This window comes from Ruegeria sp. CDSC068 (genome assembly GCF_059610545.1).
On the sequence record NZ_JBXWNV010000004.1, the window covers coordinates 283,561 to 337,209 of the forward strand.

Sequence of the window (53,649 nt, forward strand, 5' to 3'; positions counted from 1 at the left end):
TGCCCCAACGGCGGCGCCGCCGATCATCATCATCTCGAACGGGAGCGATTTCAAAATGATCGTCATCTTGCCACCGGCGGCAAGATAGCCACCAAACACCATGGCGAAAATGACGACGATTCCGATGATTCCGATCATGGGTGGTCTCCTGCAAAGTCAGATGCGGGGGTAAAAAACATGTGCGCTACTCCTGCGGAGCCGCAGCATTGCGACCGGCCATGATCACGCTGATCGTATAGGCGGCTTCGGGGTTGAGACCGGCCAGAACACCTGCGGCGGAATCAGGCGGCATCCGCGACAGAAAGCCAGCCGCAAAGCCGGGGTCCATGGTTTCGAACAGGGCGGCTGCGTCCTTGGGTTTCATGCTCTGATACACATCCGTCAGGCGCGTCAGATCGGTCTCGGCGGCTTTTTCGGCGAAGGCCAGTGTCTGTCGCAGCGATTCTTCTGCCTTCTGCAAGGCAGCCAGGCGCGTTTCAATCGCCTGATCCGCGATATCCAGCGCCTTTTCTTTGTCTTGTAACGCGGCCTCTCGTTTCTTGAGCGCGTCTTCGCGGCGTAGCAATTCAGTCAACAATTCTTGCGCACCGGGCTGTTCGGCTTGGCTGCTCCTCGCCAGCGATGGGGCGGGATCGGATCCTTTAGCCAGCGCGGGCCCGGCCTCGAATCCTATTCTGATCGCGGCGGAACCGATCATAAGCATCGCGATCACCGCAAGAACGCCGCCTTTGGGACGGTTTTCTGCCCGCTTCCGCCTCATGTCGTGGCCTCGCTGCGGCTGTGACGCAGGAACATCAACCCACCCGGACGTTTGACCTGAGTCTCGGCTGGCGCGTCTTCTTCAATGACGGGCACTGAGTTGGCTTGGGACTGTTCTTCAGAAACAACCCGCTCAGGCTCTGGTGTAGGGATCTCGGTCGCCTCTTCATCGTCCGGCACGACGTCATGCATCGAGGCCATCATCAACTCAAGCCGCTGCGCCACTGTTTCGGCGCGCTCGGTCAGTTCCTTAAGAACGACGCCAGACTGATCCGAGGCTTCCCGCGCGGCCTCCAGTGACTTTTTCAAATCTTCCGCTTGCGAAGACAGCACGGCCACCGCACCACCGACGCCTTTTTCAAGGTCGGTAAAGCGTTTCAACCGCTTGGACAGGACGAAACAATAAAGACCCGCACCCATGGCACCTGCGACCAGCAAAATATCTGCAATCAGCTCCAACTTCGCCTCCTAGTTCAGTACGAATTCCATGACGAGAACATCGCGAACGCGGCCTTCGCCGACGACGATTTCGATACGCCGCAACAGGTGTCCTCGGATGCGCATGAGCGCGAGCGAATCCTCAAGGTCAGAAACCTCAATCGCGCGTAGATATCCGTTCAGCACGTCCATGATTCGCGGTTTCATCTTTTCCACATCCGCCATGTACGGCGCGTTCACCTCGAGCTGGGCATGAAACTTCAGATGTCGCGAATCGCTGGTGTTTACCGAAACGACGACCGGAGTTAGGTCAACGAATCCTACCTTTGGCAGCGCCTTGGCAGGCCTGCTTTTCTCTGTTTCTTCGGTGTTCTGCACGACGGGTTTTCCGCCTATCGGCAACAGGCCGGTGGTGGTCAGGAAATACCCGCCCGCAGCACCGGCTATCGCCAGAATCGCGCCTACTATCATTCCCTTTTTCCCAGATTTTTCCGGAACTTCTGCCTGTTCTGCAGTCGCGTCGGTCATGACGTCCTCATTTCTACAATCTGCAATCGTCATAACCCGACAGGGACTAACCGATTGTTAAGGGCAATCATCCAAACAAGGGATGCGTCGCACAGAATGTCGGCGAGTCGGAGGTGATCGTGCAGCAGATCGGAACTGTCTGGGCAAGTTTGGACAGGCGTAAACAAATCATTGTCGCGGGTGCAGTCGTGCTGATGTTTCTGGGGATCCTGGCGATGTCGCGTCTGGTGACAACACCGTCGATGACCCTGCTTTACGCCGGTTTAGAAAGCGGCGCTGCAGGGGATATTGTCCGTTCATTGGATCAGCGCGGTGTGCAGTATGAGATTCGCGGCGGCTCCATTTATGTGCCGGGATCACAACGGGATGAGCTGCGCTTGACGCTGGCCAGCGAAGGTCTGCCGGCAACCGGAAACCGGGGCTACGAGCTGCTGGATTCGCTCAGCGGGTTTGGCACAACGTCGCAGATGTTCGACGCCGCCTATTGGCGCGCCAAAGAAGGAGAGTTGGCCAGAACCATTGTCGGCAGCCCCCATATCAGCCAGGCACGTGTGCATATTGCCAACGGTTCAGCCAATCCGTTCCAACGCAGTGTTGCACCAACCGCATCGATCTACCTGGTCGCGTCGGGCACGGACATCACGTCGGATCAGGCAAAGGCGATCCGGTTTCTTGTGTCGTCCGCAGTCAGCGGACTGGCGCCCGAGAACGTCACCGTCATCGATTCGAATGGCGCAGTGATCGGAGCACAGGACAACCCGGTGTCCGCAGATACCGCTGACGATAAATCGCGCCAGCTGCGCGAACGGGTTCTGCGTCTGATCGAAGCCCGGGTCGGAGCTGGAAATGCGGTGGTCGAGGTGAGTGTCGATACGGTTACCAAGACAGAATCAATCCGCGAACGGCGTTTCGATCCCAATGGCCGTGTGGCCATCAGCACCGATGTCGAAGAGCGTTCGGACAGTGCCCGCAACCAATCCGGGGATGTGACGGTTGCGTCAAACCTGCCCGATGGCGATGGCGCGGGCGGGGACGAATCCAATTCTAACGCAACCCAGACCCGAGAACGGGTCAACTACGAGGTTTCCGAGACCGAGCTTGAGGTTCACAACGGCCCCGGCGCCATCAAGCGACTGACGGTTGCTGTTTTGGTAAACGGAACGCGATCCGTGGACGCAAACGGCAGTGAAACATTCACGCCGATGCCGCAGGCCGAGATGGATGCACTGCAGGAGCTTGTGGCCTCGGCAGTGGGCTACGATGCCGAGCGGGGCGACGTTATAACACTGAAATCGCTGGATCTGCCGGCGGTCGAGCCGCAGGGCAGTCTGGCAACCGCCTCGCTGTGGCAGAAGGTGCATTTCGACGCGATGTCGCTGATTCAGTTGGCCGTATTGGCGCTGGTTTCCCTGGTACTTGGGGTGTTTGTCATCCGCCCCATACTGACCCAACCGGCGACTGCTCCGGCGCTGTTGCCCGCAGGTACAGCCCAGGAACCTGACGCATACCTGACCGGCGAAATTGCGACGGATGAGGGCGGCCAATTCACCACCTTACCGGGGCAGGCGCCCACTGAGAACGTTCCGGCGCTTGCGACCGATGCCGGGGCGGACCCGGTGGATCGGCTCAGGGCGATGATCGGCGACAAGCAGGAAGAAACGGTCGAAATACTGCGCAGCTGGCTGGAAGAAGGTGAGGAGCGTGTGTGATGTCGATTGCCCATCTTCTTGAGGATTTCACTTTACAGGCCGGCGGCGGACAGCTGCACGTACTGGATGAGGACGCGTTAGAGGAACAAAGGCTGGCTTCGTTCGAGCAAGGCTATAGCGCCGGCTGGGAAGACGCGGTCCAGGCGCAAGAGCAGAGCCGGGGGCAGGTTTCGGCCGAATTGGCCAAATCGCTCGAAGATATGTCTTTTACCTACCATGAAGCGGTTAACCGGATGGCCCTGTCACTGGAACCGATGTTTCAGAGCCTGACACAGCTGGTTTTGCCTGAAATGCTGGACCGAGGGTTTGCCGTTCGACTTGTCGAGCAGCTCACCGATATGGCGCGCGGGCAGATCGGACAGCCCATGCAAATCTTCGTACCCTCAGGTCGTGTGAACGAGGTGGAGGACCTGATCCCCGCCGAGCTTTCATCGCCTGTGCAGGTGATCGAAGACCCGACGCTTGAGGTAGGGCAGTCGCGGCTCAAGGTCGGGGTTTCCCAGCGCGAGGTGGATTGCAGCGGCTTGCTTGCTGCGGTCGATCAAGCCTTTCAGGCATATGTTTTTCAGGTAAAAGAGGCAGTGACCAATGAGTGATCCGCAAACCCCGAAATCCGAGAAGCCCAACCCGTTCGAGGCCGTTCCGATTGAAGTCACCGTATCGGTTGGCCGGGCGCGCCCTTTGATCCGTGATCTGCTGAACATGGGGGAAAACGCCGTGCTGATGCTGGACAAACGCATCGAGGATCCGGTTGACCTGTATGTCGGCGACCAGCTTGTCGCGCGCGGTCTGCTAGAGGAGATAGAGGGCGAGCAGGCCGGTCAGCTGGCTGTGCGTCTGACCGAAATCGCGGACCTGCAAAACGGGATCGGCTGATGCGCCGATTTCTAATTCTGGCGGTCGCGTTTGCGGTTTTGACCCCGTCTTTGACCACGGCGCAGGAGTTGTCTGTCTCGCTGGGCGAGGGCGGTTCGATATCTGCGCGAACGATTCAGTTGATCCTGTTGATCACCGTGCTCAGCCTGGCTCCGGGATTGGCGATCATGATCACCTGTTTTCCGTTTCTGATCACCGTTTTGGCGATCCTGCGCCAGGGTATCGGGTTGCAGCAATCTCCTCCCAATATGCTGATTGTCAGCCTGGCGTTGTTTCTGACTTATTTCATCATGGAGCCGGTCTTTTCCGAAGCCTGGACAACAGGAATTCGGCCGTTGGTCGATGAAACGATGGAGGTCGAGCTTGCATTGGAGCGTGCATTACAGCCGTTTCGCGGTTTCATGGCTGCGCGATTGGACCCCGATACGTTTCACGCCATGGCCGCCCTGCGCCCCGGTGGTGATGCCACAACGCTGTCGCCCGACGCGCCGCTGTCCATCCTGATGCCATCCTTCATGCTGTCCGAAATTGCGCGCGCTTTTCAGATCGGGTTTCTGGTCTTTCTGCCATTTCTGATCATCGACCTTGTGGTTGCGGCTGTGCTGATGTCGATGGGGATGATGATGGTGCCGCCAGCCACAGTGTCCTTGCCGTTTAAACTGGCGTTTTTTGTCATCGCCGACGGGTGGTCCCTGATCGCCAGCGCGCTTGTGCGCAGTTATGCGACCTAGGTTTTTATTGCCGGGCGATTTGCAGACAGGCGCGCAGGCCGCAGTCGCCGGCCTCAAAGCGCATTTCTCCGCCATGCTGTTCGGCCACGGTGGCGGCAATTGTCAGGCCCAAACCATAGCCGTCAGAAGATCCGGTGTTGGACCCACGACGAAATGGGGCCATCAGGTTTTCGATGTCCTCCACCGACAGATCGGTGCCCTTATCTTCGACCGTGATCGTCGCGGTGGTCGCATCGGTCGCCAACTGCACTTCGGCGTGTCGACCATATTTCAACGCGTTGTCGATCAAATTGGTCAGCGCACGCCTAAGCGATATGGGCCGCGCCATGACCAGAACGCGGCGTGTTTCGGTCAGCTGTCCGTGTCCGCGCCGGGACATGAAAACCGATGTAACCCCATCGACCGCGACGGGGTCGGTCTTTTTTAGTGTCACGGGCAGGTCCATATCCTGATAATCGGCGACCAGAGCCTCCACCAAAGAGGTCAGAGAAATCTGGCGCGGTTCCTCAACATCCAGTTCGGATCGCGTATAGGTCAGGACACTTTCGATCATGCCCGTCATCTGATCCACATCCGCCTCGAGCTTTTCGCGTAGTTCATCGTCGGGGATCAGAGCGGCACGCAGGCGCACGCGTGTCGCAGGGGTACCCAGATCGTGGCTGACGCCGGACAAAACCGTTGCCCGCTTTTCAAGCTGCGCGCGCTCGGCCTCAAGATGGGCGTTCACCGCCGAGACGATATCGCGCAGTTCATCCGGGCCATCCGCCTCGTAGCTTTCCGGCCCCCCAAGGCGCTGCCGTTCGCGCAACGCGCGGGCAAACCGGGTGAAGGTATCTGAGACGTTACTGACTGCGGATAAGATGACCGCCATTGCGACGATCCCCATAAGTATTGCGGGCAGACGTAAATCCGTTGGGGCCGCCTGACAGCCCCATATCTGTGTCCCGTCGACCTGATGCCAGGCCTCGCGTCCAAATTTCGCAATCAGGATCGGCTCACTGCAATATGTTGCCAGCAACCGGGTCAGGTTTCCCATCTTTTCAGGCCCGGTTTGATCACTGCCTGACACAATGTCCGACACCGGATAAACCAACCGGTCGGACAGGATCGCCACGGTTAATTCACGCCCGCTGAGCGGCGAGGAACTGTCGGTCAGGATCGAAAGGTTGGTGACGAAGCGGCGGTTTGAAAACCCGGGCAACCGCTGAAATTCACCATTATCGGCAAGGGCCGTATCCTGGGGCGGCAAGGGCGTAATCGACAACCCTTCGGAGGGGGCCATGCCTGTTCGCAATTCTTCGTAGACGGTGAACCCTGCTACAAAAGATTGCAGCAGGTAGTCATTCCAGGCGCGCGCCGAAGCGAACCATAACCCTGCAGACAGCAAACCGGCAGCAAAGGCTGAAAGGGTCCAAAGCCACCCCAGATTGCGCAGGCGCAGTGTCATTCTTCGACCGAAATGTCGGCGGCAAAGATATACCCGACCCCACGTTCCGTGCGCAGCATTTGCGGATCTTTCGGGTTGGTCTCGATCTTGGATCGCAGGCGACCGACCAGCATGTCGATGGCGCGGCCCTGCGCTTCGGACTTGTCACTGTCCCCCGTGACATCCAGTGCCGTGACGATTTCATCGCGCGTAAGCGGAATATGTGGATTGGCCAGCAAGACCTTGAGCAGGGCGGTTTCCCGCTGTGACAACGCGACCAAATAGCCTTCTGGCGAATGCAAATCATCACGCTTTCCGTCAAAGACCCAGCCGTCAAAACGGAAGGTGCGGGTTCTGCGGCGATACGCCAGCGAAGACGACCGCCGAGCGCGCTGCATCACTGCCCTGACACGGGCCAGCATCAATTGGGGGTTGAACGGTTTGGCAATGTAGTCGTCTGCCCCAACTTCGTACCCTGCCATGCGCTGATGGTCGGCGGACAGGGCAGAGACCAGAATGATCGGGACGTCCTGTTCGCGCCGCAACCGGGCGCAGATATCAATCCCGTTCTCGTCCCCCAGCATGACGTCCAACAAAATCAGATCGATCCGGCCATTGGACAGGTGCGCCCGGATTTCCCGCTCGGAACTGGCGGGAAGGGCGATTAAGCTGTTTTGCTGCAATAGCTGCGTCATCATCGACCGCATCTCAGGGTCGTCATCCACCACCAGAAGCCGCGGAATGCTCACTCTGTCTTTCCTCCCGATCTTTTCCCTCTGTCGTTGTCCATTGTAACGAATGGAAACAGATTCAATGCCAACGTAACACGCTGTAACAGAAGTGGTGAAAATTTGGGCCGTTTCCGTGCTTTACTATGAATTCCGCTTTGCCAGACGGCGATCTGACCACAGTAATAGCGCCATCGCTGCTTTGGCAGTCACTGAGTTCTCAGGGAGGAGACAAAAAATGAAGCGTTTTGCATTTGCCACCGTTTCGACTTTGGCCGTTGTGGCCGGATCGTCCGTTGTGGCCGAGCCGCAGGCGGAAGTACTGCACTGGTGGACCTCGGGTGGCGAGGCCAAGTCGGTTGCCGTTCTGCAGGAAGAATTCGCCTCGAACGGCGGCACGTGGACCGACATGCCCGTCGCGGGTGGCGGTGGTGATGCTGCAATGACCGCGCTGCGGGCCCGCGTTCTCTCCGGTAATGCGCCGACCGCCGTTCAGTTGAAAGGCCCTGCCATTCAGGAATGGTACGAAGAAGGCGTTCTGGCCGACATCTCGAACGTTGCCGAGGCCGAAGGCTGGGCGGATGTCCTGCCTGCGTCGATCGCAGGCCATATGATGTGCGAAGGCACTTGGTGCGCTGCACCCGTGAACGTGCACCGCATCGACTGGATCTGGGCGAATGCTGATGTTCTGGCGGCAAACGACATCGAAATGCCCACCACATGGGATGAGTTCAACGCAGCAGCCGAAAAACTGCAGGCCGCTGGTGTGATTCCGCTGGCCCACGGTGGTCAGGCCTGGCAGGACGCGACCGTGTTTGAGGCGGTTGTCATGGGTATTGGTGGACCAGAATTCTACCAGAAAGCCCTGGTCGATCTCGACCCCGAAGCGTTGACGTCCGACACAATGGTACAGGTCTTTGACCAGATGCGTACCATGCGTGGATATGTTGACGAGAACTTCTCGGGTCGCGACTGGAACCTGGCCACCGCCATGGTGATGAATGGCGAGGCCGCTTTCCAGATCATGGGTGACTGGGCCAAAGGTGAATTCCTGGCCGCTGGCAAGAAGCCCGGCGAAGATTTCCTGTGCGCCTCGACCCCCGGTGACGGTTATCTGTACAACGTCGACAGCTTTGCCATGTTCGAAGTCGAAGGTGACGACAACCGCGCCGGTCAGGAACTGCTGGCCAAACTGATCGTCGCACCGAACTTCCAAGAAGTGTTCAACCTGAACAAGGGTTCGATCCCTGCACGAACCGACGTAGCGCTGGATGCCTTTGATATCTGTGCGAAAATCTCGGCAGAAGACATGGGTACGACCTCGGCAGGTGGTTCGCTGCTGCCGTCTTACGCCCATGGCATGGCGCTGCGCGGGTCGCAGTCTGGTGCGATCACGGATGTTGTGACCGCACATTTCAACTCGGATATGTCCTCGGCTGACGCGGTTCAGCAACTGGCGGACGCAGTGGCCAACAGCTACTGATCCAAAACGCTCTGCCCCCTATACCGCGGGGCAGAGCACTTTTCCCCGGAGGAAAAAATGTCCGAATGGCTGGAAAACCACCTGCCCAAGGTGGTGCTGGCACCGTCGTTCATCGCCGTATTGATTTTTGTCTACGGATTTATCGGATGGACCGCATGGGTGTCGCTGACCCGATCGAAACTACTGCCGAAATACGAGATCCATGGCTTCATTCAGTATGAACGCCTGTTCGATTCCCCTCGCTGGGATACGGCAATCAACAACCTGTATATCTTTGGCGCGCTGTTCATCGTGATCGCGATGGTGCTGGGGCTGTTGCTGGCCATCCTGCTGGATCAGAAGATCCGCGTCGAAGGGGTTATTCGCACCATCTACCTGTACCCGATGGCACTGTCGATGATCGTGACCGGCACCGCATGGAAGTGGATCCTGAACCCAGGTCTGGGCATTGAATCCATGGTGCAGGGCTGGGGCTTTCCGAATTTCGAATTCGATTGGCTGGTGAACCCCGATTACGCTATCTACACCATTGTGATTGCCGCGATCTGGCAAAGCTCGGGCTTTGTTATGGCGCTGTTTCTGGCCGGGCTTCGTTCGGTGGATGGTGAAATCATCAAAGCCGCTCAAGTCGATGGTATCCCCACATGGCGCATCTATACGGCGATCATCATACCGTCGATGGCACCGATTTTCCTTTCTGCCTTCATCGTGCTGGCCCACCTAGCGATCAAGAGCTTTGACCTTGTCATCGCGCTGACAGGTGGCGGTCCGGGATACGCGACTGATCTGCCAGCCACATACATGTATGCCATGGCGTTTTCGCGCGGCGATATCGGTCAGGCGGCCTCTTCCGCGATGATCATGATGCTGGTCGTCTTTGCCATCGTGGTTCCATATCTTTATTCAGAGCTGAGGGCGAAAAATGACTGATCTGTCGATGCCCCAAACCCAAACCCGCTCGCAGAGCGCCACTGGCAAGATTGCCCTTCGTTGGCTGCTTTACGTCCTGCTGGGCCTGTTCGCGCTGTACTACCTGATGCCGCTGTTCGTGATGTTAACCACATCGTTGAAAAGCCTTGAGGAAATTCGCACTGGGTCCTTGATCTCACTGCCGCGCGAAGTCAGCTTCGATGCCTGGAAAACCGCGTGGTCCGGCGCTTGTACCGGTATCCAGTGTGAAGGTCTGCGGCCTTACTTCTGGAACTCTGTCCTGATCGCGGTGCCTGCGGTGTTTTTGTCCACCCTGATTGGTGCGCTGAACGGCTATGTCGTGGCGCAGTGGCGGTTCAAAGGCGCGAACATCATCTTCTCGCTGATGCTGTTTGGCTGCTTTATTCCGTTTCAGGTTGTTCTGCTGCCAATGGCGCGGCTGCTGGGCATGATGGGGATCGCCGGAACCATTCCGGGCCTGATCTTTGTCCACGTGATCTATGGCCTTGGCTTCACTACGCTGTTCTTCCGCAACTACTATGTCACCATTCCGGCCGAGCTGACCAAAGCCGCTCGGGTCGATGGGGCAGGCTTTCTGCGGATTTTCTGGTCGATCTTCCTGCCGCTGTCGCTGCCCATCATCGTGGTGACAGTGATCTGGCAGTTCACGCAGATCTGGAATGACTTCCTGTTCGGCGTGTCGTTCAGCCAGGCGGGCACGCAGCCCGTGACTGTGGCGCTCAACAACATCGTAAACTCCACCACCGGCGTCAAAGAGTACAACGTCGACATGGCCGCCGCGATCATCGCGGGGCTGCCGACGCTGCTTGTCTATGTCGTTGCCGGTAAGTATTTCATCCGCGGCCTGACCGCTGGCTCTGTGAAGGGATAACCCATGGCTCCCATCCTTGATATCAACAAACTCTACAAGAATTACGGTGCAACCGAGATTCTGAAGGACATCAACATCTCGATCGAACCGGGTGATTTCCTGGTGCTGGTCGGCCCCTCGGGCTGCGGTAAATCCACCTTGCTGAACTGCATTGCGGGGTTGGAGGAAATCACCGACGGGACACTGGCGATTGGCGGCAAAGACATGACTCATGTCAGCCCCAAGGACCGCGACATCGCTATGGTGTTCCAATCCTACGCTCTGTATCCGACTATGAGCGTCGCCAAGAACATCACCTTCGGCATGAAGGTGCGCGGGGTCGATCAGGCAACGCAGGAGGCCAAGCTGAACGATGTGGCCTCGCTGTTGCAAATCGAGCCGCTGCTGAACCGTCGTCCCAGCCAGCTATCCGGTGGTCAGCGTCAGCGTGTGGCGATGGGCCGGGCGCTGGTGCGTGACCCCAAGCTGTTCCTGTTTGATGAACCGCTGTCGAACCTCGATGCCAAGCTTCGGGTTGAGATGCGGACCGAGATCAAGAAGCTGCACCAGACATTGGACGCTTCCATCGTCTACGTGACCCACGATCAGATTGAGGCGATGACGCTGGCCACCAAGATCGTGGTCCTGAAGGGCGGTATCGTGCAGCAGATCGGCAGCCCGGCCGAGATTTATAATAACCCGGCCAATCTGTTTGTCGCTGATTTCATGGGCTCGCCGGCGATGAATCTGATCCCTGCGCAGGTCACCAAAAACGGGCCGGGTACACAAATCGTCATCTCGCGCGATGCCGGCGAAACGCTGGTTCTGAACGATGCGCGCGATCTGGCGTTGCCCGAGGATGTGATCCTGGGTTTGCGCCCAGAGGATATCGCCGAGGCCGGGTTCCGTGCCGGTGATGGTGTGCAGGAAGCGGCGTGCATGGTCGATATGGTCGAACCTGCAGGGGCCGACACCTATGTCGTATCAGAACTGGGCGGCAAGCAGGTGACCGCAAGGTTACATGCCGAAACCAGCGCGCAAGCGGGCAAGATGCTGAACTTGGCGTTTGATATGAGTAAAGTATCGTACTTCGCCAAAGAAACCGGCGAGCGCCTGAATTAAAAGAAAAAAACGCCGCGCGATTGAGTTCGCGCGGCGTTTCTTTGCGTTTGAACTGGGTCAGCTGACCTTGTTCTAGCTCAAGTCCTTGATCAGGCGGTTCAGGTCGCCGCCACGGGCGTCCAGCATCGCGCCAACCTCGGTTCGTTCGGTCAGCAGCATATTCACCCCTTCGATGAACATGTTGAAGAACTTGTCGCGGCCTGATTTGTCCGAAACTAGGAATGTCACCTCGAACGGGGACGAGCCCTGCAGCTTAACCGAAGTGCGTACCTCGTAACCGGCCTTGATTTTCCGGGCCTTCCGGACGGTGACTTGCCCACCAATGAATTCGCGGAAACGTCGACCATATTTGTTCGAGATATAGCCCTGAAACGCTTTGGTGAACTGCTTCAACTGCGACGGGCTGGCCGAACGGGCGTCCGCACCCAGCACATAACGTGCCATGATCGGCACATCGGCATATTGCACAAAGACCTTTTCGAAATCGCGGATCATCGCCTTTTCGGATTTGCCCGAGGCGATAATGCGGTTGATGTCATCCACGACGCTGACGACCAGAGCCTTGGCGCTGGCTTCAGTCTGGGCAAAGGCGGAAAAGGGCAGCGCGGTCAGTGCCAGGCCGGCAAGGCCAGTGGCGACAAAACCGCGTCGGTTCATATGGTTACTCGGCATAGGGGTCCTCATAGGGGTCCTCGTATGGGTCTAGGTAGGGATCTCTGACAGGGTCGGTCCCGTTGTCTGCATAAGGGTCGTCGTAAAGACCCAGATAGGTTTCTTCGTCGTCTCTCGCCAGTTCGAAGCGGCGATTTTGTAGGTAAATGGTCCGCGCCTGCGCATAACTGTCGGCGCTTTCATACAGGATCGAGTCGACCGTGTCCGAAAAACGCCCCCGATCACCCATCCGGCGCACGACCTCGGCGTAGACACCAATATTGTCGACCGGACGGACCGGAGAGAAGTTGATCGGGTTCGAGAACAGGTTGACGATAACGCCAATCGAGTCCCGCTGCGTTGACGGGCCATAGAGCGGCAGCTCGACATAAGCCCCTTCGCCGAAACCCCAGACGTGCAGCGTTTCACCGAAATCGGTATCCACAGGCGGAAGGTTCAGCTCGTCGGCGGGGGCTGACAACCCCAGGCCACCAACGGTTGTGTTGATCACAAACTGCAGCAATGCGTTGCCTGACTGCTTAAGGTTGCCTTGCAGCAGGTAATCCACGGCTTGGCCCGGCATCGTCAGGTTTTCGGCAAAATGGTTAAAGCTGGTCACCATCGGGTCGGGCACGATCTTTACGTACCCTTTCGAGGCCGGGCGAAACAGAAATCGGTCGACACCAAGGTTGAACTTGTGGATGCCCCGGTTGTTGCGTTCGTACGGATCAAATGCTTCACCCTGCTGAACACCCTCCGGAGGGCGTGTGGTGCAGGCGCTGAGAACTGCCAATACGGACACAACGATCAGGGGTTTTAGGCTGATTCTGCTCAACACGGTCTTTGCCACTCCAAAACGTTCGGACAGTCCGTGCCCGAACACTTAATCAATACTCGCTTCGGCCGTTGTGCCCGGCCTACCCAAAGTCACATAGGCGTTTCGCTACCAATATGAAACAGATAGCGTTTAACCTGCCGAATAGGTCAACGTAAAGTGACACAGGTTCAACAGTTCAGAATAAGAAAAGTTACGCCCACAACCGGTGCAGGTCACATCGCCGTTTTCGCACTTTTCGATCCTTGCCTTCCCGGTTAGCTTCGCTCCGACTCAAATTTGGGAGGAGACCTCATGAGCATCGCGGCGAAACTGGAAAGCCTGGGTGTCAACCTACCGGACGCGCCTGCGCCGGCGGCCAACTACGTGCCCTTCGTGCGCGTGGGCAATATCGTCTATGTCTCGGGGCAGATCTCGAAGGCGGATGATCTGATCACTGGCAAGCTGGGCGACAACATGGAAGTCGAAGCAGGCGCTGCTGCGGCCAAGGTATGTGCGATCAACCTTCTGGCGCAGGTCAAAGCGGCCTGTGGTGGTGATATCGAAAAGCTGGTGCGCGTCATCAAGCTGACCGGGTTTGTGAACTCGACGGCAGATTTTACCGCGCAGCCGCAAGTCATCAACGGTGCGTCAGACTTTCTGGTCGAAGCGCTGGGTGATGCAGGTCGCCATTCGCGTTCGGCCGTCAGTGCGGCGGCACTGCCCTTGGGCGTCGCGGTTGAGATCGAAGGTATCTTCGAAGTTCAATGACGCCCGCGCTGCCTGACGTATTCCTTCAAGTCCCGCTGGCGCATCGCGCGCTGCACGATAAACAGGACAACCGCCCGGAAAACAGCCGGGCGGCCATTCGCGCCGCTGTGGACGCCGGGTATGGGATTGAGATTGATCTGCAACGGACCTCGGACAACCGAGCCATGGTGTTTCATGACTATGACATGACCCGCCTGACCGGGCAGTCCGGTCCGATACAGCAGATCACGTCGGTTCAGGCGTCGGGCACCACGCTATTGCACGCGGACGATGGTATCCCGACGCTGGATGAGGTGCTGCAAATCGTGTCAGGTAAAGTACCGCTGCTGATCGAATTCAAAGATCAGGACGGCGCGATGGGCACATCGGTGGGCCCGCTGGAACAAGACGCCGTGCGTGCATTGTCAGGTTACGATGGGCCGGTGGCGTTGATGTCGTTCAACCCAAACTCGGTCGCTGAACTGGCGCGGCTGGCACCGCATCTGCCGCGTGGCATTGTGACAGGATCGTACCAGCCCAAGGTCGAGCTGTTACCTCAGAGTGTTTGTGACCACCTGCGCGACATTCCGGATTTCGACCGTGTCGGGGCCAGTTTCATCAGCCATGAGGTCGAAGACCTTGACCGCCCCCGCGTGGCCGAACTGAAGGCACGCGATGTACCGATCCTGTGCTGGACCGTGCGGTCGCCTGAACAAGAGGCAGAGGCCCGCGAAGTTGCGGACAATGTGACGTTCGAAGGGTATCTGGCTGCACAACCGGGTTGAACCAGCCCTGCAACGTCACAGATAAAGATCAGAGGCGGAGGGCAAATGGATCAGGCACAGATCGAGGTTCGGGTGCTGGGCTCGCTGTCGCAGATATCTGCGGCGGAATGGGACAGCTGCGCCTGTCCCGAGGTTGCCGATGACGGCCGTCCGCTTGATCCGTTCACCACCCACCGGTTTCTGCTTGCGCTTGAACACAGCGGCTCGGTCGGGCGCGGAACTGGCTGGCAACCGCAATACCTGACGGCCCATCTGGACGGGATGCTGATTGCGGCGGCGCCGATGTATGCCAAATCCCACAGTCAAGGCGAATACATCTTCGACCACAATTGGGCGCATGCCTATGAAGGTGCCGGGGGTCGTTATTATCCCAAGCTGCAGATCGCCGTGCCGTTCACACCCGCAACAGGTCGGCGTTTTCTGGTGCGTCCCGGCTATGACTCGGTTGGCATGTCTGCGCTGGTGCAGGGGGCGGTGCAATTGGCTGCGGATAATCAGGTGTCTTCGGTCCACGCAACCTTCTGCACCGAAGCCGAGGCGCTGGCGGGCGAACAGATGGGCCTCATGCTGCGTCAGTCGCAGCAGTTTCACTGGCTGAATGACGAATATCAAGATTTCGACGGATTTCTTGCGGCGTTGTCATCGCGCAAGCGCAAGAATATCCGCAAAGAACGCGCGCAGGCCATCGATTTTGGCGGCGAAATCCGCACTCTGACAGGGGATTACCTGCGCCCCGAACACTGGGATGCCTTCTGGCAGTTCTATCAGGACACCGGGTCCCGTAAATGGGGCGTTCCCTATCTGACCCGCCAATTCTTTGATATTGCGCATGAAACCATGGCGGACGACATGGCCTTGGTGCTGGCTGAACGGGACGGATACCCTATCGCAGGGGCTTTGAATTTCATCGGCCGCGAAACGCTTTTTGGCCGGTATTGGGGTTGCACTGAGCATCACGCCTGCCTGCATTTCGAACTGTGCTATTATAGGGCGATCGATTTTGCCATTGCGGAAGGTCTGGCACGGGTAGAAGCAGGCGCGCAGGGTGAACATAAGCTGGCGCGCGGTTACTTGCCCACGCGCACGCATAGCTTGCATTGGGTCAATGACCCGGGCTTTGCCGATGCGATCAAGAAATATCTGGACGCCGAGGCCCACGCAGTGGGAGAAGAGATCGAGATTCTGACAGATTACGGTCCGTTCAGAAAATCGAATTCGGAGGAACAGCAATGACGGAACTATTGTCGACCGAAACTCGCGGCCCTCTTCTTGATCCGCTGTTCGACAACGGCTGGACCATGGTCACCGACCGGGACGCAATTACCAAGACCTTCATATTCGAGGATTTTGTTCATGCCTTTGGCTGGATGACCCAGGTGGCGATCTTTGCCGAGAAATGGAACCACCATCCCGAATGGTCAAACGTGTACCGCACGGTCGAGGTCGTCCTATCCACCCATGATGTGGGCGGTTTGTCAGCGCTGGATGCCAAGTTGGCGCGTAAAATGGACAGCCTAGTTTAACGGTCTCCTCTGGATCCCATGCCGCCGGCCAGAGAAGCTATTTCACCCAGACGACGGAAATCGGCGGGTGTGACCGTGCCGTTGCTGACGTCGATGTCTCGTGGAATACCGGTTGTCCGATTCCCAACCGAACGAACGCTGCGCGCCGCCGGATTGATGTCCAAACATCGCGTATCATAGCACGTCAGGCCCGAAGTACTGATCTGGATCTGGGGCTGTCCGTTCGGTCCGGTCACCACGGGGGCCTGCGGCGCATCACAGGCGGCAAGAAACCCCAGAATGCCGAGGGCTATCCACTTTTTCATACCACACTCCTATCGTTCAGCCCGGTCGTGCGATCAATCCAACTGGCCGTTTCCGTTCTGATCGGCGGCCAGGAAATCATCGCCCATCTGCTGGTCATACTCTGATCGTGAAATAAAGCTGTCGTTGTTGCGGTCAACGTTTTGAAACCGCTTTATGTCCAGAAACGGCTTGGCTTCTTCCAGACCCAGCGTTCCGTTCTTGTCTTCGTCCATGGCCTGAAAAGCATAATCCGAAAAGGCGTTGAACTCGTCCTTGGACAGGAAGCCATCGTTGTTGGAATCAATGGCGTTCAGTTCCTTTTCGTGCAGTTCAGCCACTGTTTCCGCCAAGGTTGGACTGGCCACCAGAATGATCGTTGTCGTTAGAATAGCTGTTTTCATCATCATTCTCTCCTCAGCACGCGTAACGCTGGCCCGAGACACCGCCCGTGACGGCCCCTGCCGCGGTCAGGATGTCCTTGCCGGTGCCACCACCGAATTGATTGCCAATCGCCCCGCCGATCAGTGCGCCGCCTAGTGTGCCGCCGAGGCAGGCGATCTCATGCTTTCGTGCTTGCTGCTGTTGAGGTGTCGGGGCCGGGCCACACGCTGCCAGCGCGCCTGCAACACCCAGAATGACTGTGATGACTTTGAGCTTCATCAAAAAACTCCCTGAATGAATGGGGCAAGTATCGACCCATCAGGAAGTTGCATCAAGTGAAATAGGGTTAACGTGGCCCCGGCTGTACCGGGGCCCGAGTGACCTAGATGGCCTCAAGCAGACCTTCACCCGCGGAAATCTCGCAGGCACCGGGGTTTTCCTCGAGGTTCAGCGCAACGACTCTGCCATCTTCGACCAACATCGCATAGCGCTTTGAGCGCGCAAGCAGGCCGACGGGCGGGGCGTCGAAATCCATGCCAATGGCCTTGGTGAATTCGGATGCGGCGTCGGCCAGCATGGTCAGGCCTGCGCCTGTCGCGCCAGTGGCTTCGCCCCATGCGCTCATTACAAAGGGGTCGTTGACCGAGACGCAGATGATTTCGTCCACGCCCTTGGCGTCGAACTGTTCCTTGGTGCGCATAAAGCTGGGCACATGGGCCGAGTGGCAGGTCGGCGTGAATGCGCCGGGCACAGCAAAGATCACAACTTTGCGGCCTTTGGTCTTGTCTGAAATCCGAACCTCTTCGGGCCCTTCTGCCCCCATTTGTGTCAACGTTGCGTCGGGAAGCGTATCACCGGTTGAAATCATCTTGTTCCTCCTGTCGATTGGATTTGCAGAGTCGGCCTCAGCCGCAATATAGGTGAGCCAGAGAATGAAACCACGGGAATTTGACAGGGCAGGACGAACATGAGCCATATTGTTGTGATCGGAGCCGGGCAGGCGGGATCATCTCTTGTTGCAAGGCTGCGCAGGGGCGGGTTTGAAGGCGATATCACGCTGATCGGTGCCGAGCAGCATCTGCCCTATCAGCGCCCGCCACTGTCCAAAGCTTATCTGCTGGGAGAGATGGAGCTTGAACGCCTGTTCCTACGCCCCGAAAGTTTCTACGCCGAAAACAACATCACCCTGCGTCTGGGTCAGCGCGTGACTGCGATCGACCCCAAGGCCAAGACCGTGACCCTGGGCGATGAGGTGATTTCTTATGACGAACTGGCCCTGACCACTGGTTCCGACCCGCGTTACCTGCCTGCTGCCATTGGCGGTGATCTCGAAGGCGTCCATGTCGTGCGCGACCTGACCCATATCGACGAGATGGAGCCCCGCGTTAAAGAGGGCGCCCGCGCCCTGATCGTTGGCGGTGGCTATATCGGGCTTGAGGCGGCTGCCGTCTGTGCCAAGCGCGGGGTCAAGGTTACTCTGGTCGAGATGGCGGAACGGATTTTGCAACGCGTCGCAGCACCGGAAACCAGCGACTACTTCCGTGATCTGCATTCCGAATACGGTGCCGACATTCGTGAAGGCGTCGGGCTGGATCGTCTGGTCGGCGAAGACGGCAAGGTCACCGGGGCCACTCTGAGTGATGGCACCAAGCTTGAGGTTGATTTCGTCGTGGTAGGCGTGGGCATCGCACCCTCGACCGAATTGGCCGAGATGGCCGGGTTGGAATTGGACAACGGCATCAAAACGGATGCCCATGGCCGCACCTCTGATCCGGCTATCTGGGCGGCGGGCGATTGCGCGTCGTTCCCACATGATGGCGGCCGTATCCGGCTGGAAAGTGTACCGAATGCCATCGATCAGGCCGAGATCGTTGCTCAGAACATGCTGGGTGCCGCCAAAGACTATGTGGCGACGCCGTGGTTCTGGTCGGACCAGTATGACGTCAAACTACAGATCGCAGGTCTGAACACCGGCTATGACAGCGTGGTGACCCGAAAGGGTGACGGGCAGACGGTGTCCTTCTGGTACTACAAAGGCGACCAGCTGATCGCGGTCGACGCCATGAACGACCCGCGCGCTTACATGGTCGGCAAACGCCTGATAGACGCGGGCAAAACGGCCGACCCGGCCGTCGTGGCCGACCCAGACGCGGACCTGAAACCGCTGCTCAAAGCGTGAGGATCATCGCCGGAGAGTTCCGAGGTCGCGCCTTGGCCTCGGTCGGCAAAGGAGATGCCGGGGCGCATCTGCGTCCCACCACTGACCGTGTGCGTGAAAGCCTGTTCAATGTGCTGAGCCATCAGATCGACTTTGATGGGCTGCGTGTTCTGGACCTTTTCGCCGGCACCGGAGCACTGGGGCTTGAGGCGCTGTCGCGCGGCGCGGCGCATGTGACGTTCGTGGATGACGGGCGTGTGGCTCAGGGACTGATCCGTAAGAACATTGATCTGACCCACAGCAAGGATCGTACCGATCTAATCCGTCGCGACGCGACACGGTTGGGTGACAATACGGGCACGCCTTGTGATCTGATTTTTCTTGATCCGCCTTACGGCAAAAGCCTGGGACAAAAGGCGCTTGCGACGGTCACTCAAGGGGGGTGGCTGGCAAAAGACGCCTTGATCGTCTGGGAAGAAAACGCCCCCATGGAAGCGCCCGAAGGGTTTGACCTGCACAATGCGCGAAAGTATGGCGACACGCATATTTCGCTGATGTGGCGGACAGAGGTCTGATATGCACGACCTGGTCATTTTCGATTGCGATGGTGTTTTGGTCGACAGTGAGCCCCTGTCCAATCAGGTGATGGTTGCGAACTTTGCCCGACATGGACTGTCCTTGACGGCGGAGGAGTGCCACAGGGTTTTCACCGGCAGGACCATGCCGGAAGTGCAGGATATCGCGCGCGATTTGGGGGCCGACCTGCCCGAGAACTGGATTATGGAATTCGATGCCGAAACCGACGCCCGACTGCGTCAGGGTGTTCCTTTGGTTCCGGGTGTAGCGGAATTGATGACGCTCTTGGATGCGCGCGGAATTCCTTTCTGCGTGGCGTCCAATGGCGGGCCCGGCAAAATGCGAGTCACGCTGGGGCAGAATGGTCTTTGGGATCGCTTCAAGGATGTGATGTTTTCAGCCTACACTTTGGGAGTCGGTAAGCCTGACCCCACCATGTTCCTTACAGCAGCCCGTCAATTTGAGGCCACCGCGCCAGTTGTAATTGAAGACAGTGCCAGCGGCGTTACCGCAGCAATCCGTGCCAATATGCGCTGCCTGGGCTATGTGCCTGATGGAAAAGGTGCATTTCTGGCGGACCTCGGAGCAGAGGTTTTCACCGACATGGCCGAGGTTCCAGCCCTTTTGGGAATTTGACTTGACCGTGGTAAGCTCGGCTTATGGACCGCGCTTTGACTCCACCGCTCTGGACCCCTTCTAAGGACGCCGAAGCCCGCACCGGCCCCGAGCCTAAGCCAATGCGCGCGCCTGTGTTCATCCACGACGCGATTACGCCGTGGGGCAGGGAAACATTGCTGCTGAAACTCCTGCGCGAACAGGCGTCAGATCAGGACGAATAGGTCGGGTGGAACTTATCGCCCGGTGACAGGGTAAAGATATCAACACCATCAGCCGTCACACCCACCGAGTGTTCGAACTGCGCTGACAATGACTTGTCGCGGGTCACAGCGGTCCAGTCATCGGCCAGTGTTTTCGTCTCAGGACGGCCAAGGTTCACCATCGGTTCGATGGTAAAGAACATGCCCTCTTCCAGAACTGCGCCAGTGCCCGGACGGCCATAGTGCAGCACGTTTGGCGGCGCGTGGAATACCCTGCCCAGACCGTGGCCACAGAAATCCCGGACAACGCTCATCCGGTGCGCCTCGACATAGGCCTGAATGGCGTGGCCGATATCACCGAAGGTGTTGCCCGGCTTGACCGCCTCGATGCCTTTGAACAGGGCATCATGTGTCACTTGGACAAGACGCTCAGCCTTGCGGGGCAGTTTGCCCGCAACATACATGCGCGAAGTATCGCCGAACCAGCCGTCTACGATGACCGTAACGTCGATGTTCAGAATGTCGCCATCCTTCAGCTTCTTGTCGCCGGGAATGCCATGGCAGACCACGTGATTCACGCTGATACAGCTGGCATGCTGATAGCCCTTGTAGCCAATTGTTGCCGATGTTGCGCCTGCATCCTCGACCATCTGCGTGATCATGCCGTCAATCGCGCCAGTGGTCTGACCCGGAAAGACATGTTCTGCAATATCGTCGAGTATCCGCGCGGCCAAGGCTCCTGCCGCATGCATGCCGGCAAAGTCACCCTGTTCGTAAATGCGGATGCCGTCCTTGGTCAGGCGGCCACGATGTTCTTTCATCGACGCTAAGCTCCAAATGTTGCGCGCAGCCTGCCTTTTACGCTGCTTGTGCAGAAAGTTCCAGAGGGTGCGCGTTTGCGAGTGTTAGATGGCGCGGAACGCCCCCGGATCAAGGCTGCAAAGCCTGTCAAATTCGCTCAAAATCATAATTTCAGATAGAATGTTGTTCTTTCCCAGTGAGATCGTTTTGGAGGGTCAAAATGTCCAGCAATTCTGCCAGTTTTATCGGTGAAATTCCACACCATTACGATCAGGGTCTGGGACCGAACATTTTCGTAGACTATGCCGACAGGTTAACCGGGCTGTGTGGCGGCCTTGAAACGGGTCGCGTTCTGGAGCTTGCCGCAGGAACGGGAATTGTCAGCCGTAAGCTGCGCAACGCGTTAAACCCGTCTGTTTCACTGACGGTTACGGACCTTAATCCGCCCATGTTGGAGATTGCAAAAGCAAAGTTCTCCGGCAGTGAGAATGTCGAGTTTGTCCAAGCGAACGCAATGGAACTGCCCTTCGAAGACAACAGTTTTGACCTGATCGTTTGCCAGTTTGGCGTGATGTTCTTTCCAGACAAAACTGCGTCATATCGCGAAGCTGCCCGTGTTCTGAAGCCAGGTGGCCGGTACGTTTTCAACGTCTGGAGCGAAATGTCCGAAAACCCGTTTTCCGAAACAGCTCACAAAGCGGCGATGACGTTCTTTCCCGAAAACCCACCGGGATTCTACAAGGTCCCGTTCCACTATGGCGACCCCGACATCGTACACGCGGACCTTGCGGCCGCAGGTTGGGGAACCGTTACGCACGAAACCATAAGGCTGAACAAACCAATCGCCGACCTTGAGAAATTTGCGACAGCTCTGGTGTATGGAAATCCGTTGATTGACGAAATCAGAGCGCGCGGAGGCGTCGATCCGGATGCGGTTGTGGCCGAAATGCTGTCGGCGCTGCGGTCCAGATTTGTGGCCAGTGATATGGTGATGCCCCTGTCAGCAACCCAGTTCGAATGCCGAAACAAGGGGTGAACCGGACCTGACGGTGGGCGGGTGACATTATCCGGGCAGGTTAAAGTCCCCGAACCGTGTGGTATCCACCCAAACACCGTCGGGCGAAATTTGCGTACCATAAACCAATCGCTCGACACCCTTCGCCTGTGCTGTCTCAAATGCTGTCGCATAGGCCGCGTCTATATCCGCCGCCAAACCAAACCGGTCGCAATCGGTGCGTTGCACCAGATACAACATGATCGCGCGATGTCCTTGTGTCACCATGGCCGTCAGCTCTCCTAGATGTTTGGTACCGCGTGCGGTGACGCTGTCAGGGAACTCTGCCAAACATGGTTCACGGGACAAGGTCACGCTTTTGACCTCGACATAGGCGTCGGGCAGGCCAGGTTGCGTCAGCAGAAAATCAATACGGCTGTTTTCGCCGTACTTCACCTCGGGACGGACGGTTTCATAGGCTGCAAGCTCAGGTATTTCACCGGCTTCAAGGGACGCGCGCAGGGCTTTGTTGGGCACCGAGGTGTCAACACCGGTAAAATGCCCGTTCTCATGATCGACCAGACGCCAGCCGTATTTTAGTTTTTTCTTCGGGTCATCGTTGGGTTCCAACCAGATCTTCTCGCCGGGTTCCGCCAAACCCATCATTGACCCCGGATTGGCGCAATGGGCGGTTACTTCACGCCCGTCCTCCAACTGGCAATCGGCCAGAAAGCGTTTGTAGCGGCGGATCAGGCGGGCGGGGATCAATGGGGTGGCAAACTTCATGCCACCCGGCTTAACGTGCGCCCGTCCGTATGGGAAGTGTCAGACGAGGCCGGCCATTACGCCACCATCAACATCCCAGACTGCCCCAGTGACCCAACCCGCATCATCGGACAGAAGGTGGGTGACGGTATGCGCCACATCCTCGGGCCGACCGACGCGGCCGATCGGGTGGAAAGCGTCGAAAGCATCGGTCAAGGTCGCCTCGATCTGGTCCGGTGCGATGAAGGCACCATAGATGGGGGTCACCACCACCGCCGGAGAAACCGCATTCACGCGGATCTTATGTTCCGCCAGCTCCATTGCCAGATGCTGCGTCAGGGAATGAAGTCCGGCTTTAGCCATCGAATAGGCCGAGGACGGTGTGGCGCGAACTGCCTGTTTTGCCCACATAGAGCCTATGTTGACGATATTTCCGCCTCCGTTGGCTATCATGTTTTCGACCACGGCCTGCGTGATGAAAAAGGTCGCGCGGTTCAGGTCCAGATAGCTGTCGTAATCCTCGGCCGTGTGTTCCATGAATGGTTTTGGCGCGAATGTCCCGGCTGCATTCACCAATCCCTGAATGTGACGCGTGTCCGATTTGATCTGGTTGATCAGCCTTTCGACGTCTGCCGCATCACGCAGGTTCGCGCGGTGTATGTCCGCGGCGCCGCCAAGTTCCGCTTTCGCCGCGTCCAGCTTGCCAGCGGATGACCCGACAAGGGTCACGTGCCCGCCGCTTGCTATGATTTGGCGCGCTGTGGCGAGACCCATTCCGCTGGATCCGCCGACGATAAGTGTTGTTGTCTGTGTCATGATCAGATTCCCTATCTACTGATAGGTAGATATATTGAGCTTGGAAACTGAAATACAACCCCCTATCTAGTGGTAGGTAATTTTTAGATTGATGTGCAGATGCCCAAAACAGAAAAACCCTTGTCAGAAACTGCCAGCCGTATTTTGGATGTGGCCGAACGTATGGCGCGACAAGGCGGATATTATGCTTTCAGTTTTCGCGACATCGCAGCAGAAATCGGCATCAAATCGGCCAGCATTCACTACCATTTTCCCACCAAGGAAGCTTTGGGTGAGGCGCTGGTTACCCGGTACACTGATCGGTTCCTGGGGGCGTTGGGACGGTTGGACGAAGCCACGCCTTTGGAATCTCTTGAACAATATGTGGCGGCATATCGACAAGCATTGATCGAACAGGACCTTATGTGCCTGTGCGGTATGTTCGGTGCTGAAATCGCAAGGTTGCCGGACCCGGTCGCCAGAAGAACGCGTGAGTTTTTCGAACGCAATCTCGTATGGCTGGAAACGGTTTTCCGGGCCGCAGGGGCCGCGAATCCCGAAGCCCGAGCAGGGGAAACGATTGCCCGCCTGGAAGGGGCGATGATTCTGGCGCGGTCGATGAACGATATGGACCTGTTCCAACGCGTCACTGCCGATTTGCCTGCCCAAGCGCTGCGAGAATGACAAACGGGCCTTGCGAGGTTCAGCAGGAACGATATCTTGCGGCCTGTGCCATATCAGGAAAGGACAGGTCATGCCGAACCCAACCGCAGCAATGCTTGTGATCGGGGATGAAATCCTGTCGGGACGCACCCGGGATGCGAACATGCATTACCTTGCGCAGGAACTGACCAAGCAGGGCATTGATCTTAAAGAGGTTCGTATGGTCAGCGATGACGCCACTGCCATCGAACAGGCCGTGCGCGCCCTGTCGGACCGCTTTGATCATGTGTTCACCAGTGGCGGAATAGGCCCGACCCATGACGATATCACGGCCGACTGCATTGCCCGCGCCTTTGGTGCATCGATTGACGTGCGCGCCGACGCCCGCGCACTGCTGGAGCGACACTATGAGAATTCAGGGCTAGAACTGAACGCCGCGCGCCTGCGGATGGCACGTATTCCGGAAGGTGCGAAACTGATAGACAACCCGGTCTCAACTGCGCCGGGATTCACCCTTGGCAATGTGCACGTCATGGCGGGAATCCCCACAATTTTTCAGGCTATGGTCGCCAGTGTTTTGCCTAAGCTGACCGGCGGCGATCCCCTGTTGTCGCAAACGCTGCGGGTCAACCGGGGTGAAGGTGATATCGCCTCGACCCTGTCAGCATTGGCCGAAGATTTCCCTGATCTCGCCATCGGCAGCTATCCGTTCCAGGTAAATGGGATATTCGGCTCTAACGTAGTGGTTCGGGGCACGAACGGGTCGCAGGTCGATGCGGCCACGACCCGGTTGGCGAAAGAGCTGGAGCTTTGAGCCCGAACTGGGGCGACGTTGTCGACGGAACATGGCCGGCGGCTCGGTTCGAGACAATTGGCCCTTTTCGCCTGCGGCAAGGATTGGGTGGTGGCTCGCGCGTTTCCGCGGCCAGCGCTCTGGCATCGGCGACCGACGCGGATATTGAAGCCGCTGAAGGGGCGATGCGCGCGATGGGTCAGCGGCCCATATTCTGCCTGCGTCCGGGCGACGAACGGCTGGATCAGCAGCTTGCGGATCGTGGCTATGACATTCTTGATCCCGTCAACATCTACCAATGCCCGGTTGAGCACCTGACAGATACTCCGATCCCCCGGGTCACCGCCTTTACCATCTGGAGTCCGCTGGCGATCATGAACGAGATCTGGGCGCAAGGCGGGATCGGTCCGGAACGGCGGGCCATCATGGACCGGGCCGAGGGGTCGAAAACGGGAATATTCCTGCGTCATTCCGATCACCCGGCGGGGACCGGTTTCGTCGCTATTCACGACGACGTAGCCATGGTCCATGCGCTGGAAATCCTGCCAGACCACCGGCGTCAGGGCTTGGGAAAATGGGCTATGCGCGCGGCTGCAATCTGGGCGCAGAAGAACGGCGCAAAAACGCTGAGCGTGATCTGCACCAAGGCCAATGACGGGGCAAATGGTCTTTACCATGCGCTCGGGATGGAGATCACCGGAGAATACCATTACCGTCAGCTTGTCCAAGGAGAGTGACCACCGTGACCGACCAAACCCTGCCCACCGCGCTGGACCTGCCGATGGTGGACCCTCTGCCGCCTGAGACGCAGAAGTACTTTGATATCTGTGTCGAAAAACTGGGCTTTGTGCCCAATGTTCTGAAGGCTTATGCGTTCGACATCGACAAGCTGAACGCGTTTACGGCGAATTATAACGACCTGATGTTGGGTGACAGCGGGTTATCAAAACTGGAACGCGAAATGATTGCGGTGGTCGTGTCCGCGATCAACAAATGCTTTTACTGTCTGGTGGCCCATGGTGCAGCTGTTCGGCAATTGTCGGGCAATCCGCAATTGGGCGAGATGCTGGTTATGAACTACCGCGTGGCCCCTCTGGTCGATCGTCAGCGCGCCATGCTGGATTTTGCTGCCAAGATGACGACCGCCAGTACTGAGATCGAAGAACCTGATCGCCAACATCTGCGCGATGTTGGTTTCAGCGACCGGGACATTTGGGACATTGCCAATGTGACCGGCTTTTTCAACATGTCGAACCGGGTGGCCAGCGCAACAGCGATGGCCCCGAACAACGAATACCATACGCAGGCCCGATGATACGAACCGCAGCCCTTTTTCTGATGATGATGGCCAGTCAGGGTCTTGCACAGAACCTGACGTTGCCCTCTGGCGCACGGCTGGTCAGCGACCGGACGAGTGAATTGGACAGCTATGAGCTGCCAATCGGTCCTTTTGCTGACGGTGCAGTGCCCGCAAGAGAGGTTGAAGGAAAAGTCGAGCGGTTAACCTGGCGGCTGCAATCGGGCTCCAGCACCACGCTGCAATTACTGGCCCCGCTGCGGGATCAGATCGCCGCGCAGGGGTACGAGATCCTGCTTGAGTGTCAGGCCAAAACGTGTGGCGGGTTCGATTTTCGATTTGGCACCGAAGTCGTGCCCACACCGGACATGTATGTGGCCATTCAGGACTATCGCTTTTTGTCCGCCATTCGGGGGGGCAATGTGGTCAGCCTGCTGGTCAGCCGCAATCCGCCTGACGGGTATGTGCAGATGATCCGCGTCACACCGGTGGGTGCAGAGGCTCCGCCGCCGCTTGTGATCGACGAGCCAGTCACGTCGTCCAGCGACCTGTTGGCCGAATTGGAGCAAAACGGCCATGCAATATTGGAAGATCTTCATTTCCGTACCGGAGAGATGACGTTGGGCGAAGGGCCTTTTGCGTCGCTGAAATTGGTTGCCGAGTTTCTGGACAAAAACCCAAACATCCGGCTGGCACTTGTGGGTCACACCGATGACACGGGCGCGCTGGATGCCAATATCTCGGTCAGTACCGGCCGTGCGCAGGCCGTGCGTGCCCGGTTGATCGAGGCGCATGGGATCGCGGCAGACCGAGTCGAAGCGCGCGGGATCGGCTATCTGGCCCCGCTCACCTCGAATGCCACGCCGGAAGGCCGCGACTTGAATCGCCGGGTCGAGGCGGTCTTGCTGATCAACTAAAGCCTGCGGTGCAGACCAAATCATGATCTGCAAAAAAAAGGGCCCACGCAATTGGCGCGGGCCGTACAGTTTACCGAGGTTAATTCACCAGTCCATTGGGCCTTTTTCGTGAAAGGCATCGACGAGAAAATCTATGAATGCCCGCACCTTGGGCTGTGTAAAGCGTCCGGGCGGGTAAACGGCGTAGACGCCCTGCACCTCGTCCGGAAGCGATGGCATCGCATCCACAACGGCACCGGATTTCAGCGCTTCTGCGTACAGATAGCTGGGTAGATATGCGATCCCCAGACCAGAGATGGCGGCGTTCAACAGGGATTGCCCATCGTTCACGCTCAGCCACCCTGCGGTGCGAACCTGTCTTTTTTCACCCGACGGCGCGGTCAGCCTCCACACGTTGCCAGAAGACTGGCTGGAGTAATGCAGCAGCTTGTGTTCGTTCAGATCGTCAATTTTCTGCGGTCGGCCGAATTTCTCGACATAGCTGGGCGCTGCGACCATCCGCTTGACAGTTTCTGTCAGTTTACGGGCGCGCAGGGTGCTGTCTTCCAGCTCACCAATCCGGACGGCCACATCGAACCCTTCTGAAATCAACTCGACGTAGCGGTTGTTCAGCACCATATTCACGGTGATATCAGGAAAGGCCGCCAGAAAATCCGACAGAACTGGAGACAGATGATTGACGCCGAAATCCGTTGCAACGCTGATCCGAAGCAGACCCGAGGGAGCGGATTGCATCGAAGTCACAAGCGCATCAGCTTCGCCCGCATCATTTAGAACGCGCCGTGCGCGATCGTAATATGCCAGGCCAATTTCCGTCGGCGACACGCGCCGGGTCGTGCGGTTCAGCAGCCGTGCGCCCAGACGGGCCTCGAGGCTGGAAACATGCTTTGACACGGCCGATTTGGAGATGCCCATTTTCTTGGCCGCATCGGTGAAGCCACCTTGGTCCACCACATTGGCAAAGGCTTCCATTTCGGTCAGTCGGTCCATTCTCATTCCCCAGGTCTTAGTCCTTTTTTCCAACCTGACGTCCAATCTAGGCGGAAACAGGGCGGACATGGGATAATATCAGGGTTTCAATTCGGATCGTTTGCATATGGGAAACGCGGAAACGATGGTTTCCTAGATGGCCACAAAGCCTGTAAGCCAAGGGTTTTGGGTGATTTCGGCCAGATATGCTAGGGTGACAATGGCAAATTTGTGACCACGGAGGAGATCATGAAAGCCATTTATACCATCGCAGCCATATGTCTGTCCGCAACCCTTGTATGGGCGGGTGGCGAGACGCCGTCGAACCCAGACGCACGGGTCTATTTTGTAAACCTGTCGGATGGCGACACGGTTTCATCGCCGGTGACCGTGGTCTTTGGGCTAAGCGGGATGGGCGTGGCCCCCGCCGGAACCGAGGTGGAAAATACCGGGCACCACCATTTGCTGATCGACCGCCCGCCATTGGGTGAGGGCGAGGACGGTGTGGACGAGCTGGCCTATGGTCTGCCTGCGGACGACAACCATCTGCATTTCGGCGGGGGACAGACCGAGGTGACAACGGAATTGGCCCCTGGTGCACACACGCTGCAACTGGTGCTGGGCGATGCCGGGCATGTGCCACACTCCCCTCCTATTGTGTCCCAGGTGATCACGATAACGGTCGAGTAGCCGACGTGCCTTCGCGGCGCAGGCAACTATGCCACGTCGGGCAATAGGAAAATACGGCGCGCCAGCGCCGAATTCAGCCGTTCTTGTGGATACCATTGGCTGAGGGCGGTCTTGGCCATCAAATCGGGGTTTTCCGCAATGAATGCCTCGAAAGTACTGGATTGTGAACTGGCAAGACGCTCTGCGATCAGGCTCATGAATGCGTAAGTGATCGTCAGGTTGAACTTATCCGGGGCGCCGGCTTTGGCCGCAAGTGTTCGGATCCCTTTGGCGTAGATCGCTGCAGCATCGATGAAATCGTACTTTCGCAGCAGGTCATATGCGACCTGTACATGTTCGGCATGTCCGAACGTTGTGTTATCGATGGCGTGTGCCTCAAACGCGCTGGTGATGTCGGTGCTCATTCTCCGTCCTCCTTGAAACGGTGGCTGTCCTCGGCTGTCCAGTCGAGGTCGTAGACATTTTTGAGCTGTTTGATCTTCTCCAGCGTTTCCTCGGAAAACGCTGGCTTGTTCTCAAAGCTATGCAGGGTAATCCCCTCGATCAGATCGCCAAGGGTCATGTCCAGCGACTCTGCCAGCCCCTTGAGGACTTTCAGCAGGCGTTTTTCGATACGAATTCCCGTTTGGGTGCGTTCTGTTTTCTGACTCATGACGTACATATGTATATTAATACCAATAGAGTCAAGCGGCACAAAAAAAGCCGCCTCTTTCGAGACGACTTCCTGCAGTTCAATTGAGGTGTTGCTTTAGAACGTAGCCGCCAGCCGCGTCCCCTGATTGATCGCCCGTTTAGCATCCAACTCTGCCGCCACATCCGCACCGCCGATCACGTGCGGAGTGATACCCTGGTCGATCAACGCATCCGCCAGGCTGCGCTCGGATACCTGACCGGAACACATAACGATTGTGTCCGCCGCGATAACGGTCGGATCAGCACGTTCTTCGCCAAAGCTGATATGCAGGCCGTCTTCGTCGATGTGCTCGTAATTCACGCCGCCCACAAAATTGACGTCCTTCATCTTTAGCGTAGCGCGGTGAATCCAGCCGGTTGTTTTACCCAGACCTTTCCCATGCGCCTGTTTCTTGCGCTGTAACAGAGTGACCTCACGCGCAGGTGCCGCAGGTTGCGGACCCTCAGGTGCCAGGCCCGAGCGGTGTTCGGCCGGGTCTGTGACGCCCCATTCCTTCATCCATGCGGGCAGGTCGGTGGTAACGCTGTGGCCGTCTTCCAGCAGGAATTCGGACACATCAAACCCGATGCCGCCGGCACCGATCACGGCGACTGACTTACCGACATCCGCCTTTTCGCGCAGCACGTCGATATAATTGATGACGTTGTCCCGATCCTGACCCGGGATTTGCGGATCGCGCGGAATGACACCAGTAGCGATAACCACCTCGTCAAAGCCGGTCAGGTCGTCAGCGCTGACTTCGCGGTTCAGCTCTACCTTCACACCCAGATCGGTCATCATGGTGCGGTACCAATCGACCAGTCCCCAGAACTCTTCTTTGCCCGGAACCTGCTTGGCCATGTTCAATTGGCCGCCAATCTCCGAGGCGCGATCGAACAGGGTCACGTCGTGTCCGCGCTGGGCTGCGGTCATCGCGGTGGACAATCCCGCGGGGCCGGCGCCGACAATGGCAATCGTCTTTGGCGCTTCAGTTGTGGTGAATTCCAATTCGGTCTCATGGCAAGCGCGCGGGTTCACAAGGCACGAGGTCAACTTGCCGCTAAAGGTGTGGTCCAGACACGCCTGGTTGCAGGCAATGCACGGCGCAATCTGTGCCGCTTCACCTGCAATTGCCTTGTTGACGAAATCTGCATCGGCGAGCATCGGACGGGCCAGAGACACCATGTCGGCGCAACCCGTCGACAGGACCTCTTCGGCTACCTCTGGCGTGTTGATCCGGTTCGAGGTGATGACGGGGATAGAAACCTTACCCATCAGCTTTTTCGTTACCCAGGCGAAGGCCGCGCGCGGAACGCTGGTGGCGATGGTCGGAATGCGTGCTTCGTGCCAGCCGATGCCGGTGTTGATGATCGTGGCACCGGCCTCTTCGATACGCTGGGCCAGTTCAACGACCTCTTCATGGGTCGAGCCATTGGGGATCAGGTCGATCATCGACAGGCGATAGATGATGATAAAATCAGTGCCTACGGCTTCACGCGTGCGGCGAACGACTTCGATCGGCAGGCGCATACGGTTCTCATAGGACCCGCCCCAATGGTCGGTACGCATGTTGGTGTGTTTCACAATGAACTGGTTGAGGAAATATCCCTCGGACCCCATGATCTCGACCCCGTCATAACCCGCTTTCCGGGCCAGAACGGCAGCGTTCACGATGTCGCTGATCTGTTTCTCGATACCTTCCTCGTCCAGCTCATTCGGCGGGAAGGGCGAGATCGGGGATTTCACCGGGCTGGGGGCCACACATTTCGGACCATAAGCATAGCGACCCGCATGTAGGATCTGCATCGCGATTTTGCCCCCCGCGTCGTGCACCCGCTGTGTCACGATGGAATGGTTCGCGACTTCTTTATCATTGGTCATCATCGACGCGCCGGGCAGCACCGATCCTTCAAGGTTCGGGCCAATCCCGCCTGTCACCATCAATGCGACACCGCCACGGGCGCGGTCGGCATAGAACTCGGCCACACGGTTCCAGTCGCCGGTTTCCTCAAGCCCTGTGTGCATCGACCCCATCAGGACGCGGTTCTTCAAAGTCGTAAAGCCCAGATCCAGCGGGGCCAGCATATTTGGGTACGCAGTCATGGCGAACTCTCCCTCCCGATTTGTCGACGCTAGATTGACCTTCACGTCAACGTTGTCACGCGAAACCTAACGTCACACCCTTTGCTGGCGCCTTGGGGCTTGATACAGACGTCTCAAAGCACATTCACGAGGCTGCACATGACCCCCGAAGAGATCGCCAAACTGCCCTATCGCCCTTGCGTGGGGCTTATGCTGATGAATGCCGAGGGCAGGATTTTCGTCGGTCAGCGCAATGATCGCCACAAGGATGCATGGCAAATGCCTCAGGGCGGCGTGGACAAGGGCGAAGATCCACGGGATGCAGCCCTGCGTGAGCTGTGGGAAGAAACCGGCGTAACCTCGGACTTGGTCGAGATCGTCGCCGAAACAGACGGCTGGCTGCCTTATGATCTGCCACACGACATCGTGCCGAAAATCTGGAAAGGCCGTTATCGCGGGCAGGAACAGAAATGGTTCTTTCTGCGGTTCACCGGCCGCGACGATCAGATCGACATCCAGACCGAGCACCCGGAATTCATCAAGTGGAAATGGCAGGAGCCCGGTCAGCTGATTGACGAGATCGTGCCGTTCAAACGTGAGGTTTACCGACAGGTGGTTGCCGCCTTTGCCGATTACTTGGGCTTTGGGCGCTAACCAAAGCCTTGGGGCTTGAAGCGAACGCGTGCGGCAGGTCCTTTGGGGTCCAGTTCGAACAAATCGTCGCGCGCGGTCAGGTATCCGCGCCAGTTCTTTTCGGGATACGTACTGATCTTGATATCGTGTAACCGACGCATACGCACGTTTAGATCGGCGATGGGTATGCCTTGCCCATTCTGGCTGTCCTGAGAAATTACAGTCTGGATTTTTCTGTCGAGGTCGGACGCCTCGGAGGCTCGGCTTTGCTGAAGCTCAACAAACACAGTGCAATTATCCCGAACGTGCTGTGGTGCTTTGGCTTCGCCAACGCCGACTGTCCTGACGCCGAATTCGCGTAGCCGCCGATGCAGGTGCGTAAAGTCGCCGTCCGAGCTGACGATCACCATGGCATCGATGCCCCGGTTCAAGGCGAACTCGATTGCGTCGATACACAATAGAATATCTGAGGCGTTCTTGCCCGTGCCGCTATGGATCAGGTGATACTCGCTGGCCTCATGCCACGCCGAAGAAACCTGAGCATTCATATAAACCCGTGCGACGTCGATACGCCCATATTTCTGAGCGATCCGGCCAACGTATTTTTTGTAAGTGGCGCTGATATTGTCGCCGTCCACCAAAATAGCTACGCGAAGTGTCATAAAAAATCCGGAATTAATCTAATTGGCGATGAGATACATCGACACTGAGGCAAATTTTTGGCGTTGTAGCTGGCAACCTCGCCTTGCCAAAAATCGCGCCGGTAGACTTGCAAAATCGGTTCCTACAAACGTGCGGAGTACGAGCAGGTGGTTGCCGCCTTTGCCGATCACCTGTCATAAAGCGGCATGCAGATTGAAGACATCTGGCCCAAGTACCGCGCGCGCCTGAAGGCGTTTCTGCATTCGCGTGTGTCCAACACCGCGGATGTGGAAGACCTGTTGCAAGAGATCTCGGTCAAGGTCTTCACCGGTCTGCCCAATCTGAAAGACCCTGCCAAACTGCAACCGTGGTTGTTTCAAACGGCCGACCGCACGATCATCGACCATTACCGAAAATCCGGCCGTGTCGAGGCGCATCCGGATGATCTTTGGTATCATCGGGATGATCCGGAAACGCGTCAGGACCTTGAGGGGTGCGTCGAACCTTTCATTCGCGGGTTGCCGCAGGAAACCGCGGACATGCTGATGGAGATCGACATCAATGGCATGTCCCAACAGGATTATGCACAGGCGCAGGGGCTGGCCTATTCAACGCTTAAGTCCCGGGTTCAAAAAGGCCGCTCGGAGCTGCGAAAAGCGTTCGAAGATTGCTGCAATATCTCAATGGATGTGCGGGGCAATATCTCGGACGTGCAGAAAAAACCGAAATCCTGCAAAAAATGTTGATCTGATCGTCGTCTTTTTGGCGCGGGCTTCGTCTGACAGATGAAACCAGCAAAAGGAAAGACAAATGATCCGTATCATCAGTTTCAAAATCTGCCCCTTCGTTCAGCGTGTCACTGCGCTGTTGGAAGCCAAGCAGGTGCCCTATCAGATCGACTACATAAGCCTCAGCGACAAGCCGGATTGGTTTCTGGAGCTGTCGCCGACAGGTCAGGTGCCGGTTCTGGTGACCGAAGGCGGTATAGCGCTGTTTGAGTCGGACGCGATTGCCGAATACCTCGATGAGGTGGCCGCCCCGCTGCAACCCGATCTGACACCCGAACAGCGCGCTCTGAACCGCGCGTGGAGCTATCAGGCCAGCAAGCACTACCTTGTTCAGTGCAGCGCAATGCAAAGCGCGGATCTGGTGATCTTTGCGGATCGGACGACCAAGTTGAACGCCTCGTTCGCGAAAGCCGAGAAGCAGCTTAGCTGTGGCCCATTCTTTGCGGGTGAGGCGCTGGGCAATGTCGATATGGCTTGGTTGCCGTTGCTTCACCGGGCTGCAATCGTGGCCGATCACAGCGGGCACGATATGCTGGCTGACTATCCTAAGGTGAAGGCGTGGCAACAGGCTTTGATGGCGACCGGCATCCCGCAGAAAACCGTTTCCGAGGATTTTGTAACCCGGTTCACCGATTTCTATCTCGCAGAGCGGACGTGGTTGGGGCGGGGTGCGAACCTGAACGAAGCGCCTGCAACCGCTCAGGTGAAACAATCCGGCGGGTGCTGCGGGTGATTCACTCACTAAGCCGCACGTTGGCGTGAGGGGGCGTGGCCGCATCTGATCGACCTGTCTAGCTTGACGGGTATGAAGGACACGTCCCCAACTCTCTCTTCTGTAAAACCCGCCGGACGCAAGTTTACCGGCACTGACCGTCGCGCGCCTTTGCGCGGCGGTCTGCAAGGGTGCGGGGAATATGGCGCAGGGCAGACGGCAGGCCGGTTCTACCCCATCGCCTGCGTCGCGCTTGAGGTCACCCAACGCTGTAATCTGGATTGCACACTGTGTTACCTCTCGGACCGAGCCGAGATGACCTATGACCCACCGCTGTCGGTTCTGTTTGCGCGTCTTGCCACAATCCACAGCCATTATGGCCCCGGTGTCTCGGTCCAGCTGACGGGGGGTGATCCGACCCTGCGCAAGGTGGAAGACCTAGAGGCACTGTGCCGTGAAATTCGCCGCCTGGGCATGCGGTCGTGCCTGATGACCAACGGCATTCGCGCCAGCCGGGCGTTTCTGACGCGGCTTGCGGCGGCGGGGTTGGATGACGTGGCCTTTCACGTCGACATGACGCAGGAGCGCAAGGGGTTCAACAGCGAGACTGAGTTAAATGTGGTGCGCCGCGCCTATATCCGCCACACGCGCGGACTGGGCCTGCGGGTATTGTTCAACACGACGGTCTTCGGCGGCAATATTGCTGAACTGTCTGCGCTGGCACGATTCATGCGAGACCGCCCCGAGGTGGCTTTTGTGTCCTTCCAGATGCAAGCGGATACCGGGCGCGGGATGTTACGCGAACGTCCCGACGCGATCACGCAGGACAGTGTCATGCGTGCGGTCGAGGCCGGATATGAAACGCCCCTGCATTTTGACACGGCCGCCGTTGGGCATTCGAAATGCAATCGCTATGCAAGTGTTGTGACTGCCGGCGGGCGTGCGGTTTCGGTTCTGTCCGCCAAACGCCTGACGCAGAAAGTGATCGCCGCGCTAAGCCGGGCCGACCAATCAACTGACGGTCATATCGACACCCGTGACAGCGTCCGGCGTATGGCGCGGCGCAACCCGTTTTTGGCGCTGCGGGCCGGGTTGCATCTGCTGAAATGCGTGCTGCGTTTGGGCCGCGGCTTGTTGCGGGGACCTGTCCGCCGGCAATCGGTCTTCATTCATAACTTCATGGCCGCCGACGCGTTGGAGGATGATCGCTGTGTCTCTTGCGTCTTTATGGTCGCAACCGCAAACGGGCCGTTGTCCATGTGCGTTCACAACGCGCAGCGTGACATGCATCTGGTCGCACCGGATCGGGTGGACGGGCCTTCAGGCCCAAGCTGGTGGAATGCCGCCGTCCCCCACCTGTCCGCTGGACCCGATCTGCCGGACCTGAGCGATCCGGGTCTGGCCCCGCTCAAGCGGCTCAAGGGGCAGATGCGCGCCACGCGCCGGAACCAAAAGGACGTCTCATGAGAAAACTTCTGATCCTGCTTCTGCTTCCGGTTTTGACCGCTTGCGCAAGTGTCGAGCGTCTGGCCTTGCCCGCCCCCGAGGCATTGCCAGGGCAGACCCTGACCAGATTTGCGTCCCCGCCGGGCGAAAAGGTCGATCACCGCGACTGGACCGCCTTTCTGCACCGTTATGTCGTAGCCGACGGGAAGGGCGTGAACCGGGTAGCTTACGGGCAGGTGACACAGGCAGACCGCGCGCGCCTGGACGAATATCTGGTCGATCTGCAAGCCGTTGACCCTGCGCGGCTGACACGTGACCAGCAACTGGCCTATTGGATAAACTTGTACAATGCGCTGACGGTGGATGTGGTTCTTGAAAACTATCCCGTTGCTTCGATCCGCGACATCAAGGATGGGCCATTATCGATTGGGCCGTGGAATCAACCTCTGGCGCGGGTGGCCGGGCAGGAGTTGACCCTCAATGACATCGAACACCGCATTATTCGGCCCACATTCGGCGAACCGCGCATCCACTATGCGCTGAACTGCGCCGCTGTGGGCTGCCCTAACCTGATGGATCGCGCCTGGCAGGCCGCGACATTGGAGCGCGATTTCGCCGCTGCCGAGCACGCCTATATCAACGATCCGCGTGGCGTGCAGTTCGACCAACGCGGCGGATTGATCCTGTCAAAGATCTTTATCTGGTTCCGCGAGGATTTCGGACCAAATGAAAAATCCGTGCTGGCCTACATCGCGACCGCAGCGGAACCCGAGCTGCGCGCCCGTCTTCAGCAGACGCCGCGTGTCAAAGCGTATCAGTATAACTGGGCTTTGAACGACGCGGCGGCTGGATCTTAATCAGCGGATTACAGCAACCCTTCGGCGCGCAGCAGGTCCTGCATGTTCGCCTCGGGGCGCGGGCCGATGTGGCTGATGACCTCGCGGGCGCAGATATTGCCGATCTTGGCGCAGGCTTCGTGATCGCGGCCTGTGGCCATGCCAAACAGGAAGCCGGCGGCAAACTGATCGCCCGCACCGGTTGCGTCCACGGGCACGACTTTCTCGACTGGTACGTCGACGCGTTGCCCGTCGCTTAGGACAGTCACGCCGTCGCCGGAGCGGGTGCATACGACAAGCGGGCAGATCGCGGCGGTTTTGGCCAGCGCCTCTTCCAGATCGTCGGTTTCGAACAGGGATTTGATCTCGGCCTCGTTGCCGATGACGAAATCAAGTTCGTTTTCGATCAGCAGCAGGAAATCGACACGGTGGCGTTCCACACAGAAGGGGTCGGAAATGGCGATACCCGCCTTGCCGCCACCCTTGTGGCACGCGCGCGCGGCCTCAAGAAACGCGGCTTTGCCCTTTTCCTTGTCGAACAGATAGCCCTCAAGGAACATGATCTGGCTGTTGCCTGCGACGTCATCCGATACGTCCTGCGACGACAGTTCCGAGGAAATCCCCAGATAAGTGTTCATCGACCGTTCCCCATCGGGCGAGACAAAGATCATCGAACGCGAGGTCGGCAGTTCGCCCCCCGGTACCGGAGGATTCACGAAATCAACGCCGTCCTCGTTCATCGCATCCGCGTAAAACCGGCCCAGAGCGTCATCATGAACCCGCCCGATAAACGCTGAATCCAGCCCCAGCGCACCTGCGCCGGCGATGGTGTTGGCGACCGAGCCACCCGGCGTCTGTACGCGGCCTTCCATCGAGGCATAGAGGACCTCGCCACGCTCCTGCTCGATCAGCTGCATGATGCCTTTTTCAATGCCCATCAACTCCAGGAAACTGTCGTCGGCTTGGGAAATCACGTCCACAACTGCGTTTCCGATGCCGGTCAGTTGGTAGGTTTTCATAGGTTCTTGTCCTCAAATTCGCAGAGATCGCGGATGATGCAGGTGCCGCACATGGGTTTGCGCGCCTTGCAATGATAGCGGCCATGCAGGATCAGCCAGTGATGCGCGTGCAGCTGAAAGTCTGTGGGGATATTGTCCTCGATGGCGCGCTCGACGGCGTCAACGTTTTTACCTGGGCAGATGCCCGAGCGGTTGCCTACACGGAAGATATGCGTGTCCACCGCCTGCGCCGGATACCGCCACCACATGTTCAACACCACATTGGCCGTCTTGCGGCCCACACCCGGCAGCGATTGCAGCGCGGCGCGGGAATTGGGCACCTCGCCGCCATACTCGTCGACCAGAATACGGCTGAGCTTAACGACGTTTTTCGCCTTTTGCCGAAACAGGCCAATGGTCTTGATGTGTTCAATCAGACCTTCTTCGCCCAGATCCAGCATCTTTTGCGGTGTGTCGGCGATCTTGAACAACGCACGGGTGGCCTTGTTCACGCCTACATCGGTGGCTTGCGCAGACAGCGCCACAGCAACGACCAGAGTATAGACGTTGACATGCTCAAGCTCGCCCTTGGGTTCGGGGTCGGCTTCCTGAAAGCGCGTAAAGATCTCGCGGATCCGGTGATATCCGAGTTGTTTTGCCATCCGCGTCTTAATGCCGTTCGGGGCGCGTCGATACAAGTCCAAAGCCAATGCGCAAGTTCCGGGTCGCGAGGGCGTAACCTGCGCGCTATGGTTTGGTCAAGAATATGAGGTAATAGCCATGAACGTCCAGACACCGGAAAGCGGATACCACTACAACGTCATGCGCCGCGCGATCGACCTGATTGATCGAGGCGGAGAAGGCCTGAGCCTGGAAGAGCTAGCCCGCCAGATGGATATGAGCCCGGCGCATTTCCAGCGCCTGTTCTCGCGTTGGACGGGGGTGTCGCCGAAACGCTACCAGCAATATCTGACCTTGGGCCACGCCAAGGCATTGTTGCGGGAACGGTTCACCACGTTGGAAACCGCACACAACGTCGGCCTGTCCGGCAGTGGCCGTCTGCACGATTTGTTCCTGAAATGGGAATCCATGAGCCCCGGCGAATACGCGCGCAGAGGCGTGGGGCTGACGATCTATTGGGGCTGGTTCGAATGCCCCTTTGGCCCGGCACTGGTCATGGGAACCGATAAGGGTATCTGCGGCATTGCCTTCGGGGCCGAAACTGGCGAAGAGGCCGCGATGGAGGATATGATCTCACGCTGGCCCAAGGCCGAGTTCATAGAAGATCCGATGCGACTGCGCCCTTGGGTTCTAAGTGCTTTTGGCGCGGCAAGCGACCGGTTGGAACCTACGCCGCTGTACCTCATTGGCTCGCCCCTGCAAATCAAGGTTTGGGAGGCGCTGATGCACATCCCGTCGGGTCAGGTCACCACCTATTCTGAGATTGCGCAACGTGTGGGATCGCCACAAGCAGTGCGCGCCGTGGGTACTGCGGTTGGCCGCAACCCGGTCAGCTGGCTGATCCCTTGCCACCGGGCGCTCCGCAAATCCGGTGGGCTGGGTGGCTATCACTGGGGCTTGCCGGTCAAACGCGCAATGCTGGCATTCGAGGCCGCTCAGGCCGACGCATAGTCACGTCAAAAACAAACTTTGCGCTGCTGCATCCTGTGATAGTGAGATTCTATGAAGCAGGACAGCAGGCAGATCACACAGACGTTCGCGGCGTGGGCCATTCCGGTTTCAGTGGCGGTTTTGCTGCTGAAACTGCTGGCCTGGTGGGTGACGGGCTCGGTCGCCCTGCTCTCGGACGCCTTGGAATCAGTGGTGAATGTGGCGGCCGCTCTGCTTGCATTTTTTGCGGTGCGGATATCTGGCATGCCGCCAGACAAGAAACACCCGTTCGGGCATAAGAAAGCCGAGTACTTGTCGGCGGTTATTGAGGGAACATTGATTGTTCTGGCCGCGCTGCTGATCATTCGTGAAGCCGTCTATGCCCTGCCTAATCCGCATCTGGCCGGGGAACCGTTACTGGGTATTGCCATTAATGTGGGCGCCACCTGCCTGAATGGCATCTGGGCGTTTCTGCTGTTGCGGGTTGGGCGACGAGAATCCTCACCGGCGTTGGAGGCGAGCGGAAAGCACATATTAACCGACATTATGACCTCGGTCGGTGTTGTTGTCGGGTTGCTGATTGCGATGGCGACAGGTTGGTTGGTCCTTGATCCGATCATCGCGATTCTGGTGGCGTTGAACATTCTGTGGGAGGGGTGGAAGGTCATCCGCAGCTCGGTCGACGGATTGATGGATGCTTCGCTGGTCGATGGGGAATTGACTTCTGTCCGCGAAACAATCGAAGCCAATTTGGGCCCGGCGTTGGAGTATCATGATCTGCGCGGTCGCAGGTCAGCCAACATGATTTTCGTTGAGTTTCACCTTGTCGTTGACGGTGCCATGTCGGTCGCGGCCGCGCATGACATCTGCGACGATATCGAGGCGGCCCTGAACAGGAAGTTTCCGGGGTCAGTTTTTGTCATCCATCTGGAACCGGACAGCGAGTTAAAAAGTACCAGAGCCTGATTGACAGACACATCCGCCAGTGCGAAATGTCGCCCTCAGGTTCGGGTCCCCTGCCGTTCGCAGCCATTTGGCATTGGTGAAACCCGGTTGATGAACATCTGTTGCCCTTTCCTGGCGCGCGGATGGCAATGCGAACCCCGTCCTGACTTGGCGCCCGTTTAAGGAAACGAGGCAAGAAATGACACGTTCAAACAGTATTGCTCCACTTGAGGAGCTAAAAGCTCAGGCAAAACGACTGCGCGATAGGCTGCGCGGTGCGGGGGTCACGCTCTCGCATAGTGAATCGCTGGAATTGTTGGCGCATCAACATGGGGTGCGCGATTGGAATACGTTGCACGCCATGGCCGGAAATCGCATGCATTTGCGTGTTGGTGACCGGGTTGAAGGGTTCTATTTAGGGCAGCCCTTCAGGGCGGAAATCCGTGGTATGACCCTATTGGGTGACGGGTCGCATCGGCGCGTTACGTTACATTTTGACACCCCCGTGGATGTCGTTCAGTTCAACAGCTTCTCGGCCTATCGTCAGCGCGTAACCGGTGAGATTGGCTGGGATGGTCGATCCACGCGGCATACCTCGGACGGCCAACCGCAACTGATCGTGCGACCCACGTAAAGAAAAGGGCGCGGCGGGTAACCACCGCCGCGCCCTTTTGTTAAGTTCTGGTCTGGCGTCACTCTGCCGCCCAGCCACCGACGGCTTTGACCTCAAGGAAATCCTCCAACCCCCACAAGCCGCCTTCGCGCCCGTTTCCGGACTGTTTCATGCCGCCAAACGGTGATCCTGCACTGCGCGACTGGCCATTCATTTCGACCATGCCGGAACGCAATACCCGCGCCATTCGGTTTGCCCGCGCGCCGTCTTGTGTCTGAACGTAATTGGTCAGGCCGTATGGCGTGTCGTTGGCAATCTCGACCGCCTCTTCTTCGGTGTCGAAGGGGATCATGGTCAGGACCGGGCCAAAGATCTCTTCGCGCGCGACGGTCATCTGGTTATTGGCGTCGGCAAAGACGGTCGGACGTACATAATAGCCCTTGTTCAGCCCCTCGGGCCGACCGGTGCCGCCTGTCACCAGTCGGGCGCCTTCGTCGATGCCCTTCTGGATCAGGTCCTGGATTTTGTTCCACTGCACCTCGTTCACGACAGGGCCAATATGGCGGCCTTCTTCCTGCGCGCTGCCCACCGAAACCAAGCTGGCCACCTCGGCCGCGGTTTCCACGGCCTGATCGTAGATCGGGCGTTGCACCAGCATGCGGCTGGGCGCATTACAGCTTTGGCCGGTGTTGTTCATCATATGCAGAACGCCGCGTTTGACGGCCTTTTCATCGGCATCGGCAAAGACCACGTTTGCGCCCTTACCGCCCAGCTCCAGATGTACCTTCTTCAAGGTGTCTGCAGCACTTTTTGAGATCTCTGTGCCTGCGCGGGTCGAGCCGGTAAAGCTGACCATATCCACATCCGGATGCGCCGACAGTTGCGAGCCGACGCCGACGCCATCGCCGTTCACCAGATTGAATACACCGGCGGGGAAGCCGGCCTCATCCATCATCTCGGCAAAAATCATTGCGTTCAGCGGGCTTTGTTCGGAGGGTTTCAGAACCATGGTGCAGCCTGCAATCGCCGCCGCGCCAACCTTGAGCGTGACTTGGTTCATCGGCCAGTTCCATGGCGTTATTAGGGCGGCAACACCGACGGCCTCATAGATGATCCTGTCATTGGGCGCGTGATCGCCCAGCGGGCGGTCGAATTGGAACGCTTTGGCTGCGCGCACAAAGTTCGCAAGGTGATACATGCCCGCGCCTGATTGTTGGGTGCGCGCCATGTCGATTGGCGCGCCCATCTCAAGTGACATCGCCTGTGCCAAATCCTCGGACCGGGATTGGTAAATCTCGATCAGTTTCTCGACCAGCGCGATGCGATCTTCGACCTGTGTGGCCATCCAGCCGGGCAGGGCGGCCTTTGCGGCAGCAACTGCGGCGTCGGTATCAGCTTGTGCGCCCAGTGAGATCACCGCGCAGGGTTCCTCGGTCGAGGGGTTGATTACCTCGAAATCATTCGCTGCAGATGGGGCGACCCATGTTCCGTCAATGTAGAAATTGCGTTTCTCGATCATCACGTATCCTCCTGATCCCGTGGCCCGGATGGCGGGAATTTGCGCCACTCTGGCACCGGCGTATCTGTGTGGCAAGGCGCAATTTGATCAAATTAATTTCCTCAAAAATGAATACCCTTTCAAGCAGCGAATGGTTTAACAATGGCGCAGAGTTATTAGGTTTCCAGCGACCGACTCGGTTTGTTTCACAAAAAAGGAGATGCCCCATGGGTTTGCGCATCAATGACACCGTTCCGAATTTCACTGCAGAGACGGATCAGGGCACTGTTCAGTTCCATGACTGGATCGGTGACAGCTGGGCGATCCTGTTCTCACACCCCAAGGATTTCACACCGGTCTGTACCACTGAGTTTTCGGCCGTTGCACAGCTGAACGACGAATGGGCAGCCCGCAATACCAAGGTTATGGGCGTCTCCGTCGATGGTGTCGAGGACCACAAAAAGTGGAAGAAGGACATCGAGGCGTATGGCAACGCCAACCCCGGTTTTCCGATCATCGCCGACGACGGCCTGGCCGTGTCCAAGGCGTTCGACATGCTGCCCGCCGAGGCGTACCTGCCCGATGGCCGCACCCCTGCCGACAGTGCAACCGTGCGTTCGGTCTTTATTATCGGCCCGGACAAACAGTTGAAACTGTCGATGACCTACCCGATGACCGTGGGCCGGAACTTTGCCGAAATCCTGCGCGCGCTGGACGGTCTGCAAATGAGCGCTAAGGGCGTGGCCACCCCCGCAAACTGGGTGCCAGGTGAAGATGTGATAATCCCGCCTGCCGTGTCGAACGACGAAGCAAAAGAAAAGTTTGGTGAGTTCGAAACGATCTTCCCTTACCTGCGTAAAACGAAAGCGCCGAGCTAAAACAAGTTCGGGCGGGGCTCAAAGCTCCGCCCGGTTCCAAAGCACCTTAAAAGCCGCTTAAGCGGCGGATCTTTGAGGGTGCAGATACAGTTTCCGACGATAAGCCGCGCGTTTGAATTCGCGCGTCAGCTTGTCGGCCAACGGCGGGCTTGCCTGAATGGTCGAACCGCCGATTTCCTGCGCGACTTCCTGATTGCCGCTGCCCTGCAAGGATAGGATCGGTTGTCCTGTCACCCAGTGCATTTGCAGGAACGTGTCCACCGGCCGGTCGATTTTGTTGGTTATGGCAAGCAACCGTTCAGCTGCACGCCGCCCCACCACTTGACAGACGCATTGCAGGCCAATGATCTTTGGCAGGATCAGACGCATTCCGTTTTGCTTTGCGAGCGTTCGCGCCGCATCCTCACGCTGCTTCACCGGAATTCGGATATAATGATCCGGGGTTGCAAGCGGTTCCAGCATTTCCAACGCATCGGCCATGCGGCATGGATCTATGCGCAGATCATCCTCTGTAATGATGGCGCGGTCGATCTTTTCATCGACCAGCTTGCGCCAGATTCGGCGGTGGCTTTCAAAAACGCCGATCTCTGCCGGGCGCAGCGGAAATGGATATCTGGGGCGATACAGGTCGCCTGGAAACAACTGAACATCCGCGATCTGTGCGGGATCCTTCCCGTTGACGGCCTCGAACAGTTCCGCATTGGGCAGACTGGCACACAGCCGTTCGGCATTGGGTCGCCGCGCTGTGCTTGCAGTCATATGGATGACAAAAGTCCTCATGCCACAGTGCATAGAACACAGGGGCGGGAGGGGGAAGAGAAACCCGAAAGAAACACTTCCCCGTGAAGTATCAGAAACCGTATCGCAGGCCGACATTGACGCTGAAGGCGTCGATGTCATCCTCGACCGTCCCCGTGGACGCGCCGTTTGGTGCCAAGCGTGCCGAGGAAACGTCGAATGCGCGGGCATATCGGGTGTCCAGGGTCAGAGAGGTATTTGGGCTGATCTCATAGGCTACACCGGCAATAATTTGCGCAGCAAAGGTGGTGTCGGTGTCGTTCAATTCGACGCCCGGCCCGTAGACAAAGTCCAGATCAGAATAGGTGGCACCAAGACCCAGACCGACATAGGGCGTGAAGGCCCCTGCCTGTTTAAAATCAACCAGCACATTGGCGAACAGCGATGTCTGCGACACGTCACCCGAAATGTTGCCTTCTGCGCCGGGCCCGTTGCCCGAAAAATTGACGCCATCCACATCGTTGTCACGGTAGGACAGCTCCAGCTCGATCCGGGTGCCAAACTGATCGTTCGACCACTGCGGGATCTCTTTGCCGACCGCGATACCCAGCCCATAGCCACCATCGAAATCGGTATCTACTGACTGCGACGATCCATTGATCGTGCCGCTAAAGTCGCTGTCCTGTAGCTGGCTGTACCCGGCAAAACCTTGAATATAGAGACCATCCGACAGGCTCTGTGCGGCCAGCGCGGACGCGCTGATCGTCAAAGCTGTCGAGGCGAGAAGAAGACGCGTAACCATGACCATGTCCTTTGTTCCACAATTGGTATGGCGCACATGTGGGCGGTAGTGGCAGGAATGAAAGGCGCCAACCCTTCACTTCAATTCACAGGATATTGGGCATGTGTGAGTGAATAAGATCGGTACCGAGCTAACACTTTGATTCACGGTCTATGTGGTCGAATTCGACCTTTCAGAACTGTTTGTCAGCAAAGGTTCGGAAAGCAACTCATCGATGAAGTAGCTCAGCAATTGCACGCGTCCCGTAACTCCAGCCTTGCGATACACCGCCGCGCATTGCGCTTTGACCGTGCCTTCCTTGGTTTGCCGCAATGTCGCGATGTCCGCGATTGACAGACCCTTGATAGAAAGCAGGGCAACGTCGCGCTCAGCATCACTCAAGTTCCACTCAGTGAATTGAGAGGCAATGAGTTGAGCAAACGCGCCCTGCGCGACGCTCAGCTGTCGCTGCATGTCGCGCACACGCCTGTTCTGGGACCGGATCAATGCAATCGTCGCGGCAAGACCGCCGATCAATGCCAGGGCCAGAACCAGTTCGAAACTATGCAGGTGGCGAAAGCCCGCGCTTTCCCCGCCGGTCCAGTCCAGCATCGCGTCCGTCACGAAAAAGGCGGCGCAGACGGCCTGCACCACCAGAAGGAGCCAAAGCAATGACGTTTGTGAAAGCTTCATGAGGCTCCTGTGATTTTATCCGATCAATCGTCGTCCTCTTCGAGTTCGATGGCAGTTACCATGCCGTCCGTCTCGGACAGGACGAGTTCAGTTTCCACGCCATCCTTAATGAGTTCAACCTCGATCTCGCCATCTTCGAATTCGATCTCTTCGATTTCGTATCCCTGCGCCTCCAGGGCCGTGCGGATATCGGACTCGGTGGTGCCCAGTTTGTCGCCCAGCCCGACATTGGCCAGTGCAAGAACCGGTGCTGTTGCAATCAATCCGGTCAGTGTCAGCAGTTTCAAGGTTTCCATTTTGCATCTCCTTTTTGCGTTGTGGCGATGTTGTGAAACTGGGAACAGGGCGCGTGCGCTGCGATTGGCTTTTGGTTGAAACGCAAGGAATTGGACCAAAGTTTATCCCGGTAAAATGCGGTTTCAGGCCGCCTGGTTCTGCATTTGCCCGAATTGTGTTAGGTTTAGACCGGGGGAGTTCTACAGGCATATAACCAAGACGTCGGGCGTTCAGATTGTGTAAAACAGGAGAAGACGATGGCATTCACAGATTGGTACGTTGAAGGCGATGCATTCGGGAACTGCAATTGCGGCTATGCCTGCCCTTGCCAATTCGAAGAATTACCAACCCACGGAAATTGCCGCGGCTTTGAGGTGCTTGAGGTTTCCAAAGGACATTTTGGCGACACCGACCTTGCGGGCACAAAAGCTGCGCTGATCTATGCCTGGCCTGGCCCGATCTTTGAGGGCGGCGGCCAGATGCAGGTGATCATCGACCCAAGCGCCTCGGACGCGCAACGGGCTGCATTGGAAAAGGTCTTTCACGGGGAAGAGACCGAGGAAATGGCAACCCATTGGCATGTCTTCCGCACGATGTGCGACACCGTTCACGAGACTCTGTATGTGCCGATTGATTTTGAGATGGACATGGAGGGGCGCACTGCCAAAGTCTCAATCGGTGAGGTGCTGAACTCAACCGGCCGTCCTATCGAGGCCCCACATGGCGGTGGTCCGCATCGCGTACGGATCGACATTCCCGGTGGTATCGAATTTACCCTGGCCGAGATAGGCAGCGCCTCAACCAAGGCAGATGCGGCGATCCAACTGGATTTGAACGACAGTTATGGGCAGTGGCATGTGATGAAACACGGGCCGTCTGGCGTGGCGAATTGACAAATACGACAATCGGGCATGCCTAAACCAAACCCGAACTTATAGGCTCATGGAAAACCCGAAAGTGGACTTAGGCAGAGTGCTCGGCTGCGTAGATGGTGTCACCTTTTTTCGGAAAATTCATTGGGACCGACAGGTCTGACCGAAGAAGGCGGACTTCGTAGGGTTTGAGGACTGGCAGAGCGGTCTCGCCATAACCCGTTTTGCTGCACATAAGTTCAGGGAACAGTTCAAACAGCTCGCGTTTGGTGGCCGTGGCCATCGCGCTCATTGTGGTGTCGCCGGGGAAAAAGGACTCGGACCAGACGCCTTCGACATTCACCAGCTCATGTTTGTCGAACAATATATGGATGTATTCGACCCCTTGTTCCGGAGGGAGTTGTTCGATGCCCTGACCGTCGACCATACCTTTGGCCGGGGCCAGCATTACAGTATCAAAGTAGTACAGCTCCATAACAGCAGAGGTTACAGCAATCCGATGCTGGGGAGAGACTAGAAGATCTCGACTAGGACAACCTTCGGTAAAGCGGCCAGCGCGGATACGAACCGGGCAAAGGTGCGGATCACGTTTCAACTCTTGCGCAGATAGCTGGCGCCGGCCAATCCAGAGCACCGGCCGCGCACTACCATCTGCCGTGATCACTTCGTCTCCGGGTTCCAGTGTTTCAATTAGGCGTCGACCTGACGGCGTAAGGATCAGGGACCCGGAAGTAAAGCAAACGAAAGTTGGAAGTGTATCGTAGACCGAAGGCGACGCAGGGTTTTGCGTCAGTGTGTTGCCTGACAGTACATCGTTGACCGCAACCTGACCGGATGTGACAACGATGTACTGAGTTCCTTGCCATTGCAGCAAAGTAAAAGTAACTGGCGATCCGCCGACATTGGCGGTGTAATTCTCAAAAACCTGGAAATCTTCGGAAGTATTCAACCCAGCGATGCCGCTCACATCAAATTGCTGGCTGCCATCGGCGTCCGGGTTTTCAAGTTGGTTGTCATTGTCGGTAATTGCCACCTGAAAGGCGTTCGTGACGGTGACATTCGGATTACCAAGCGGATCGGCGCTTACTTGATATAGTGTAAAAAAATTCATGGATTAACGATGCCCCTGAAATTGAAACACTCATCTTCATCCCCACTATAATACACGCAATGCGTGTATTATATAAGGTGCTGATTTATTTTTTCGGGACCTATGGCACCAATGGCAGAGTGAGGCGGGTTAAGTAAGTCCAGAGCATCTAACCTAACCAGAAGGCGCAAAGACAAAAAAAGGCCCCGGTCAATCACCGGGGCCTTTCTGCATTCAAAGAGGGGCAGATTACTCTGCGCTTTCCTCTTTCTTTTCTTTCTTCTCGGGAACGATTTCTTCGCCAGTTTCCTGATCGACAACTTTCATCGACAGACGGACCTTGCCGCGATCGTCAAAGCCCAGCAGCTTGACCTTTACTTCCTGACCTTCCTTCAGAACGTCCGACGGATGGTTCAGGCGGCGGTTTTCGATCTGGGACACGTGGACCAGACCGTCGCGCTTGCCAAAGAAGTTCACGAAGGCTCCGAAGTCGACGATCTTCACGACCTTACCGGTGTAAACCTGACCTTCTTCCGGCTCAGCGACGATCGAGTGAATCATCTCATAGGCCTTCTTGATCGATTCACCATCAGGCGAGGCGATCTTGATGACGCCGTCGTCGTTGATGTCGACCTTGGCGCCCGAAACTTCGACGATCTCGCGGATAACCTTACCGCCCGAGCCGATCACTTCACGGATCTTGTCGGTCGGGATGTTCATGGTCTCGATGCGCGGGGCGTGGACCGAGAAATCGTTGGTCTCGGACAGGGCTTTGCCCATCTCGCTCAGGATATGCATCCGGCCGTCCTTGGCTTGCGCCAGGGCTTTCTCCATGATCTCAGGCGTGATGCCTGCGACCTTGATGTCCATCTGCAGCGAGGTGATGCCGTTTTCGGTACCTGCAACTTTGAAGTCCATGTCGCCCAGGTGGTCTTCGTCACCCAGAATGTCGGACAGGATGGCGTATTCGCCGTCATCTTCCAGGATCAGACCCATGGCCACACCGGCAACCGGTGCTTTCAGCGGTACACCCGCATCCATCATCGACAGCGAACCGCCGCAAACAGACGCCATCGAGCTGGAGCCGTTGGATTCAGTGATCTCTGACACGATACGGATCGTGTAGGGGAAGTCGGTCGCCGCAGGCAGAACCGCCTGCAACGCGCGCCATGCCAGCTTGCCGTGGCCGATCTCACGACGGCCCGGGCCACCTACGCGGCCAACTTCACCAACCGAGTAGGGAGGGAAGTTGTAGTGCAGCAGGAAATTCGATTTGAAGTTGCCGTGCAGCGCGTCGATGAACTGTTCGTCATCACCGGTGCCCAGCGTGGTTACGGCCAGCGCCTGAGTTTCGCCACGGGTGAACAGAGCGGAACCGTGCGTCCGGGGCAGCATCGAGGTTTCTGCAACGATTCCACGGATATCGGTGGTCGAACGACCGTCGATCCGCTTGCCGCCTTTGACGACGTCGCCGCGCAGAATGCCAGCTTCCAGCTTCTTCATTGCGGAACCGAGGTTGCCGTCTTCCAGCTGCTCTTCGGTCAGCGCTGCTTTGATTGCTTCACGCGCAGCGGCAACAGCGGCGGTGCGCTCTTGCTTGTCGGTGATCGCGAAAGCGGCGCGCATCTGCTCTTCACCGGCAGCTTTGACTGCGGCTGACAGCTCCGAGTAGTCGGGCGCCTGGAAGTCGAACGGCTCTTTCGCGGCGTCTTCGGCCAGCGCGATGATCAGGTCGATGACCGGCTGAATCTGCTCATGTGCGAATTTGACCGCACCCAGCATTTCGGCCTCGGACAGCTCGTACGCTTCCGATTCAACCATCATCACGGCGTCTTTGGTGCCGGCAACAACCAGATCCAGACGCTGTTCAGGGTTCAGGCGCAGGTCCTGCATGTCGTCAACAGTCGGGTTCAGAACGTATTCACCGTCCTCAAAACCAACGCGGGCACCGGCGATCGGACCCATGAACGGCGCGCCGGAAATAGTCAGCGCAGCCGAGGCAGCGATCATCGCAACCATGTCGGGGTCGTTGACCAGATCGTGGGACAGCACGGTGCACATCACCAGAACTTCGTTTTTGAAGCCGTCAACGAACAGCGGGCGGATCGGACGGTCGATCAGACGCGCGGTCAGCGTCTCTTTTTCGGTCGGGCGCGCCTCGCGCTTGAAGAAACCACCCGGAACTTTGCCGGCGGCATAGTATTTTTCCTGATAATGGACGGTCAGAGGGAAAAAGTCCTGACCCGGTTTTTGCGCCCGCGCAAAGGTCACGTTCGCCATTACACTGGTTTCGCCCAGTGTCGCGATCACGCTGCCGTCAGCCTGACGGGCAACCTTGCCGGTTTCCAGTGTGAGCGTCTCTTCGCCCCACTGCATAGATTTTTTCGTTACATCAAACATATGCGTATCCTAGATGGGAGCACTCCCGCCCCTGCGGGTCTCCCGTTTGCATGGCGGCCCCATTGCCGCCGATCCCATTTTAGCTTTCGTCTGAGTGCCGGGATCAGGGCACAACGTCTCAGATACCGCGCGCATACATGAGATTGGGGCGGATTGAAAGAGGTCTCGCTTACAGCAGGGTTCCCGCCGGAATTCAGAAAGAACGCTCGCGCGACTTTCGCAACGCCCGCAAATCCGTTGCTGTTTCCAGATCCGGGGACGGGGCAGCCACGGCTACTGTGTCATCCCCTTCGAATTTCAAAAACGCCAGAGCACACACCGACCAGAGCCACGAATTCAGCCATAGCAAAGCCCCACCTGCGGCGGCTCCCCTAAGAATGATTTCAAGATCGAAATTTGGCAAACTCTGTGCCGTCAGGATCGAGATTACCGACATAAGGATCGGAAGCAGGGCGTAAATAGCTGTGTAGAAGCCAAAATAGAGCTGCAGGAAGATCGAAACGAAGAAGACGCAGAACAGCGGTATGAAACTACGCCCTAGCCCATTGAAGAAGGCGTGGCTCGGCGCGCGGTGCCCGGCGGATTGTGCGGCGCTGGCTATCGGTACGGCCATGATCGCGTAGAACGCAGCCCACACAAAGCACATCACGATCAGACTGCTGCCTCCGGCAAGCAGGCCAAAAGCGCCCAGAGCCGGCTTGGGAACGTTCTGGAAAGCGGCCCAAGATATCGGTTCCCCGATCTGCCACAGGGCATATGCAATGCCCGATACAGCCACAATCAGTTTCAGAACCCATAGTACAGCAGCAAAAAACAACCCGTACATTACCGAATACAGGGCCATGGCCCGGTAATCCGTGTGTCGCTTATCCCCTTTCAGCGCAAGCGCTGTGCGAATTCCGAAAAGGGTGAAAAATGCGGTTGTGACCGGTCCGCTAATGTAATTGGCCATCCCGAGGGTGAAAATACCCAGAACCGTCCAAACAACAACTGAGGCGAGGCTAATCACAAGAACGGGGACGATCATGTGCAGCATCACGCGCATCGACAGTAGAAGAGAGTTGAAGATAAGCGTCATAGGGCAGGGCCTGTTAATAGAGCGAAAGTATCAAGGCGCGAAAACTACCTGAAGGCGATTAGTTTACAAGGGGTGAGTGCAACGCAATTGCATTCACTAACAGGAATGCGTTTGGTGAAATTATGTCGTCAGTGTAAGCTGTTATCACGAAGCCCGCGGTCGAATTGACGGAGAAGCGCCAAGGGACAAAATCTCGTTTCCGTCCGCTGGTCGAATACCTTGGCGTTTGCACTTAGCGAACAGAAGGGCAGACGAATGGCACAAACCAAGAAAATGCTGGATCCGGACCCCCGGATTTACGACTTCGAGACTGAATACGAGCTTGGGCAAGACAACGTCCGGCCATTCGGTCTGGACATCCATAACCCGGTCTTTTTGATCTCGAGCATCCTGATCTTTGCGTTCGTTCTGATCGCTTTGGCCAACCAAGAAGGTACCGCGGCACTGTTTGGCTGGCTACGACCATGGCTCACCAGCACGTTTGACTGGTTTCTGGTTCTTTCGGTCGACGCAATCACGCTGTTCTGCCTGGTCCTGATCGTGTTGCCGGTTGGCAAGGTGCGGATCGGTGGCAAGGACGCAAAGCCCGACTATTCCTATGCCGGATGGATTGCGATGATGTTCGCGGCTGGTATCGGCATCGGGCTGTTGTTCTTTGGAGTGATGGAGCCCGTCTATTACAATTTTGCCGAAGACGGCAACGCGGTGCCACTGGGCATCGACATCGCGGTTCCAGGCAATGAATATGCTGGAGTTGTCGGTACAATCCATCATTGGGGGCTGGAAGGCTGGGCGGTCTACGCTGCTGTTGGTCTGAGCCTGGCCATCTTTGCATATAACCTTGATCTTCCCCTGACCCTGCGATCGGCTTTCTATCCGATCTTGGGCGAACGTGTCTGGGGTTGGTGGGGCCATATCATTGATACCTTGGCTGTGTTTGCGACGCTCTTTGGCCTAACCACCTCGCTGGGTCTTGGCGCGCAGCAGGTTGCGGCGGGCCTGAATGAGGTGTTCGGCATCGAACCCAGCCCAACCGTCACAGTCCTGCTGATCATCGGTATCACGTTGATTGCGTTGGGTTCGGTCCTGATGGGGATGGATGCTGGCGTCAAACGGTTGAGTGAAATCAACATGATCATGGCCGTGGGCCTGTTTATCTTCGTGATTGTTGTTACTGGCGTCGGCACGGCCATCGCACGGTATTTCAACGTGATGGTGGATTATGTGTACCACCTGCCGGCGCTGTCGAACCCGTTCGGGCGTGAAGACACCAGTTACTTCCACGGCTGGACGACCTTCTATTGGGCCTGGTGGATCGCATGGTCGCCTTTTGTGGGCATGTTCATCGCCCGCATCTCAAAAGGTCGCACAGTGCGCGAGTTCATCCTTTGCGCCCTGCTGGCACCGACGGCTGTTTGTGCCTTGTGGATGTCGACCTTTGGCGGTGCCGCCATCGACATGTTGAACGCAGGTGGAGCCGAAGGTGTGCGTGCCACAGTGATCGACAGTTACGCCCCTGAAGGTGCGCTGTTCGGTTTTCTCAAAGAACTGCCGCTTTACGGTATTGTTGCGCCAATCGCCCTGGTTCTGATCGTTGTGTTCTTTGTCACCTCGTCGGATTCCGGCTCGCTGGTTATCGACACGATTACTGCGGGTGGCAAGATGGACGCACCGGTGGTTCAGCGGGTGTTCTGGTGCACTTTGGAAGGTCTGGTCGCCATTGCGCTGCTGCTTGGCGGGGGCCTCTCTGCACTGCAAGGTGCTGCGGTTTCGACAGGTATCCCGTTCACCTTGGTGGTTCTGATCATGTGCTACTGCTTGTGGCTGGCGCTGAAATCAGAAAAAGCCAAGATGTAGGGCCTTGATCTGAAACATTCTGGACGCCCGCCTTATGGCGGGCGTTTTTCGTCCCCGGACAACTATGAACGTCCGGATCATTCGAAGCGAAATAGCATGGGCCGATGGCCCAGCTACTTATGCTTTGGCGACACTCACGGCGGCTTCGAGCGCCTGATCAAGACTGTTCGCCACCTGATCCACGTCGTCCAACGACAAACACAACGGCGGCACCATCCGCAAGCATTGTTGAAACGGACCGGACTTTGACAGGATAATTCCTTGTGCGCGGCAGGCTTCGAAAACCTCTGTGGTCATTTCTTTGTCCGGCGTTTTGCTATCCCGGTCTTTCACGAATTCCAGCGCAAGCATAAGCCCTTTCCCGCGAACATCGCCGATGACCTGATACTTGTCTTTCAAGCCGTGCAGCCTTTCCAGCAAGGAGGCCCCCACTACGCGGGCGTTTTCCTGCAACCCTTCGTCCCGCATAACGGCAAGAACCGC

At 57.5% G+C, this 53,649-nt stretch carries 65 protein-coding genes (2 of these 65 cut by a window edge); 34 read left to right on the plus strand and 31 right to left on the minus strand.

Annotated features, from left to right (window positions below):
- The 4 genes in view from motA to AC2FID_RS10645 are tightly spaced (at most 46 nt apart) and all read right to left on the minus strand, a layout consistent with a single transcriptional unit that may run on beyond the window.
- A protein-coding gene (gene motA / locus AC2FID_RS10630; RefSeq protein WP_282119619.1) for a flagellar motor stator protein MotA crosses the window boundary here: on the minus strand, positions 1-138 show its beginning. 732 nt of this gene lie to the left of the window's left edge; the window shows 138 of its 870 coding nt (coding positions 1-138); the start codon lies at positions 136-138; the stop codon falls past the left edge of the window.
- Between the two features lie 46 nt (positions 139-184).
- Positions 185-760, minus strand: coding sequence for a MotE family protein (locus tag AC2FID_RS10635; RefSeq protein ID WP_496755378.1), 576 nt, complete (start codon positions 758-760; stop codon positions 185-187).
- Positions 757-1,218 (minus strand): hypothetical protein, encoded by a 462-nt coding sequence (locus tag AC2FID_RS10640; protein ID WP_496836751.1) that lies wholly within the window; start codon positions 1,216-1,218, stop codon positions 757-759. The genes AC2FID_RS10635 and AC2FID_RS10640 overlap by 4 nt, the downstream gene beginning before the upstream one ends.
- A 9-nt stretch (positions 1,219-1,227) precedes the next feature.
- Positions 1,228-1,725 (minus strand): flagellar basal body-associated FliL family protein, encoded by a 498-nt coding sequence (locus tag AC2FID_RS10645; RefSeq protein ID WP_282119616.1) that lies wholly within the window; start codon positions 1,723-1,725, stop codon positions 1,228-1,230.
- A 119-nt stretch (positions 1,726-1,844) separates the two neighbouring features.
- On the opposite strand from AC2FID_RS10645, the gene fliF reads away from it, so the two are divergent.
- Genes fliF through fliP form a run of 4 tightly spaced genes read left to right on the plus strand, consistent with a single transcriptional unit; the run spans position 1,845 to position 5,041 of the window.
- Positions 1,845-3,434, plus strand: coding sequence for a flagellar basal-body MS-ring/collar protein FliF (gene fliF, locus AC2FID_RS10650; RefSeq protein ID WP_282170162.1), 1,590 nt, complete (start codon positions 1,845-1,847; stop codon positions 3,432-3,434).
- Entirely contained in the window at positions 3,434-4,030 is a 597-nt protein-coding gene (locus AC2FID_RS10655) for a FliH/SctL family protein (RefSeq protein WP_282170163.1), read from the plus strand. Before fliF ends, AC2FID_RS10655 begins: the two co-directional genes overlap by 1 nt.
- Positions 4,023-4,310, plus strand: coding sequence for a FliM/FliN family flagellar motor switch protein (locus AC2FID_RS10660; RefSeq protein WP_282170164.1), 288 nt, complete (start codon positions 4,023-4,025; stop codon positions 4,308-4,310). Before AC2FID_RS10655 ends, AC2FID_RS10660 begins: the two co-directional genes overlap by 8 nt.
- The gene (gene fliP / locus AC2FID_RS10665) at positions 4,310-5,041 is read left to right on the plus strand and encodes a flagellar type III secretion system pore protein FliP (RefSeq protein WP_282170165.1); all 732 of its coding nucleotides are present in this window, start codon (positions 4,310-4,312) and stop codon (positions 5,039-5,041) included. Before AC2FID_RS10660 ends, fliP begins: the two co-directional genes overlap by 1 nt.
- Before the next feature lie 4 nt (positions 5,042-5,045).
- On the opposite strand, the gene AC2FID_RS10670 is transcribed toward fliP, so the two are convergent.
- Positions 5,046-6,488, minus strand: coding sequence for a sensor histidine kinase (locus AC2FID_RS10670; RefSeq protein WP_282119611.1), 1,443 nt, complete (start codon positions 6,486-6,488; stop codon positions 5,046-5,048).
- Positions 6,485-7,216, minus strand: coding sequence for a response regulator transcription factor (locus tag AC2FID_RS10675; protein WP_282119610.1), 732 nt, complete (start codon positions 7,214-7,216; stop codon positions 6,485-6,487). Before AC2FID_RS10675 ends, AC2FID_RS10670 begins: the two co-directional genes overlap by 4 nt.
- Before the next feature lie 217 nt (positions 7,217-7,433).
- On the opposite strand from AC2FID_RS10675, the gene AC2FID_RS10680 reads away from it, so the two are divergent.
- From AC2FID_RS10680 to AC2FID_RS10695, 4 genes are read left to right on the plus strand one after another with little or no spacing between them, the layout of a single operon-like run.
- Positions 7,434-8,678 carry an ABC transporter substrate-binding protein gene (locus AC2FID_RS10680; protein WP_058279073.1) on the plus strand — a complete coding sequence of 415 codons (1,245 nt, stop codon included), beginning with the start codon at positions 7,434-7,436 and terminating at the stop codon, positions 8,676-8,678.
- 57 nt (positions 8,679-8,735) lie between these two features.
- Positions 8,736-9,608 (plus strand): carbohydrate ABC transporter permease, encoded by an 873-nt coding sequence (locus AC2FID_RS10685; RefSeq protein ID WP_058275014.1) that lies wholly within the window; start codon positions 8,736-8,738, stop codon positions 9,606-9,608.
- A complete protein-coding gene (locus AC2FID_RS10690) occupies positions 9,601-10,500 on the plus strand; it encodes a carbohydrate ABC transporter permease (protein ID WP_058279072.1) in 900 nt (299 codons plus the stop codon). The genes AC2FID_RS10685 and AC2FID_RS10690 overlap by 8 nt, the downstream gene beginning before the upstream one ends.
- Before the next feature lie 3 nt (positions 10,501-10,503).
- Entirely contained in the window at positions 10,504-11,601 is a 1,098-nt protein-coding gene (locus AC2FID_RS10695) for an ABC transporter ATP-binding protein (protein ID WP_496836755.1), read from the plus strand.
- Between the two features lie 72 nt (positions 11,602-11,673).
- Here the strand turns inward: AC2FID_RS10695 and AC2FID_RS10700 are convergent, their stop codons facing one another.
- Both AC2FID_RS10700 and AC2FID_RS10705 read right to left on the minus strand, forming a co-directional pair.
- The gene (locus AC2FID_RS10700) at positions 11,674-12,273 is read right to left on the minus strand and encodes an MlaC/ttg2D family ABC transporter substrate-binding protein (RefSeq protein WP_058275011.1); all 600 of its coding nucleotides are present in this window, start codon (positions 12,271-12,273) and stop codon (positions 11,674-11,676) included.
- Positions 12,263-13,090: an MlaA family lipoprotein gene (locus AC2FID_RS10705; RefSeq protein ID WP_082649379.1), complete on the minus strand. Its 828-nt coding sequence runs from the start codon at positions 13,088-13,090 to the stop codon at positions 12,263-12,265. Before AC2FID_RS10705 ends, AC2FID_RS10700 begins: the two co-directional genes overlap by 11 nt.
- 291 nt (positions 13,091-13,381) lie before the next feature.
- On the opposite strand from AC2FID_RS10705, the gene AC2FID_RS10710 reads away from it, so the two are divergent.
- From AC2FID_RS10710 to AC2FID_RS10725, 4 genes are read left to right on the plus strand one after another with little or no spacing between them, the layout of a single operon-like run.
- Entirely contained in the window at positions 13,382-13,837 is a 456-nt protein-coding gene (locus tag AC2FID_RS10710) for a RidA family protein (protein WP_058275010.1), read from the plus strand.
- Positions 13,834-14,601, plus strand: coding sequence for a glycerophosphodiester phosphodiesterase family protein (locus tag AC2FID_RS10715; protein WP_496836758.1), 768 nt, complete (start codon positions 13,834-13,836; stop codon positions 14,599-14,601). The genes AC2FID_RS10710 and AC2FID_RS10715 overlap by 4 nt, the downstream gene beginning before the upstream one ends.
- A gap of 45 nt (positions 14,602-14,646) precedes the next feature.
- Complete coding sequence (locus AC2FID_RS10720) at positions 14,647-15,834, plus strand: GNAT family N-acetyltransferase (protein ID WP_496836760.1); 1,188 nt, start codon at positions 14,647-14,649, stop codon at positions 15,832-15,834.
- Positions 15,831-16,124 carry a 4a-hydroxytetrahydrobiopterin dehydratase gene (locus AC2FID_RS10725; protein WP_058275007.1) on the plus strand — a complete coding sequence of 98 codons (294 nt, stop codon included), beginning with the start codon at positions 15,831-15,833 and terminating at the stop codon, positions 16,122-16,124. Before AC2FID_RS10720 ends, AC2FID_RS10725 begins: the two co-directional genes overlap by 4 nt.
- Here the strand turns inward: AC2FID_RS10725 and AC2FID_RS10730 are convergent.
- From AC2FID_RS10730 to AC2FID_RS10745, 4 genes are all read right to left on the minus strand, one after another.
- On the minus strand, positions 16,121-16,429 hold the full coding sequence (locus AC2FID_RS10730; protein WP_058279069.1) for a hypothetical protein: 309 nt from the start codon (positions 16,427-16,429) through the stop codon (positions 16,121-16,123). The genes AC2FID_RS10725 and AC2FID_RS10730 overlap by 4 nt on opposite strands.
- A 33-nt stretch (positions 16,430-16,462) precedes the next feature.
- Positions 16,463-16,813: an EF-hand domain-containing protein gene (locus tag AC2FID_RS10735; protein ID WP_282170169.1), complete on the minus strand. Its 351-nt coding sequence runs from the start codon at positions 16,811-16,813 to the stop codon at positions 16,463-16,465.
- A 10-nt stretch (positions 16,814-16,823) separates the two neighbouring features.
- Positions 16,824-17,069 (minus strand): glycine zipper 2TM domain-containing protein, encoded by a 246-nt coding sequence (locus AC2FID_RS10740; protein ID WP_496836763.1) that lies wholly within the window; start codon positions 17,067-17,069, stop codon positions 16,824-16,826.
- Positions 17,070-17,172: 103 nt separating this feature from the next.
- Positions 17,173-17,658 (minus strand): peroxiredoxin, encoded by a 486-nt coding sequence (locus AC2FID_RS10745; RefSeq protein WP_496836765.1) that lies wholly within the window; start codon positions 17,656-17,658, stop codon positions 17,173-17,175.
- A 99-nt stretch (positions 17,659-17,757) separates the two neighbouring features.
- Between AC2FID_RS10745 and AC2FID_RS10750 the strand changes: the two genes are divergently transcribed.
- Genes AC2FID_RS10750 through AC2FID_RS10765 form a run of 4 tightly spaced genes read left to right on the plus strand, consistent with a single transcriptional unit; the run spans position 17,758 to position 20,363 of the window.
- Positions 17,758-18,969, plus strand: coding sequence for an NAD(P)/FAD-dependent oxidoreductase (locus AC2FID_RS10750; protein WP_496836766.1), 1,212 nt, complete (start codon positions 17,758-17,760; stop codon positions 18,967-18,969).
- Entirely contained in the window at positions 18,966-19,523 is a 558-nt protein-coding gene (rsmD, locus tag AC2FID_RS10755) for a 16S rRNA (guanine(966)-N(2))-methyltransferase RsmD (RefSeq protein WP_058275002.1), read from the plus strand. Before AC2FID_RS10750 ends, rsmD begins: the two co-directional genes overlap by 4 nt.
- Position 19,524: 1 nt before the next feature.
- Complete coding sequence (locus AC2FID_RS10760; protein WP_496836769.1) at positions 19,525-20,160, plus strand: HAD family hydrolase; 636 nt, start codon at positions 19,525-19,527, stop codon at positions 20,158-20,160.
- Positions 20,161-20,195: 35 nt separating this feature from the next.
- Entirely contained in the window at positions 20,196-20,363 is a 168-nt protein-coding gene (locus AC2FID_RS10765) for a hypothetical protein (RefSeq protein WP_496836771.1), read from the plus strand.
- Here the strand turns inward: AC2FID_RS10765 and map are convergent.
- Positions 20,351-21,163, minus strand: coding sequence for a type I methionyl aminopeptidase (gene map, locus AC2FID_RS10770; protein ID WP_496836772.1), 813 nt, complete (start codon positions 21,161-21,163; stop codon positions 20,351-20,353). The genes AC2FID_RS10765 and map overlap by 13 nt on opposite strands.
- A 200-nt stretch (positions 21,164-21,363) precedes the next feature.
- Here map and AC2FID_RS10775 point away from each other — a divergent pair, with 200 nt between their 5' ends.
- Complete coding sequence (locus AC2FID_RS10775; RefSeq protein ID WP_496836774.1) at positions 21,364-22,179, plus strand: class I SAM-dependent methyltransferase; 816 nt, start codon at positions 21,364-21,366, stop codon at positions 22,177-22,179.
- Between the two features lie 27 nt (positions 22,180-22,206).
- Here AC2FID_RS10775 and sfsA read toward each other — a convergent pair whose 3' ends face one another.
- Positions 22,207-22,923: a DNA/RNA nuclease SfsA gene (gene sfsA, locus AC2FID_RS10780; protein ID WP_496836775.1), complete on the minus strand. Its 717-nt coding sequence runs from the start codon at positions 22,921-22,923 to the stop codon at positions 22,207-22,209.
- Between the two features lie 39 nt (positions 22,924-22,962).
- Positions 22,963-23,718 (minus strand): SDR family NAD(P)-dependent oxidoreductase, encoded by a 756-nt coding sequence (locus AC2FID_RS10785; protein WP_496755365.1) that lies wholly within the window; start codon positions 23,716-23,718, stop codon positions 22,963-22,965.
- A 99-nt stretch (positions 23,719-23,817) separates the two neighbouring features.
- On the opposite strand from AC2FID_RS10785, the gene AC2FID_RS10790 reads away from it, so the two are divergent.
- The 5 genes from AC2FID_RS10790 to AC2FID_RS10810 all read left to right on the plus strand — a co-directional run bounded on the left by AC2FID_RS10790 (position 23,818) and on the right by AC2FID_RS10810 (position 27,367).
- Positions 23,818-24,381, plus strand: a complete 564-nt coding sequence (locus tag AC2FID_RS10790) for a TetR/AcrR family transcriptional regulator (RefSeq protein ID WP_282170177.1) — start codon at positions 23,818-23,820, stop codon at positions 24,379-24,381.
- Positions 24,382-24,451: 70 nt separating this feature from the next.
- Positions 24,452-25,174: a competence/damage-inducible protein A gene (locus tag AC2FID_RS10795; RefSeq protein WP_496836777.1), complete on the plus strand. Its 723-nt coding sequence runs from the start codon at positions 24,452-24,454 to the stop codon at positions 25,172-25,174.
- Positions 25,171-25,890, plus strand: coding sequence for a GNAT family N-acetyltransferase (locus AC2FID_RS10800; protein ID WP_496836779.1), 720 nt, complete (start codon positions 25,171-25,173; stop codon positions 25,888-25,890). Before AC2FID_RS10795 ends, AC2FID_RS10800 begins: the two co-directional genes overlap by 4 nt.
- A 5-nt stretch (positions 25,891-25,895) precedes the next feature.
- Positions 25,896-26,468, plus strand: a complete 573-nt coding sequence (locus AC2FID_RS10805) for a peroxidase-related enzyme (RefSeq protein ID WP_496773041.1) — start codon at positions 25,896-25,898, stop codon at positions 26,466-26,468.
- Positions 26,465-27,367: an OmpA family protein gene (locus AC2FID_RS10810; protein WP_282170181.1), complete on the plus strand. Its 903-nt coding sequence runs from the start codon at positions 26,465-26,467 to the stop codon at positions 27,365-27,367. Before AC2FID_RS10805 ends, AC2FID_RS10810 begins: the two co-directional genes overlap by 4 nt.
- A gap of 84 nt (positions 27,368-27,451) precedes the next feature.
- On the opposite strand, the gene AC2FID_RS10815 is transcribed toward AC2FID_RS10810, so the two are convergent.
- A complete protein-coding gene (locus tag AC2FID_RS10815) occupies positions 27,452-28,357 on the minus strand; it encodes a LysR family transcriptional regulator (RefSeq protein ID WP_282170182.1) in 906 nt (301 codons plus the stop codon).
- 228 nt (positions 28,358-28,585) lie between these two features.
- On the opposite strand from AC2FID_RS10815, the gene AC2FID_RS10820 reads away from it, so the two are divergent.
- Entirely contained in the window at positions 28,586-29,026 is a 441-nt protein-coding gene (locus AC2FID_RS10820) for a DUF4399 domain-containing protein (RefSeq protein ID WP_282119589.1), read from the plus strand.
- Between the two features lie 26 nt (positions 29,027-29,052).
- Here AC2FID_RS10820 and AC2FID_RS10825 read toward each other — a convergent pair whose 3' ends face one another.
- The 3 genes from AC2FID_RS10825 to AC2FID_RS10835 form a co-directional block, all read right to left on the minus strand.
- The gene (locus AC2FID_RS10825; RefSeq protein WP_109313618.1) at positions 29,053-29,430 is read right to left on the minus strand and encodes a hypothetical protein; all 378 of its coding nucleotides are present in this window, start codon (positions 29,428-29,430) and stop codon (positions 29,053-29,055) included.
- Positions 29,427-29,678, minus strand: coding sequence for a hypothetical protein (locus AC2FID_RS10830; RefSeq protein ID WP_234999171.1), 252 nt, complete (start codon positions 29,676-29,678; stop codon positions 29,427-29,429). The genes AC2FID_RS10825 and AC2FID_RS10830 overlap by 4 nt, the downstream gene beginning before the upstream one ends.
- A 96-nt stretch (positions 29,679-29,774) precedes the next feature.
- The gene (locus AC2FID_RS10835; RefSeq protein WP_496836782.1) at positions 29,775-31,802 is read right to left on the minus strand and encodes a 2,4-dienoyl-CoA reductase FMN-binding domain-containing protein; all 2,028 of its coding nucleotides are present in this window, start codon (positions 31,800-31,802) and stop codon (positions 29,775-29,777) included.
- Positions 31,803-31,940: 138 nt separating this feature from the next.
- Between AC2FID_RS10835 and AC2FID_RS10840 the strand changes: the two genes are divergently transcribed.
- Positions 31,941-32,435: an RNA pyrophosphohydrolase gene (locus AC2FID_RS10840; protein WP_109313615.1), complete on the plus strand. Its 495-nt coding sequence runs from the start codon at positions 31,941-31,943 to the stop codon at positions 32,433-32,435.
- On the opposite strand, the gene AC2FID_RS10845 is transcribed toward AC2FID_RS10840, so the two are convergent.
- Positions 32,432-33,076 carry an NYN domain-containing protein gene (locus tag AC2FID_RS10845; RefSeq protein WP_496836784.1) on the minus strand — a complete coding sequence of 215 codons (645 nt, stop codon included), beginning with the start codon at positions 33,074-33,076 and terminating at the stop codon, positions 32,432-32,434. The genes AC2FID_RS10840 and AC2FID_RS10845 overlap by 4 nt on opposite strands.
- A 186-nt stretch (positions 33,077-33,262) precedes the next feature.
- Between AC2FID_RS10845 and sigZ the strand changes: the two genes are divergently transcribed.
- The 4 genes from sigZ (at position 33,263) to AC2FID_RS10865 (ending at position 36,859) form a co-directional block, all read left to right on the plus strand.
- Complete coding sequence (sigZ, locus tag AC2FID_RS10850) at positions 33,263-33,802, plus strand: RNA polymerase sigma factor SigZ (RefSeq protein ID WP_282152297.1); 540 nt, start codon at positions 33,263-33,265, stop codon at positions 33,800-33,802.
- Between the two features lie 64 nt (positions 33,803-33,866).
- Positions 33,867-34,577: a glutathione S-transferase family protein gene (locus AC2FID_RS10855; protein WP_496836786.1), complete on the plus strand. Its 711-nt coding sequence runs from the start codon at positions 33,867-33,869 to the stop codon at positions 34,575-34,577.
- 72 nt (positions 34,578-34,649) lie between these two features.
- Positions 34,650-36,023, plus strand: coding sequence for a radical SAM protein (locus tag AC2FID_RS10860; RefSeq protein ID WP_496836788.1), 1,374 nt, complete (start codon positions 34,650-34,652; stop codon positions 36,021-36,023).
- A complete protein-coding gene (locus AC2FID_RS10865) occupies positions 36,020-36,859 on the plus strand; it encodes a DUF547 domain-containing protein (RefSeq protein ID WP_496836789.1) in 840 nt (279 codons plus the stop codon). Before AC2FID_RS10860 ends, AC2FID_RS10865 begins: the two co-directional genes overlap by 4 nt.
- Positions 36,860-36,867: 8 nt before the next feature.
- Here the strand turns inward: AC2FID_RS10865 and AC2FID_RS10870 are convergent, their stop codons facing one another.
- Together AC2FID_RS10870 and nth are read right to left on the minus strand one after the other, a co-directional pair.
- Positions 36,868-37,857 (minus strand): adenosine kinase, encoded by a 990-nt coding sequence (locus AC2FID_RS10870; RefSeq protein WP_472722697.1) that lies wholly within the window; start codon positions 37,855-37,857, stop codon positions 36,868-36,870.
- Positions 37,854-38,498, minus strand: a complete 645-nt coding sequence (gene nth / locus AC2FID_RS10875) for an endonuclease III (protein ID WP_496836791.1) — start codon at positions 38,496-38,498, stop codon at positions 37,854-37,856. Before nth ends, AC2FID_RS10870 begins: the two co-directional genes overlap by 4 nt.
- 118 nt (positions 38,499-38,616) lie before the next feature.
- Between nth and AC2FID_RS10880 the strand changes: the two genes are divergently transcribed.
- The 3 genes from AC2FID_RS10880 (at position 38,617) to AC2FID_RS10890 (ending at position 41,026) form a co-directional block, all read left to right on the plus strand.
- The gene (locus tag AC2FID_RS10880; protein ID WP_058275230.1) at positions 38,617-39,468 is read left to right on the plus strand and encodes a methylated-DNA--[protein]-cysteine S-methyltransferase; all 852 of its coding nucleotides are present in this window, start codon (positions 38,617-38,619) and stop codon (positions 39,466-39,468) included.
- 51 nt (positions 39,469-39,519) lie between these two features.
- Positions 39,520-40,413, plus strand: a complete 894-nt coding sequence (locus tag AC2FID_RS10885) for a cation diffusion facilitator family transporter (protein WP_496760681.1) — start codon at positions 39,520-39,522, stop codon at positions 40,411-40,413.
- A gap of 178 nt (positions 40,414-40,591) precedes the next feature.
- On the plus strand, positions 40,592-41,026 hold the full coding sequence (locus AC2FID_RS10890; RefSeq protein WP_496755355.1) for a glyoxalase superfamily protein: 435 nt from the start codon (positions 40,592-40,594) through the stop codon (positions 41,024-41,026).
- A gap of 58 nt (positions 41,027-41,084) precedes the next feature.
- On the opposite strand, the gene AC2FID_RS10895 is transcribed toward AC2FID_RS10890, so the two are convergent.
- Entirely contained in the window at positions 41,085-42,524 is a 1,440-nt protein-coding gene (locus AC2FID_RS10895; RefSeq protein ID WP_496836793.1) for an aldehyde dehydrogenase family protein, read from the minus strand.
- 206 nt (positions 42,525-42,730) lie between these two features.
- On the opposite strand from AC2FID_RS10895, the gene AC2FID_RS10900 reads away from it, so the two are divergent.
- Positions 42,731-43,381: a peroxiredoxin gene (locus AC2FID_RS10900; protein ID WP_058274981.1), complete on the plus strand. Its 651-nt coding sequence runs from the start codon at positions 42,731-42,733 to the stop codon at positions 43,379-43,381.
- Positions 43,382-43,438: 57 nt separating this feature from the next.
- Here AC2FID_RS10900 and AC2FID_RS10905 read toward each other — a convergent pair whose 3' ends face one another.
- The 4 genes from AC2FID_RS10905 to AC2FID_RS10920 form a co-directional block, all read right to left on the minus strand.
- Positions 43,439-44,173, minus strand: coding sequence for a glycosyltransferase family 25 protein (locus AC2FID_RS10905; RefSeq protein WP_496836795.1), 735 nt, complete (start codon positions 44,171-44,173; stop codon positions 43,439-43,441).
- A gap of 58 nt (positions 44,174-44,231) precedes the next feature.
- Positions 44,232-44,921 (minus strand): outer membrane protein, encoded by a 690-nt coding sequence (locus tag AC2FID_RS10910; protein WP_282170198.1) that lies wholly within the window; start codon positions 44,919-44,921, stop codon positions 44,232-44,234.
- A 150-nt stretch (positions 44,922-45,071) separates the two neighbouring features.
- Positions 45,072-45,593: a helix-turn-helix transcriptional regulator gene (locus tag AC2FID_RS10915; RefSeq protein ID WP_109313601.1), complete on the minus strand. Its 522-nt coding sequence runs from the start codon at positions 45,591-45,593 to the stop codon at positions 45,072-45,074.
- Positions 45,594-45,616: 23 nt separating this feature from the next.
- Complete coding sequence (locus AC2FID_RS10920; RefSeq protein ID WP_058274978.1) at positions 45,617-45,889, minus strand: PepSY domain-containing protein; 273 nt, start codon at positions 45,887-45,889, stop codon at positions 45,617-45,619.
- A 237-nt stretch (positions 45,890-46,126) separates the two neighbouring features.
- Here AC2FID_RS10920 and AC2FID_RS10925 point away from each other — a divergent pair, with 237 nt between their 5' ends.
- Positions 46,127-46,762 carry a DUF1326 domain-containing protein gene (locus AC2FID_RS10925; RefSeq protein ID WP_472722704.1) on the plus strand — a complete coding sequence of 212 codons (636 nt, stop codon included), beginning with the start codon at positions 46,127-46,129 and terminating at the stop codon, positions 46,760-46,762.
- Between the two features lie 70 nt (positions 46,763-46,832).
- Here AC2FID_RS10925 and AC2FID_RS10930 read toward each other — a convergent pair whose 3' ends face one another.
- The 3 genes from AC2FID_RS10930 to AC2FID_RS10940 all read right to left on the minus strand — a co-directional run bounded on the left by AC2FID_RS10930 (position 46,833) and on the right by AC2FID_RS10940 (position 51,309).
- A complete protein-coding gene (locus AC2FID_RS10930; protein WP_496836797.1) occupies positions 46,833-47,852 on the minus strand; it encodes a Hint domain-containing protein in 1,020 nt (339 codons plus the stop codon).
- A 228-nt stretch (positions 47,853-48,080) separates the two neighbouring features.
- Complete coding sequence (gene pnp / locus AC2FID_RS10935; protein WP_282119571.1) at positions 48,081-50,231, minus strand: polyribonucleotide nucleotidyltransferase; 2,151 nt, start codon at positions 50,229-50,231, stop codon at positions 48,081-48,083.
- Between the two features lie 193 nt (positions 50,232-50,424).
- On the minus strand, positions 50,425-51,309 hold the full coding sequence (locus AC2FID_RS10940) for a hypothetical protein (RefSeq protein WP_496836799.1): 885 nt from the start codon (positions 51,307-51,309) through the stop codon (positions 50,425-50,427).
- Positions 51,310-51,564: 255 nt separating this feature from the next.
- Between AC2FID_RS10940 and AC2FID_RS10945 the strand changes: the two genes are divergently transcribed.
- A complete protein-coding gene (locus AC2FID_RS10945; protein WP_496705618.1) occupies positions 51,565-53,166 on the plus strand; it encodes a BCCT family transporter in 1,602 nt (533 codons plus the stop codon).
- A gap of 117 nt (positions 53,167-53,283) precedes the next feature.
- On the opposite strand, the gene AC2FID_RS10950 is transcribed toward AC2FID_RS10945, so the two are convergent.
- Positions 53,284-53,649: the 3' portion of an aspartate aminotransferase family protein gene (locus AC2FID_RS10950; RefSeq protein WP_496836801.1), read on the minus strand. It continues 960 nt past the right edge of the window; only the last 366 of its 1,326 coding nucleotides appear in the window; the start codon falls outside the window, past its right edge; the stop codon is at positions 53,284-53,286.

What these genes read in the sequence shown, in the direction of transcription:
- AC2FID_RS10635 (WP_496755378.1), bottom strand. Translation starts at nt 760, where the DNA reads ATGAGGCGGAAGCGGGCAGAAAACCGTCCCAAAGGCGGCGTTCTTGCG.
- AC2FID_RS10645 (WP_282119616.1), bottom strand. Translation starts at nt 1,725, where the DNA reads ATGACCGACGCGACTGCAGAACAGGCAGAAGTTCCGGAAAAATCTGGG.
- AC2FID_RS10655 (WP_282170163.1), top strand. Translation starts at nt 3,434, where the DNA reads ATGTCGATTGCCCATCTTCTTGAGGATTTCACTTTACAGGCCGGCGGC.
- AC2FID_RS10660 (WP_282170164.1), top strand. Translation starts at nt 4,023, where the DNA reads ATGAGTGATCCGCAAACCCCGAAATCCGAGAAGCCCAACCCGTTCGAG.
- fliP (WP_282170165.1), top strand. Translation starts at nt 4,310, where the DNA reads ATGCGCCGATTTCTAATTCTGGCGGTCGCGTTTGCGGTTTTGACCCCG.
- AC2FID_RS10670 (WP_282119611.1), bottom strand. Translation starts at nt 6,488, where the DNA reads ATGACACTGCGCCTGCGCAATCTGGGGTGGCTTTGGACCCTTTCAGCC.
- AC2FID_RS10680 (WP_058279073.1), top strand. Translation starts at nt 7,434, where the DNA reads ATGAAGCGTTTTGCATTTGCCACCGTTTCGACTTTGGCCGTTGTGGCC.
- AC2FID_RS10685 (WP_058275014.1), top strand. Translation starts at nt 8,736, where the DNA reads ATGTCCGAATGGCTGGAAAACCACCTGCCCAAGGTGGTGCTGGCACCG.
- AC2FID_RS10690 (WP_058279072.1), top strand. Translation starts at nt 9,601, where the DNA reads ATGACTGATCTGTCGATGCCCCAAACCCAAACCCGCTCGCAGAGCGCC.
- AC2FID_RS10695 (WP_496836755.1), top strand. Translation starts at nt 10,504, where the DNA reads ATGGCTCCCATCCTTGATATCAACAAACTCTACAAGAATTACGGTGCA.
- AC2FID_RS10700 (WP_058275011.1), bottom strand. Translation starts at nt 12,273, where the DNA reads ATGCCGAGTAACCATATGAACCGACGCGGTTTTGTCGCCACTGGCCTT.
- AC2FID_RS10710 (WP_058275010.1), top strand. Translation starts at nt 13,382, where the DNA reads ATGAGCATCGCGGCGAAACTGGAAAGCCTGGGTGTCAACCTACCGGAC.
- AC2FID_RS10715 (WP_496836758.1), top strand. Translation starts at nt 13,834, where the DNA reads ATGACGCCCGCGCTGCCTGACGTATTCCTTCAAGTCCCGCTGGCGCAT.
- AC2FID_RS10720 (WP_496836760.1), top strand. Translation starts at nt 14,647, where the DNA reads ATGGATCAGGCACAGATCGAGGTTCGGGTGCTGGGCTCGCTGTCGCAG.
- AC2FID_RS10725 (WP_058275007.1), top strand. Translation starts at nt 15,831, where the DNA reads ATGACGGAACTATTGTCGACCGAAACTCGCGGCCCTCTTCTTGATCCG.
- AC2FID_RS10730 (WP_058279069.1), bottom strand. Translation starts at nt 16,429, where the DNA reads ATGAAAAAGTGGATAGCCCTCGGCATTCTGGGGTTTCTTGCCGCCTGT.
- AC2FID_RS10735 (WP_282170169.1), bottom strand. Translation starts at nt 16,813, where the DNA reads ATGATGAAAACAGCTATTCTAACGACAACGATCATTCTGGTGGCCAGT.
- AC2FID_RS10740 (WP_496836763.1), bottom strand. Translation starts at nt 17,069, where the DNA reads ATGAAGCTCAAAGTCATCACAGTCATTCTGGGTGTTGCAGGCGCGCTG.
- AC2FID_RS10745 (WP_496836765.1), bottom strand. Translation starts at nt 17,658, where the DNA reads ATGATTTCAACCGGTGATACGCTTCCCGACGCAACGTTGACACAAATG.
- AC2FID_RS10750 (WP_496836766.1), top strand. Translation starts at nt 17,758, where the DNA reads ATGAGCCATATTGTTGTGATCGGAGCCGGGCAGGCGGGATCATCTCTT.
- AC2FID_RS10760 (WP_496836769.1), top strand. Translation starts at nt 19,525, where the DNA reads ATGCACGACCTGGTCATTTTCGATTGCGATGGTGTTTTGGTCGACAGT.
- map (WP_496836772.1), bottom strand. Translation starts at nt 21,163, where the DNA reads ATGAAAGAACATCGTGGCCGCCTGACCAAGGACGGCATCCGCATTTAC.
- AC2FID_RS10775 (WP_496836774.1), top strand. Translation starts at nt 21,364, where the DNA reads ATGTCCAGCAATTCTGCCAGTTTTATCGGTGAAATTCCACACCATTAC.
- sfsA (WP_496836775.1), bottom strand. Translation starts at nt 22,923, where the DNA reads ATGAAGTTTGCCACCCCATTGATCCCCGCCCGCCTGATCCGCCGCTAC.
- AC2FID_RS10785 (WP_496755365.1), bottom strand. Translation starts at nt 23,718, where the DNA reads ATGACACAGACAACAACACTTATCGTCGGCGGATCCAGCGGAATGGGT.
- AC2FID_RS10790 (WP_282170177.1), top strand. Translation starts at nt 23,818, where the DNA reads ATGCCCAAAACAGAAAAACCCTTGTCAGAAACTGCCAGCCGTATTTTG.
- AC2FID_RS10795 (WP_496836777.1), top strand. Translation starts at nt 24,452, where the DNA reads ATGCCGAACCCAACCGCAGCAATGCTTGTGATCGGGGATGAAATCCTG.
- AC2FID_RS10810 (WP_282170181.1), top strand. Translation starts at nt 26,465, where the DNA reads ATGATACGAACCGCAGCCCTTTTTCTGATGATGATGGCCAGTCAGGGT.
- AC2FID_RS10815 (WP_282170182.1), bottom strand. Translation starts at nt 28,357, where the DNA reads ATGGACCGACTGACCGAAATGGAAGCCTTTGCCAATGTGGTGGACCAA.
- AC2FID_RS10820 (WP_282119589.1), top strand. Translation starts at nt 28,586, where the DNA reads ATGAAAGCCATTTATACCATCGCAGCCATATGTCTGTCCGCAACCCTT.
- AC2FID_RS10825 (WP_109313618.1), bottom strand. Translation starts at nt 29,430, where the DNA reads ATGAGCACCGACATCACCAGCGCGTTTGAGGCACACGCCATCGATAAC.
- AC2FID_RS10830 (WP_234999171.1), bottom strand. Translation starts at nt 29,678, where the DNA reads ATGAGTCAGAAAACAGAACGCACCCAAACGGGAATTCGTATCGAAAAA.
- AC2FID_RS10835 (WP_496836782.1), bottom strand. Translation starts at nt 31,802, where the DNA reads ATGACTGCGTACCCAAATATGCTGGCCCCGCTGGATCTGGGCTTTACG.
- AC2FID_RS10840 (WP_109313615.1), top strand. Translation starts at nt 31,941, where the DNA reads ATGACCCCCGAAGAGATCGCCAAACTGCCCTATCGCCCTTGCGTGGGG.
- AC2FID_RS10845 (WP_496836784.1), bottom strand. Translation starts at nt 33,076, where the DNA reads ATGACACTTCGCGTAGCTATTTTGGTGGACGGCGACAATATCAGCGCC.
- sigZ (WP_282152297.1), top strand. Translation starts at nt 33,263, where the DNA reads ATGCAGATTGAAGACATCTGGCCCAAGTACCGCGCGCGCCTGAAGGCG.
- AC2FID_RS10855 (WP_496836786.1), top strand. Translation starts at nt 33,867, where the DNA reads ATGATCCGTATCATCAGTTTCAAAATCTGCCCCTTCGTTCAGCGTGTC.
- AC2FID_RS10860 (WP_496836788.1), top strand. Translation starts at nt 34,650, where the DNA reads ATGAAGGACACGTCCCCAACTCTCTCTTCTGTAAAACCCGCCGGACGC.
- AC2FID_RS10865 (WP_496836789.1), top strand. Translation starts at nt 36,020, where the DNA reads ATGAGAAAACTTCTGATCCTGCTTCTGCTTCCGGTTTTGACCGCTTGC.
- AC2FID_RS10870 (WP_472722697.1), bottom strand. Translation starts at nt 37,857, where the DNA reads ATGAAAACCTACCAACTGACCGGCATCGGAAACGCAGTTGTGGACGTG.
- nth (WP_496836791.1), bottom strand. Translation starts at nt 38,498, where the DNA reads ATGGCAAAACAACTCGGATATCACCGGATCCGCGAGATCTTTACGCGC.
- AC2FID_RS10880 (WP_058275230.1), top strand. Translation starts at nt 38,617, where the DNA reads ATGAACGTCCAGACACCGGAAAGCGGATACCACTACAACGTCATGCGC.
- AC2FID_RS10885 (WP_496760681.1), top strand. Translation starts at nt 39,520, where the DNA reads ATGAAGCAGGACAGCAGGCAGATCACACAGACGTTCGCGGCGTGGGCC.
- AC2FID_RS10890 (WP_496755355.1), top strand. Translation starts at nt 40,592, where the DNA reads ATGACACGTTCAAACAGTATTGCTCCACTTGAGGAGCTAAAAGCTCAG.
- AC2FID_RS10895 (WP_496836793.1), bottom strand. Translation starts at nt 42,524, where the DNA reads ATGATCGAGAAACGCAATTTCTACATTGACGGAACATGGGTCGCCCCA.
- AC2FID_RS10900 (WP_058274981.1), top strand. Translation starts at nt 42,731, where the DNA reads ATGGGTTTGCGCATCAATGACACCGTTCCGAATTTCACTGCAGAGACG.
- AC2FID_RS10905 (WP_496836795.1), bottom strand. Translation starts at nt 44,173, where the DNA reads ATGCACTGTGGCATGAGGACTTTTGTCATCCATATGACTGCAAGCACA.
- AC2FID_RS10910 (WP_282170198.1), bottom strand. Translation starts at nt 44,921, where the DNA reads ATGGTTACGCGTCTTCTTCTCGCCTCGACAGCTTTGACGATCAGCGCG.
- AC2FID_RS10915 (WP_109313601.1), bottom strand. Translation starts at nt 45,593, where the DNA reads ATGAAGCTTTCACAAACGTCATTGCTTTGGCTCCTTCTGGTGGTGCAG.
- AC2FID_RS10920 (WP_058274978.1), bottom strand. Translation starts at nt 45,889, where the DNA reads ATGGAAACCTTGAAACTGCTGACACTGACCGGATTGATTGCAACAGCA.
- AC2FID_RS10925 (WP_472722704.1), top strand. Translation starts at nt 46,127, where the DNA reads ATGGCATTCACAGATTGGTACGTTGAAGGCGATGCATTCGGGAACTGC.
- AC2FID_RS10930 (WP_496836797.1), bottom strand. Translation starts at nt 47,852, where the DNA reads ATGAATTTTTTTACACTATATCAAGTAAGCGCCGATCCGCTTGGTAAT.
- pnp (WP_282119571.1), bottom strand. Translation starts at nt 50,231, where the DNA reads ATGTTTGATGTAACGAAAAAATCTATGCAGTGGGGCGAAGAGACGCTC.
- AC2FID_RS10940 (WP_496836799.1), bottom strand. Translation starts at nt 51,309, where the DNA reads ATGACGCTTATCTTCAACTCTCTTCTACTGTCGATGCGCGTGATGCTG.
- AC2FID_RS10945 (WP_496705618.1), top strand. Translation starts at nt 51,565, where the DNA reads ATGGCACAAACCAAGAAAATGCTGGATCCGGACCCCCGGATTTACGAC.